This is a genomic window from Sorangium sp. So ce375 (genome assembly GCF_051473855.1).
Lineage (GTDB): Bacteria > Myxococcota_A > Polyangia > Polyangiales > Polyangiaceae > Sorangium.
The window spans coordinates 13,037,985-13,094,084 of sequence record NZ_CP150335.1 but is presented as its reverse complement, the minus strand read 5'-3'; the positions used below and the strand labels follow the sequence as shown (position 1 = coordinate 13,094,084).

The 56,100-nt window shown below is 71.9% G+C and carries 44 protein-coding genes (1 of these 44 cut by a window edge); 24 read left to right on the top strand and 20 right to left on the bottom strand.

What is annotated here, in order from left to right:
- The first annotated feature begins 877 nt into the window (after nt 1–877).
- The 9 genes from WME90_RS48725 to WME90_RS48685 all read left to right on the top strand — a co-directional run bounded on the left by WME90_RS48725 (nt 878) and on the right by WME90_RS48685 (nt 10,066).
- Entirely contained in the window at nt 878–1,873 is a 996-nt protein-coding gene (locus WME90_RS48725) for a hypothetical protein (RefSeq protein WP_437278970.1), read from the top strand.
- A 115-nt stretch (nt 1,874–1,988) separates the two neighbouring features.
- On the top strand, nt 1,989–2,585 hold the full coding sequence (miaE, locus tag WME90_RS48720; RefSeq protein WP_437278969.1) for a tRNA isopentenyl-2-thiomethyl-A-37 hydroxylase MiaE: 597 nt from the start codon (nt 1,989–1,991) through the stop codon (nt 2,583–2,585).
- 5 nt (nt 2,586–2,590) lie between these two features.
- Nucleotides 2,591–4,048, top strand: a complete 1,458-nt coding sequence (locus tag WME90_RS48715; RefSeq protein ID WP_437278968.1) for a hypothetical protein — start codon at nt 2,591–2,593, stop codon at nt 4,046–4,048.
- 201 nt (nt 4,049–4,249) lie between these two features.
- On the top strand, nt 4,250–4,732 hold the full coding sequence (locus WME90_RS48710; RefSeq protein ID WP_272097039.1) for an ATP synthase F0 subunit B: 483 nt from the start codon (nt 4,250–4,252) through the stop codon (nt 4,730–4,732).
- Nucleotides 4,729–5,721: a F0F1 ATP synthase subunit B family protein gene (locus WME90_RS48705; RefSeq protein WP_437278967.1), complete on the top strand. Its 993-nt coding sequence runs from the start codon at nt 4,729–4,731 to the stop codon at nt 5,719–5,721. The genes WME90_RS48710 and WME90_RS48705 overlap by 4 nt, the downstream gene beginning before the upstream one ends.
- Nucleotides 5,718–6,260, top strand: coding sequence for an ATP synthase F1 subunit delta (gene atpH / locus WME90_RS48700; protein WP_437278966.1), 543 nt, complete (start codon nt 5,718–5,720; stop codon nt 6,258–6,260). The genes WME90_RS48705 and atpH overlap by 4 nt, the downstream gene beginning before the upstream one ends.
- Before the next feature lie 116 nt (nt 6,261–6,376).
- Nucleotides 6,377–8,272 carry a F0F1 ATP synthase subunit alpha gene (gene atpA / locus WME90_RS48695; protein WP_437278965.1) on the top strand — a complete coding sequence of 632 codons (1,896 nt, stop codon included), beginning with the start codon at nt 6,377–6,379 and terminating at the stop codon, nt 8,270–8,272.
- Between the two features lie 6 nt (nt 8,273–8,278).
- Nucleotides 8,279–9,250, top strand: a complete 972-nt coding sequence (gene atpG / locus WME90_RS48690; RefSeq protein WP_437278964.1) for an ATP synthase F1 subunit gamma — start codon at nt 8,279–8,281, stop codon at nt 9,248–9,250.
- Nucleotides 9,251–9,460: 210 nt separating this feature from the next.
- Complete coding sequence (locus WME90_RS48685) at nt 9,461–10,066, top strand: L-threonylcarbamoyladenylate synthase (RefSeq protein WP_272097034.1); 606 nt, start codon at nt 9,461–9,463, stop codon at nt 10,064–10,066.
- A gap of 55 nt (nt 10,067–10,121) precedes the next feature.
- Here WME90_RS48685 and WME90_RS48680 read toward each other — a convergent pair whose 3' ends face one another.
- Together WME90_RS48680 and WME90_RS48675 are read right to left on the bottom strand one after the other, a co-directional pair.
- Complete coding sequence (locus tag WME90_RS48680; RefSeq protein ID WP_437278963.1) at nt 10,122–11,060, bottom strand: DNA-methyltransferase; 939 nt, start codon at nt 11,058–11,060, stop codon at nt 10,122–10,124.
- Nucleotides 11,057–11,965: a penicillin-insensitive murein endopeptidase gene (locus WME90_RS48675; protein ID WP_437278962.1), complete on the bottom strand. Its 909-nt coding sequence runs from the start codon at nt 11,963–11,965 to the stop codon at nt 11,057–11,059. The genes WME90_RS48680 and WME90_RS48675 overlap by 4 nt, the downstream gene beginning before the upstream one ends.
- 233 nt (nt 11,966–12,198) lie before the next feature.
- On the opposite strand from WME90_RS48675, the gene WME90_RS48670 reads away from it, so the two are divergent.
- The gene (locus tag WME90_RS48670) at nt 12,199–13,836 is read left to right on the top strand and encodes a hypothetical protein (RefSeq protein ID WP_437278961.1); all 1,638 of its coding nucleotides are present in this window, start codon (nt 12,199–12,201) and stop codon (nt 13,834–13,836) included.
- A gap of 226 nt (nt 13,837–14,062) precedes the next feature.
- On the opposite strand, the gene WME90_RS48665 is transcribed toward WME90_RS48670, so the two are convergent.
- Complete coding sequence (locus tag WME90_RS48665) at nt 14,063–15,391, bottom strand: hypothetical protein (protein WP_437278960.1); 1,329 nt, start codon at nt 15,389–15,391, stop codon at nt 14,063–14,065.
- Here WME90_RS48665 and WME90_RS48660 point away from each other — a divergent pair.
- From WME90_RS48660 to WME90_RS48635, 6 genes are all read left to right on the top strand, one after another.
- Complete coding sequence (locus WME90_RS48660; protein WP_437278959.1) at nt 15,318–20,675, top strand: cellulose synthase; 5,358 nt, start codon at nt 15,318–15,320, stop codon at nt 20,673–20,675. The genes WME90_RS48665 and WME90_RS48660 overlap by 74 nt on opposite strands.
- A 497-nt stretch (nt 20,676–21,172) precedes the next feature.
- Nucleotides 21,173–22,726 carry a protein kinase domain-containing protein gene (locus WME90_RS48655; RefSeq protein WP_437278958.1) on the top strand — a complete coding sequence of 518 codons (1,554 nt, stop codon included), beginning with the start codon at nt 21,173–21,175 and terminating at the stop codon, nt 22,724–22,726.
- Nucleotides 22,727–22,861: 135 nt separating this feature from the next.
- Nucleotides 22,862–25,264, top strand: coding sequence for a hypothetical protein (locus tag WME90_RS48650; protein WP_437278957.1), 2,403 nt, complete (start codon nt 22,862–22,864; stop codon nt 25,262–25,264).
- Nucleotides 25,265–25,336: 72 nt separating this feature from the next.
- Complete coding sequence (locus WME90_RS48645) at nt 25,337–26,440, top strand: serine/threonine-protein kinase (protein WP_437278956.1); 1,104 nt, start codon at nt 25,337–25,339, stop codon at nt 26,438–26,440.
- 28 nt (nt 26,441–26,468) lie between these two features.
- The gene (locus tag WME90_RS48640) at nt 26,469–27,080 is read left to right on the top strand and encodes a hypothetical protein (RefSeq protein WP_437278955.1); all 612 of its coding nucleotides are present in this window, start codon (nt 26,469–26,471) and stop codon (nt 27,078–27,080) included.
- Between the two features lie 8 nt (nt 27,081–27,088).
- Nucleotides 27,089–28,090 carry an MBL fold metallo-hydrolase gene (locus WME90_RS48635; protein ID WP_437278954.1) on the top strand — a complete coding sequence of 334 codons (1,002 nt, stop codon included), beginning with the start codon at nt 27,089–27,091 and terminating at the stop codon, nt 28,088–28,090.
- 45 nt (nt 28,091–28,135) lie between these two features.
- Here the strand turns inward: WME90_RS48635 and WME90_RS48630 are convergent, their stop codons facing one another.
- Together WME90_RS48630 and mobA are read right to left on the bottom strand one after the other, a co-directional pair.
- Nucleotides 28,136–29,125 (bottom strand): Uma2 family endonuclease, encoded by a 990-nt coding sequence (locus WME90_RS48630; protein ID WP_437278953.1) that lies wholly within the window; start codon nt 29,123–29,125, stop codon nt 28,136–28,138.
- Nucleotides 29,126–29,149: 24 nt separating this feature from the next.
- A complete protein-coding gene (mobA, locus tag WME90_RS48625; RefSeq protein WP_437283759.1) occupies nt 29,150–29,848 on the bottom strand; it encodes a molybdenum cofactor guanylyltransferase in 699 nt (232 codons plus the stop codon).
- A gap of 397 nt (nt 29,849–30,245) precedes the next feature.
- On the opposite strand from mobA, the gene WME90_RS48620 reads away from it, so the two are divergent.
- Nucleotides 30,246–31,226 (top strand): deoxyhypusine synthase family protein, encoded by a 981-nt coding sequence (locus WME90_RS48620; RefSeq protein ID WP_437278952.1) that lies wholly within the window; start codon nt 30,246–30,248, stop codon nt 31,224–31,226.
- 135 nt (nt 31,227–31,361) lie between these two features.
- Here WME90_RS48620 and WME90_RS48615 read toward each other — a convergent pair whose 3' ends face one another.
- On the bottom strand, nt 31,362–33,230 hold the full coding sequence (locus WME90_RS48615) for an FAD-binding oxidoreductase (RefSeq protein ID WP_437278951.1): 1,869 nt from the start codon (nt 33,228–33,230) through the stop codon (nt 31,362–31,364).
- A 232-nt stretch (nt 33,231–33,462) separates the two neighbouring features.
- Here WME90_RS48615 and WME90_RS48610 point away from each other — a divergent pair, with 232 nt between their 5' ends.
- The gene (locus tag WME90_RS48610) at nt 33,463–34,791 is read left to right on the top strand and encodes a CapA family protein (RefSeq protein WP_437278950.1); all 1,329 of its coding nucleotides are present in this window, start codon (nt 33,463–33,465) and stop codon (nt 34,789–34,791) included.
- A gap of 220 nt (nt 34,792–35,011) precedes the next feature.
- Here WME90_RS48610 and WME90_RS48605 read toward each other — a convergent pair whose 3' ends face one another.
- The gene (locus tag WME90_RS48605) at nt 35,012–36,142 is read right to left on the bottom strand and encodes a glycoside hydrolase family 11 protein (protein WP_437278949.1); all 1,131 of its coding nucleotides are present in this window, start codon (nt 36,140–36,142) and stop codon (nt 35,012–35,014) included.
- Between the two features lie 25 nt (nt 36,143–36,167).
- Here WME90_RS48605 and WME90_RS48600 point away from each other — a divergent pair, with 25 nt between their 5' ends.
- A complete protein-coding gene (locus WME90_RS48600; protein WP_437278948.1) occupies nt 36,168–36,431 on the top strand; it encodes a hypothetical protein in 264 nt (87 codons plus the stop codon).
- Between the two features lie 345 nt (nt 36,432–36,776).
- On the opposite strand, the gene WME90_RS48595 is transcribed toward WME90_RS48600, so the two are convergent.
- The 13 genes from WME90_RS48595 to WME90_RS48535 all read right to left on the bottom strand — a co-directional run bounded on the left by WME90_RS48595 (nt 36,777) and on the right by WME90_RS48535 (nt 52,558).
- Nucleotides 36,777–37,019, bottom strand: a complete 243-nt coding sequence (locus tag WME90_RS48595) for a hypothetical protein (RefSeq protein WP_437278947.1) — start codon at nt 37,017–37,019, stop codon at nt 36,777–36,779.
- A gap of 73 nt (nt 37,020–37,092) precedes the next feature.
- Complete coding sequence (locus tag WME90_RS48590; RefSeq protein WP_437278946.1) at nt 37,093–37,935, bottom strand: hypothetical protein; 843 nt, start codon at nt 37,933–37,935, stop codon at nt 37,093–37,095.
- A 60-nt stretch (nt 37,936–37,995) separates the two neighbouring features.
- Nucleotides 37,996–39,834: a vWA domain-containing protein gene (locus WME90_RS48585; RefSeq protein ID WP_437278945.1), complete on the bottom strand. Its 1,839-nt coding sequence runs from the start codon at nt 39,832–39,834 to the stop codon at nt 37,996–37,998.
- 292 nt (nt 39,835–40,126) lie between these two features.
- A complete protein-coding gene (gene gspC / locus WME90_RS48580; RefSeq protein WP_437278944.1) occupies nt 40,127–41,089 on the bottom strand; it encodes a type II secretion system protein GspC in 963 nt (320 codons plus the stop codon).
- 231 nt (nt 41,090–41,320) lie between these two features.
- Nucleotides 41,321–42,877 carry a BNR repeat-containing protein gene (locus WME90_RS48575; protein WP_437278943.1) on the bottom strand — a complete coding sequence of 519 codons (1,557 nt, stop codon included), beginning with the start codon at nt 42,875–42,877 and terminating at the stop codon, nt 41,321–41,323.
- Between the two features lie 154 nt (nt 42,878–43,031).
- Nucleotides 43,032–44,069 carry a sialate O-acetylesterase gene (locus WME90_RS48570; protein ID WP_437278942.1) on the bottom strand — a complete coding sequence of 346 codons (1,038 nt, stop codon included), beginning with the start codon at nt 44,067–44,069 and terminating at the stop codon, nt 43,032–43,034.
- 439 nt (nt 44,070–44,508) lie between these two features.
- Nucleotides 44,509–45,753, bottom strand: coding sequence for a molybdopterin molybdotransferase MoeA (locus WME90_RS48565; RefSeq protein ID WP_437278941.1), 1,245 nt, complete (start codon nt 45,751–45,753; stop codon nt 44,509–44,511).
- Nucleotides 45,754–45,793: 40 nt separating this feature from the next.
- Complete coding sequence (locus tag WME90_RS48560; RefSeq protein WP_437278940.1) at nt 45,794–46,378, bottom strand: Uma2 family endonuclease; 585 nt, start codon at nt 46,376–46,378, stop codon at nt 45,794–45,796.
- Nucleotides 46,379–46,455: 77 nt separating this feature from the next.
- Nucleotides 46,456–48,351, bottom strand: coding sequence for a DUF2330 domain-containing protein (locus WME90_RS48555; protein WP_437278939.1), 1,896 nt, complete (start codon nt 48,349–48,351; stop codon nt 46,456–46,458).
- 113 nt (nt 48,352–48,464) lie between these two features.
- The gene (locus WME90_RS48550; RefSeq protein ID WP_437278938.1) at nt 48,465–49,550 is read right to left on the bottom strand and encodes an ABC transporter ATP-binding protein; all 1,086 of its coding nucleotides are present in this window, start codon (nt 49,548–49,550) and stop codon (nt 48,465–48,467) included.
- Between the two features lie 109 nt (nt 49,551–49,659).
- Complete coding sequence (locus WME90_RS48545) at nt 49,660–50,538, bottom strand: ABC transporter permease (RefSeq protein WP_437278937.1); 879 nt, start codon at nt 50,536–50,538, stop codon at nt 49,660–49,662.
- 13 nt (nt 50,539–50,551) lie between these two features.
- Nucleotides 50,552–51,646, bottom strand: coding sequence for an extracellular solute-binding protein (locus WME90_RS48540; RefSeq protein ID WP_437278936.1), 1,095 nt, complete (start codon nt 51,644–51,646; stop codon nt 50,552–50,554).
- A 66-nt stretch (nt 51,647–51,712) separates the two neighbouring features.
- Nucleotides 51,713–52,558, bottom strand: coding sequence for an ABC transporter permease (locus WME90_RS48535; RefSeq protein WP_437278935.1), 846 nt, complete (start codon nt 52,556–52,558; stop codon nt 51,713–51,715).
- Nucleotides 52,559–52,929: 371 nt separating this feature from the next.
- On the opposite strand from WME90_RS48535, the gene WME90_RS48530 reads away from it, so the two are divergent.
- From WME90_RS48530 to WME90_RS48510, 5 genes are all read left to right on the top strand, one after another.
- Nucleotides 52,930–53,379, top strand: coding sequence for a DUF2203 domain-containing protein (locus WME90_RS48530; protein WP_437278934.1), 450 nt, complete (start codon nt 52,930–52,932; stop codon nt 53,377–53,379).
- Between the two features lie 10 nt (nt 53,380–53,389).
- A complete protein-coding gene (gene folE / locus WME90_RS48525) occupies nt 53,390–53,965 on the top strand; it encodes a GTP cyclohydrolase I (RefSeq protein WP_437278933.1) in 576 nt (191 codons plus the stop codon).
- Nucleotides 53,962–54,648, top strand: a complete 687-nt coding sequence (locus WME90_RS48520; protein WP_437278932.1) for an SDR family NAD(P)-dependent oxidoreductase — start codon at nt 53,962–53,964, stop codon at nt 54,646–54,648. Before folE ends, WME90_RS48520 begins: the two co-directional genes overlap by 4 nt.
- 143 nt (nt 54,649–54,791) lie before the next feature.
- Entirely contained in the window at nt 54,792–55,457 is a 666-nt protein-coding gene (locus tag WME90_RS48515; protein ID WP_437278931.1) for an LON peptidase substrate-binding domain-containing protein, read from the top strand.
- Between the two features lie 114 nt (nt 55,458–55,571).
- Nucleotides 55,572–56,100: the 5' portion of a hypothetical protein gene (locus tag WME90_RS48510; RefSeq protein ID WP_437278930.1), read on the top strand. The gene runs 470 nt beyond the window's last position; the window shows 529 of its 999 coding nt (coding positions 1–529); it begins with the start codon at nt 55,572–55,574; its stop codon lies beyond the right edge, outside the window.

Here is a 56,100-nt window from a genome sequence, read left to right as displayed (position 1 = left end):
CGCTGCTCTGAAGTCCGCTCCACGAAAATAGGTTTCGGGGGCGACCGAAACGACCGTCGCCCCCAACTTATCCACAGGTCTCACAGCGAGGACTCGCCTCTAACTTCTGGAGATCTCTATGTTATTCTGAATGTAATCGAAGGGCGTGTCGACTTTTCAACAGTCCGCCCACGGCCACTTCGTCCTCGGAAGCTCGTCCGCATGCCCCCGCGGCGTGCGGAGGGACAGTACAGCCCTCCTGTACCGGGCCCGGCTGAGGCCGAGCACGCCGTTCGAGGTGGGGGTACAGCCGTCGCGTCGAGGTCCATCGCATTGGAAGACAGATCGGCACAGCCGTCCCCCATACCGCCTCACAGAGCTCGGTAACCCGCAGCGCCTCTTTCAAGGCCACCCTTTTGGAGGACCCGGTGCGGCACGGAACCGCCCCGAGGACGAATCCGAGGTAGCACCGGGTGAGTCCGGGCGTCTATCCCCAACTGCGAAACATGGCTCAAGTATCCGATAATATTATTATAAATTCAGTCCCTGACGCACTGCGAAGCCTGCTTCGCGTCAGCCGAGCTCTGGCCTTCGGACACGAGGCGCCAAAACTCCCGACGCGGGGCGGTGATTTTTACGACGCGCTCACGATTGCAGAGCAAAACCCGCTCATCTCGCCGTCAAGAGGCTAAACATGGCGGGTTTTCCAGCTTTCTGAGGAAGACGGAGTTCGTCCAGCACAGAGCGACCTGGACCGAGCGGTTTTCAGGAGCCGAGAATTTGCCCCCGAGGTCCAGGTGTGCGGTATGGCGAGGCAATGCCGTCGGGGATCCGGTTGACAAGGGGGGCACTCCTGGCGCAGCGGTCAGAGCGGTCGTCGGGCCGGGCGGCGGCCGCCGTGCGGGCCGGGGCCTTCTCGGCGGCAGGCGCGCTCCTGCTGGCGGCGGCCGCGGGGCCGGCGGCGGCCGATGAGCTGCCGCCCCAGCTCGCTTACTCCTATGGAGAGAATGAGACGCCCCGCATCGCGGCCTTCGGGGGCGCGCTGCGCGCCCTCGGGAACGGGACGTCGGCCGTCTTCCTCAACCCGTCCGCCATGGTGGAGACCCGCGTCTATCACCTCCAGGGGATCTTCCAGGGGAGCCCGGAGGCCGGCCGGCACGCCTACGGCGGCGTCGTCGTCGACTCGGTCACCGGCAAGCTCGCCGGGGGGCTCTCCTTCGTCGGCGGCTTCGTCGACATGGACGGAGGCATCGCGCGCTCCTACCTCGACGCGCGGGCAGGCCTCGCCTACCCCGTCACCGAGCGCGTCTTCGTCGGGCTCGCCGGCCGCTACGCCAAGATCACCCAGGAGGGGACGCTGCGCGAGGGCGGCCTCGGCGACAGCTCCGTCTCGGGCGGGCTGCGCGCGTGGGAGAACGGAGCGGTCGTCGGCCGGCACTCCCTCGTCGACGGGTTCACGTTCGACGCCGCGCTCACCGTCAAGGCGACCGACAGCCTGCACATCGCGGTCGTCGGACAGAACCTCACCTACCCGGACAACGGGCTGCTCCCAACGACGGTCGGCGGCGGCGTCGGGTTCGGCACCGCCGACTTCTCGATCGAGGTCGACGGGCTCGCCGACTTCAACTCCTACCGCGACACAACCTTCCGCTTCATGGCCGGCGGCGAGTACCTCGTCGCCGATCACTTCCCGCTCCGCGCCGGCTACCGTTTCGACCAGGGCGCCGATCAGCACGCGCTGTCGCTCGGCCTCGCCTACGTGGGGACCCAGTTCGCCATCGAGGGCACCGTGCGGCGGGCGCTCGCCGGCGGAGGACCGACCACGTTCGTTGTCGGGCTCGCGTACCACCTGGAGTCGAGCGGTCTGACGCGCGCGTCGTCCGAGGGCTTCTAGCTCCGCCCGCCTCCAGACCGACACCTCGCCGCGGCGCGACGGTGCGTCGCCGCGTCCACCTCGGAGGCCGCCTCCCCCTTCTCGCCGCGCCGCGCCTGCTCTAGGTCGGCCCTGCGTGCTGTGCCTGACCCTCCCGACCGATCCACGCTGGGCTGACGTGGCGCTCGCCGACCTGCCGGCGCTCCTGACCGACCACGCCCACTGCGAGATGAAGGCGGCGTCGAACGCCCTCTCCCTCGCCGCGCGCTGGCCCTCGCTCCCGCGCCTCGCGCGGGCGCTCGTCGACCTCGCCGAGGAGGAGCTCCGGCACTTCCGCGCGCTGCTCGACGTGATCGAGCAGCGCGGCCTCGCGCTCGGCAAGCCGGAGACCGACGTCTACGCGAGCGAGCTGCGCAAGGCGGCCTCGAGCACCTGCGCGCGCAACGCGAAGGCCGCGCTCATCGATCGGCTGCTCGTCGGCGCGATCATCGAGGCCCGCTCCTGCGAGCGCTTCAGGCTGCTCGCCGACGGGCTCGCGGCGCGCGAGCACGAGCTCGCGCCGCTCTACGAGGAGCTCTTCGCGTCGGAGGCCCGGCACTACCGGACGCTCGTCGACCTCGCCGTCGAGGTCGCCGGCGACGAGCGAGCGACAAGGGACCGGCTCGCCGAGCTCGCGCGCGCCGAGGGCGAGATCGCCGGGCGGCTCGGGACGGCACCCGCGGTGCACGGGTAGGTGACATGGAGATCGATCTGATCCGCCTCGACCGCGACGTCGCCCGCGCGGAGCGCGCATGGCGCGCGGCGCTCGGCGACCTCGCCCGGCGCGGCCCGGCCCCGCCGGCAGCAGACCAGGATGGCCCGAGCGCCGCCGAGGCGAGGGCCCGGCTCGAGAACCCGCTCGACCCTCTCCGGCGTGTCAGCTCGCGGACGACCTACCTCGAGCTCACCGGCAAGACCCCGGGCCTCGGCGCGGAGCTCGGGCTCGCGAGCCCCACGTCGCCCGCCGCGCCAGACCCGACCGGCCTCGCGGCCCCCCTCGCCGACTGGGTCTACACGCTCACGCTGGAGCGCGTCGTCTGGGCCGACCGCGTCCGGCTGGCCGCGGCCTGGCACGCCGCGTCGCTCACGATCGATCTGCCTGAGACGGCGCAGCTGTCGCCCTACGAGGCTCGGCTCAGGCTGCTCGCCGACCCGACAAGCGCCGGACGGCAGCTCTTCGCCGAGGCGCTCGCCCGCGGATCCGGCGCGGTCGCCGACGCTGCCCGCATCCTCGTCGAGCGGAGGCACGAGGCGGCGCGGCGGCTCGCGGAGGAGGACCTCCGCGCGATCGAGATCCCCTGCGATCCTCCGGGCGGGGCGCTCGCTGCCGCGGAGGCGCTGCTGCGCCGGACCGAGCCGGTGATCGAGCTCGAGCCGACCTGGCACGCCGCGCTCGGGCGCGCCGTGGGCCGCGACGCCGCGTCGGGGTGGCCGGCGCGGCTCGGCCCACGGTGGATCGAGGAGCTGTTCCGCGCGACGAAGCTCACCGAAGGCCTCGCGATCGATCTCGGACCGCTGCCCCGGCCGCTCGGCGCGGCGTCGTTCGCGCGCGCGCTCGCCCGCTTCGGCGCGGCGCTCGCGCGCGCGTCTGCTCGAGCGCGCGGGCCGTTCGCGCTCTCCCACGCGCCGTTCGATCTCCGGCAGGCGCGCCGCGCCGCGCTCTTCGGCGGCCTCGTCGCCGATCCGGTCTTCTGCGCCCGCGCGCTCGGGCTCGGCCGTGGCCGCGCGCTCGATCAGGCGCGCGCCACCGCCCGCAGCCTCGTCCTCTCGCTGCGCCTCGACGCCGCGACCGTGTCGCTCGTGTTCGGCGCCGGCGTGGACGGAGGCGGACACGTGCTGCTGCGGGCCTCGCGCGACCGGAGCGACCGCTTCGAGGAGACCACCGCGCGCGCGCTCGGCGCGCCCATCCCGGGAGCGCTCGCCGGGGTCGTCCCGGCGCTCGATCCCGGCGCGGCGGTCCGGCTCGCCGGGGCGCTCCTTGCAGCGCGCGATCGGCGCAGCCTGATCGAGCGCTTCGACGAGGACTGGTTCCGCAACCCGCGCGCGGCCGAGTCCCTCCGCGACGAGGACGGAGCGACGCGCGCGCCGACGCGCGCCAGCGAGGGCGATCTCGAGGCGGGCCTCGAAGAGATGATGCGCTCGCTCGCAAGCCTGTAGCGCGCCCGTCACCCGTGAGCGACGCGCGGGTGCGTCGTGCGTCGTTAGAAGACGTGGTGTAGAGACGGGCTCGTCCGCTCTGCGAGAACCCTTCCAGCTTTGACTGACACGTGCTAGTGCCGGCTCGCGAAATCGCCCCCCGGGGGGCGTGGGGCAGCGAGCGGTTCGCGCTGCGCCGCCCTCGTCGCCGAACAAGCACCCGTGAACCCGAACGCAATGCACCCTCTCCTCGCGTCCGGCGCTAGCCCCATCGCCGTCGACTTCGATTTGACGTTCCTGGCGCAGGTCGTCCTGTTCTCGACGTTCGTCGTCGTGCTCAAGCCGCTCCTGTTCGATCCGCTGCTCCGCGTCTTTGAAGAGCGAGAGCGGCGCACCGACGGCGCCAAGCGGGAAGCGCGCGAGATGGACGAGCGCGCCGGCGAGCTGCTCACCCGCTACGAGGCCGAGATCGAGAAGGTCCGGCGCGAGGCGGGGATCGAGCGAGAGCGGCTCCGCGCCGAGACCGCGAAGATCGAGGCGCAGATCATGGCCGAGGCCCGCGCCGAGACGGCGCGCATCCTCGAGGACAGCAAGGCGAAGATCGCGGCCGAGGTCGCCCGCATGCGCGGCGAGCTCGCCGCCGCCCAGCCCGCGCTCGCGGCGGAGATCGCCGCCAGCATGCTCGGCCGCGAGGTGCGCCAGTGAAGAAGCCGCTCCGCCGCTCCTCGCTCGCGCTCGGCCTGGCCGCGGCGCTCGCCGCCGGCACGGCGCTGGCTCAGACGCAGCCGCCGGGCTCCGAGCCCGCGCTGCCCCCCGGGCACCCGCCCATCGCGCAGCCCGGGGCAGCGCAGCCGGGCTCGCCGCAGCCGATGCCGCGCTCGCGCGACATGCAGCCCGGCCGGCCGCTCGGTCCGGGCGGCCGCCAGCTCCCGCCGGGCCACGGGCTCCGGCCGCCGGGCATGCCCGGCCGCGCGCGCCCGACGCCGCCGGCGCCGGAGCCCGCGTCCCACGGGGAGGAGCACTGCCCCGGGCACGGCCCGACGGATCCGCCGCCGCACGTCAACTGGTGGCACGGCCTGATCGGCGTGAACAACGAGGCGGCCGAGAAGGGCGGCATCAACGCGCTCCTCTTCCGCTACAACAACGAGCAGAACCCCTGTGATCCGAAGAACGAGCCGCCGCCGTTCCTCGCGTCGGTCCTGAACTTCGGGCTCCTCGCGTTCATCGTCGTCCGCTTCGGGAGGAAGCCGATCGCCGAGGCGCTGAAGAAGCGCAAGCAGACGATCACGCAGGAGCTCGACAACGCGTCGCGCCTCAAGCAGGAGGCCGAAGAGCGGCTCGAGGAGTACGAGGACAAGCTCACGCGCCTCGAGGAGACGCTCGCGGAGCTCAAGGCCGAGCACGCGGCGCAGGCGGAGGTCGAGAAGGCCCACGTGCTCGCCGAGGCGGAGCAGCGGCGCGTCCGGATGCGGCGCGACGCCGAGTTCCGCGCCGAGCAGGAGCTCAAGGCGGCGCGCGCCATGCTCCTCCAGGAGGCGGTGCAGAACGCCGTCGCCGCGGCCGAGGAGCTGCTCCGGCAGCGCGTCGGTCAGCAGGACCTCGACCGAGTGAACGAAGAGTACCTGAAGGCCATCCCCGCGGCCGTCTCCGCCGGCGCGACCCGCGGAGCCCAGACCACTGGAGCAGCGACATGAGCTACGAGTCCGTCGCCCGACGCTACGGGCGCGCGATCTTCGAGATCGGCAAGGAGACCGGGACCCTCGCGGCCCTCGCCAGGGAGATCGGGGACGCCAGCGCGATGTACTCGGCGAGCGAGGAGCTCCGCCTCGTCCTCGACAACCCGCTCATCCCGGAGACCTCCCGCGAGGAGCTGCTCCGGGACATCGCCGGCCGCGCCGCCTTCTCGGAGGTGACGAAGAACACCCTCGTCCTGCTGGCGCGGCGCCGGCGGCTCGCGGCGCTGCCCGAGATCGCGCGGCAGGTCGCGCTGCTCGTCGATCAGGACCAGAACGTCGCCCGGGCCGTCGTGACGAGCGCGGGCCCGCTGAGCGACGGCTACCTCGATCGGCTCCGGGCCGAGCTCGAGAAGGCGACCGGCAGGAAGGTCTCGGTCACCCACAAGCAGGATCCCTCGCTCATCGCGGGCGTGGTCACCCAGATCGGCGATCAGGTGATCGACGGCAGCCTCCGGACCCGGCTGTCGAGCTTCCGTGACAACCTGCTCCGAACCTGAGGGGACGCGAGCGCGCACCCCTGTTTCATGATGGGTCGTGGCTCGGCGCTCGACGCCCCCTCGACCTTGACGACGTTGACTCCGCAGCCCAAGCGTCTCCCGACAGAGGACTCCGCATGCAGCTCCGCGCCGAAGAGATCTCCCAGATCATCAAGAAGCAAATCCAGAATATCGACAAGGCCGCTCAGGTCACCGAGACGGGCACCGTGCTCACGGTGGGCGACGGCATCGCCCGCGTGCACGGCCTGAGCCGCGCGATGGCCGGCGAGCTCGTCGAGTTCACCGGCTCGGAGGGCGGCAGCCTGATGGGGCTCGTGCTGAACCTCGAGCAGGACAACGTGGGCGCCGCCATCTTCGGCGACACGAGCACCATCAAGGAGGGCGACGCCGTCAAGCGGACCGGGCGCATCATGGAGGTGCCCGTCGGCGAGGCGACCCTCGGCCGCGTCGTCAACGCGCTCGGCATGCCGATCGACGGCAAGGGGCCGATCGACTCGAAGGAGCGCCGCCGCGTCGAGGTGAAGGCGCCGGGCATCATCCAGCGCCAGCCGGTCACCGAGCCGATGCAGACGGGCATCAAGGCGATCGACGCCATGATCCCGGTCGGCCGCGGCCAGCGCGAGCTCATCATCGGCGACCGGCAGGTGGGCAAGACCGCCGTCGCCGTCGACGCGATCCTCAACCAGAAGGGCAAGGGCGTCATCTGCGTCTACGTCGCGATCGGCCAGAAGCTGTCGACGGTGCGCCAGGTCGTCGACCGGCTCGATGCGCACGGCGCGCTGGAGTACACGATCATCGTCGCCGCGACGGCGAGCGAGACCGCGCCGCTCCAGTTCATCGCGCCGTACACCGGCGTGACCATCGGCGAGTACTTCCGCGACAGCGGGCGCCACGCGCTGTGCATCTACGACGATCTGTCGAAGCAGGCGGTCGCGTACCGCCAGCTCTCGCTCCTGCTCCGCCGCCCGCCGGGCCGCGAGGCGTACCCGGGCGACGTCTTCTACCTCCACTCCCGGCTCCTGGAGCGCGCGGCGAAGATGGCCGACATCTTCTACGTCGTGGCGAAGGGGACGAAGATCGAGGGCGGCGACGCTTCGTACCGCGGCGTCGACGGCAAGGCGCACGTCGGGGCGCACGGGATGCACTCGGCGAAGGACTCGCTCTGGAAGACGATCGACGGGGTGCTCTTCGAGAAGCTCGAGCAGGCGCGCAAGGACGAGAAGAAGGACGAGATCAAGAAGCTCGAGCAGCAGCTCTCGGACAAGGCGAAGGCGAGCGACTACGAGATCGTGCGCGATCCGAAGTCGGGCGGCTCGCTCACGGCGCTGCCGGTCATCGAGACGCAGGCCGGCGACGTGTCGGCGTACATCCCGACGAACGTCATCAGCATCACGGACGGGCAGATCTTCCTCGAGGCCGACCTCTTCTATTCCGGCGTCCGCCCGGCCATCAACGTCGGCATCTCGGTCAGCCGGGTCGGCGGCAACGCGCAGATCAAGGCGATGAAGTCGATCGCCGGCACGCTCCGCCTCGACCTCGCGCAGTACCGCGCCATGGCGGCGTTCTCCCAGTTCGCCTCGGACCTCGACGCGAAGACCCGCGCGCAGCTCGAGCGCGGCGCGCGCCTCACCGAGATCCTGAAGCAGGGCCAGTACGTGCCGCTGGCGGTCGAGAAGCAGATCCTCATCATCTACGCCGGTACGCAGGGCCTGCTCGACAGCCTGCCGGTCAGCTCGCTCGCGCGCTTCGAGGACGAGCTCTACAAGTTCATCGACGCGAAGCACCCCCAGATCTTCACGGACATCCGCGAGAAGAAGGCCCTCGACGACGACCTCAAGTCCCGGATGACGAAGGCGATCGACGCCTTCAAGAAGCGGTTCGCGGTGGAGACGGAGGGCGCGAAGGCCGCGAGCGCCGCGGCCGACGAGGACGGGGCGGGCGACGACGAGGAGGAGGCGCCGAAGGCGAAGTCGAAGAACGGCAAGAGCGCCTCGAAGGCAAAGGAAAAGTAGGCAGCCGTGCCCAGCCTCAAGTCCATTCGCAAGCGGATCTCCAGCGTCAAGTCGACGCAGAAGATCACCCGCGCCATGAAGATGGTCGCGGGCGCCAAGCTCAACAAGGCGCAGCTGCGCATCACCGAGCTGCGGCCCTACGCCGTGAAGGTGCAGGAGGTGCTCTCGGCGATCACGCGCGACGCGGCTCCCGCGGCCGAGGCGCTCGCGGCGGAGGGCATCGGGGCGGAGGGCGAGGCGGGCGCGCTCGCCGGGGGTGAGAAGGCGCTGCACCCGCTGCTCGTGGCCCGCCCGGAGCGGCGGGTGCTGCTCGTGGTGCTCACGAGCGACCGCGGGCTCTGCGGCGCCTTCAACACCAACATCAACAAGCGCGCCGAGCGCGAGTGGAAGAGCCGGGTCGAGGCCGGCCAGGACGTCCAGCTCGCGATCATCGGCCGCAAGGGTCGGGACTACTTCAACCGCCGCGGCGCGCCGATCCTCGAGTACCTGGCCGGGGTCTGGGAGAGCCTCAACCTCGAGACGGCCCAGACCGTCGGCGCGAAGCTCCTCGCCCCGTTCAACAAGGGCGAGGTCGACGCGATCTACCTCGTCTACAACGAGTTCAAGAGCGCCATCACGCAGACGGTCGTCGTCGAGCGGCTCCTGCCGCCCGCCGGCGGTCCTGCGCAGGACGAGGGGGGCGAGGGCGACAGCGACGCGCACCAGGCCGGGGCGACGTCGGAGTTCCTGTACGAGCCGCACAAGGGCGCGCTCCTGGAGCGGCTCGTCCCGATGTACGTGGACATCTCGATCCTGCGCGCGCTCTACGAGTCGATGGCGAGCGAGCTCGGCGCGAAGCTCACGGCGATGGACGCCGCGAACAAGAACGCCAAGGAGATGATCGACAGCCTGACGCTCGAGTACAACAAGGCGCGGCAGGCGGCGATCACCAAGGAGCTCATGGAGATCATCGGCGGCAGCGAGGCGCTCAAGGAGTAGCGAGCACCGCTGCGGCCGGGATCTCCGATCGCCGCCTCGGGCCGGTCGCCTAAGCGGCCGGTCCGCGCCTCGGGGCTTCGCCCCGCCTCTCCTTCGCCCGAAGCTTCAGCCCGAAGCGCCCACCCCGCCCCTCCTTATCCCGACGCTGGCTGCACATCCGAGCGACCAGCACTGGCGGAGCCCGCCGGGCTGCCCCATGGTTGCGGTCCCGTGCTCCAGCCCATCAACCCCGATCACCCGGAACCCCGCAAGATCGCGCGAGCGATCGACCTCATTCAGAAGGGGGAGGTCATCGGCTACCCGACCGATACCGTGTACGGGTTCGGGTGCGACCTGATGAACAAGGCCGCGATCGAGCGGGTGTATCAGATCAAGGGGATGCGCCAGAACAAGAACCTGGCGTTCATCTGCCCGGATCTGAGCGACATCGCGCGCTACGCGATCGTCGAGAACCAGGCGTACCGCATCCTGAAGCGCTTCCTGCCCGGGCCGTACACGTTCATCCTTCCAGCGACGCGCGAGGTGCCGAAGTACGTGCACCTCAAGCAGAAGACGGTCGGCATCCGCGTGCCGAACCACCCGGTCGCGCTCGCGCTGGTCCGAGCGCTCGGGCGGCCGCTCATCAGCACGACCGCGGCGCCTCCTGGGGAGGATCCGATCATCGATCCGGGGGAGATCGACGACCGGTTCCCGGGGCTCGCGCTCGTCCTCGACGCAGGGACCGGCGGGGCCGTGCCGACGACCGTGATCGATCTGAGCCAGGGCGATGTGCAGATCGTCCGGCAGGGCGCCGGGCCGACGGACGATCTCGTCTGAGCCGGGGGCGGGGGACGATCGCGGCATCCGAGCTGCTGAGCTCGCCAGGGTCGAGTCAGAGACGTTCCGGATCGCGGTCCGCGTCGGGAACGGACTCCTGCACCGCGTACGCGATCCCCTCGCGGTCGAGCCGCTCCCGCGCCGTCGCGAACGCGAGCGGGCTGCGGTCGCCGCCGACGAAGCGGCGGCCGAGGCGCGCGGCCGCGACGAGCGTGGTGCCGCTGCCGCACATGAGATCGGCGACGGTCGCGCCGGGCGCGGACGACGCGCGGACGATGCGCTCGAGCAGCCGCTCCGGCTTCTGCGTGGGGTAACCCGTGGCCTCGCGGCGCAGCGGGGTGTTGGCGACCATGCCGGGGATGTCGCTCCACACGCTCCCGAGCCGCCGGCCCTCGTCCGCGTAGTACCGGTACGCTTTGCCGCCGAGGACCCGCTCGCGGTACAGGCGGCCGTCCTCGTCGCGGTGCTTGAAGTGCATCGCGAGGCTGGTCTCGGCGTACGGCTCGCGGAGCATCGGATCCGCGGCGTTGTAGACCACCTGGCCGCGCTCGCTCGCGGCGCGCGCGTAGAGGAGGATCGTCTGGTGCGTGACGGAGAACCCGCGCGCCCCTCGTCCGCCGTTGCCCGGCGCCCAGATGATCTCGCCGAGGAAGGCGCCGCGGCCGAAGAGGCGATCGCACGCGACCTTCGCGTCGTGGACCGCGCGGTGATCGAGGTGCAGGTACAGCGTCGCGCCCTCGGTCATGCGATCGCGGACGGCCGCGAGGCGCGGCGCGAGCATCGCGACGAGCGCGTCGGCGCTCGCGCGATCGTCGTACGCGTCGGGCCCGCTCTCCGGCCTGCGCCGCCCGCGCGCCTGACCGCGCGCCGCCCGCGCGGTCATCGTCGTCCCGACGCCGAAGGGAGGGTCGAGGTAGACGAGATCGAACCGCACGTCGGCGGGGAGCGCCGCGCAGACGTCGGCCGCGTCGCCAAGCGCGAGGAGGTGGCTCACAGCGCGCTGTCGGGCGCCGCCACGCGGGGACCCGCGGCGGCGCTTCCGGGCAGGAGGTCGTCGAGCAACGCAGCGGCGAGGTCGCCGTCCGACGGCGCGACGAGCTGCGGCGCCGCCGGGAGCCACGGCCACTGCGGGCCGCCGCCGAGGCAGCCGGAGAGGAAGTCGTCCGGCGTGCACGCGACGCGGAGGTGGATGTGATCGGCGTGCGGCGTGCTGTCGCCCGGCTGGAGCAGCACGCTCTCGGCATACCAGATGAGCTCCGGATCCTCGCCGAGCGCGCGGGCGTACTCGATGAGCAGCGCCTCGAGCCAGCGGGCCACGAAGAGCCACTGGACGTGCGCGTCGGGCGAGCGGACGAGCGACTTCACGAGCAGCCACTCCCGCTCGACGTCGAGGCGGACGTACTGCGGCGCGCCGGGGCGCGACGGCGCGGGATCCGCGGTGCCGTCGCTGATGCGCGCGAGGCCGTCCGGCCCGAACGCGACGAAGCCCGGCGAGCGCACGGGGCGACCGTCCGGCGTCAGCGCGTAGAGCAAGAGGTCCGCGTCGCGCCCGGTGCGGTGGGATCGGTGCCCGCGCGTCGCGCCGCCGTAGCGCGCGGAGAGGTCGCCGACGAGGAGCGGCTCGCCCCCCGGCCGCGCCCGCGCCACGTCCGCCGCGGCGCGCTGGACGGCGGCGACCAGCCCCGCCGTCCCCCAGCGGGCGCCGTTGCTGCGGAGCAGCCGGTAGCCCGCGCCCTGCGCCGGGAGCTCGACCGCATCGGTGATGACGCCGTGGTGCGGGACGCCGATCGAGCCGCGGAGCGCAGGGGCGAGCGGCGTGGGCGAGGAGCCGACGCAGGCCGCGCAGCAGAGCGCGACGAGCCCGAGGAAGAAGGTGGCGAGGAGACGACGGCTCGGCATGACGAAGATCGGGCGCGCGCCCCGCCCGCCGCGGCGCTGGCCCGCGGCGACGGGCTGGCGTCGCTCCTGCCGCCGATAACCTCGCCAGCGCCGGAGGGAAAGTTCTCGCAAATACGGCAGAGCTCGCCGCGCCGGCGGACACCGTATGGACACGGCGGGAGCTGGGCGGGACCGGCGCACGCCGGCGCCACCCCCTGCCGTCTCGGAGCGATCAGCGCTAACACGCACCGCCCATGGAGCCCAACCACCGCGCCCCCAACGGAAACACGAGCGCGGAGCGACGAAAGGCCGCGGAGGATCGTCAACAGGCCGCGGAAGATCGCCGCCAGACGACCGGCGATCGACGAACGGCCGCGGAGGATCGGCGCCAGGGCGCGGAGGACGAGACCGAGGGCATCGCCTGGAAGGGGGCCCTCGCCGTCGCCCTCGTCGTCGGCGGCCTCGTTGTGTGGCGCGCCTGCTCCACAACGGAACGCGACGTGCACGACGCGCCCGCGCCGTCCAGCGCGAACCCCGCCGCGCCCGCGCCGAGCGATTCTCAGGATCCCGCCGCGGCGCCGCAGCCGCGGCCCCCGCGCTGCACGCCCGCGAGCCCGCCGCCGTTCGTCATCGGCGACGCGCCGCCGGCCCCGCGCGCGCCCGAGCAAGGCGCGGGGGGCGGCGAGGCGGAGAGCGCCGAGGATATCGCGCCGTTCGCCGTCGAGGTGGGCCGCGGGACGACGTTCTCCGGCGGGTTCGCCGTGGGCGCTCAGCGAGAAGCAGAGGGCGGGACCGTCGCGATGGTGGCCACGCTCTCGGCCGACGGCGCCCAGGGGAAGCTCGTCCGGCTGGCGCGCTCGCGGGGGGACATGGACCCTCCGGTCGTCACAGGCGCCGGCGGCGCGATCCTCGCGGCGATGCTCGAGCCGAACGCCGGCGGGCGCGCCATCAAGGTCGCCAGGATCGAAGGGGAGCACGTCACGTGGGGGGCCGAGCTCGCCGAGGGGCGGGACGAGTCGCTCGCGCTCGACATCGCCGCGTCCGGCGAGCGCGCGGTCATCGTCTGGGACGACGTGACCCGCGACGGCAAGCGTTCGCGGATCATGCTCGCCACCGCCGACGTGGGCACGCTGCGCTCGGTGACGTCGGCCCGCCCCGTCTCCCAGCCGAGCATCGACGCCGAGATGCCGCGCGTGCTCGGCCGGCCGGGCGGCTACTGGCTCTCGTACATCGCGCGCGCCGAGGAGCCGACGTCGAAGGCCGAGGCGAAGAAGGGCGACGACGACGAGGACACCGCCGCGGCAGGGGAGACGATCACCCACCAGTGGATCGAGGTGGTCCCGCTCGACGCGGCGGGCGCGCTCACCGCCGTGCCCCGCGCGGTCACCCCCAAGAACGGACACGTGCTCGCGTACGATCTGACGCTCGGCGACGACGACGGGCTCATCCTCGCGTTCCGGGACGACGACACCCCGAGCGGCTCGATCGGAGGGCGCATCAGCTCCGTGCTGGTGCGGCTCGGCGGCGCCAGCGAGCCGCGCGTGCTCGTCGGCGGCGATCGCGAGCAGGACGCCCCGCCCGAGGCCGCCCTCGGCCTGGGCGCCGGCGTACCGGCGCTCCTCCCCGGCGTTCGAGGCCCGGGCGGGCAGGACCCGGCGAAGACCGCGGGCGCCGCGGCGTGGCTCGCGATCGCGAACGCCTCCGGCCCGACGCAGCTCGCGGCGCTCACCGCGAGAGGCGAGCTCGAAGAGGGGCTGCACGCCGAGCCCGCCCTCGGGCGCGGCGAGCCGATCGCCGCCTCCGCGGAGGCGCTGCTCGTGGCGCACCCGGCCGGAAAAGCGATGAAGCTCGCCTTGCTGCGCTGCGCACCGACAGCACCGTTCAACAAGTAGGTCGCCCCTGTATCGGGGAGCGCGTACCGCCAGCGAGCAGGCACTTGGACTGTGGATTGAGAGCGCATGGATGTGTAGCATCCGGCGCGGTGGCCCACGGGGACGATCCGCAATACGAAGGCGCGTCGCGCCGGCCTGGTTTGCCGAGCTTGTCTGGATCGCCGGACGAAGCTGGCTGGGAAGCCAACGCCGACAACGCTCAAATGACGCGCGCGAGCGCGCAACCTCAGCCCGGCGCGAAGACGCTGCTCGTCGGCACGAGCACGTCGAGGCTCGCCGCGCCGTCGAGCGCGAGCGCGCCTCCGGACGGCGAACCGCTGCCGGCGACCGCGAGCGCGCCTCCGGACGGCGAGCCGCTGCCGTCGAGCGCGAGCGCGCCTCCGGACGGCGAACCGCTGCCGGCGACCGCGAGCGCGCCTCCGGACGGCGAGCCGCTGCCGGCGACCGCGAGCCCGCCTCCTAACGGCGAATCGCTGCCGGCGACCGCGAGCCCGCTGCCGCCGCCGACCCCGTTGCCGCCGCCGAACCCGTTGCCGCCGCCGAACGCGCCGCTGGCCTCGAGCCCGCCGCAGCCGTCGAGCGTGCCGCCGCCCTTGCCGAACAAGACGCCAGCCCCGAGCGTGCCGCCGCCCGTGCCGAGCAGGCCGCCGCCGCTGATCCGCCGCAAGGATGGCAGCGTCGCGACCGGCCCGATACCGCCGCCGCTGGCGCCGCCGTCGAGGCCCCCGCCGCCGATGCCGCCGGGCAGCGCGGCCAAGACGACATCGGCGCCCCCTGGCCCCAGCCCTGCGCGCGCTCCGGCGCGCGGCCCGGGCCAGCGCCCGCCGAGCCCGAACCGCGCCGCAACGCAGCCCGCTCCAGGCTCCGCCGCGAGCGCGGGGAAACCGGCGCCTAGCTCCCAGCCGGGCGTCGCCGCGCCGGCGTCACCTGCGATCGCCGCCTTCGACGCAACCACGACGCCGATGCCCATCTCGGTCGAGCCGACCGCGACGCCGCTGCCCATCTCGGTCGAGCCGACCGCGACGCCGCTGCCCATCTCGGTCGAGTCGATCGAGCCGGCGCCGATCTCGGTCGAGTCGATCGAGCCGGCGCCCGCGCAGAACGCCGCGCCGGCGCCCGTGCAGAGCGCCGCGCCCGCGCAGAACGCCGCGCCCGCGCAGAACGCCGCGCCCGCGCCCGCGCCGAGCGCCACGCGCACGCCGTTGCCGGGCGGCGCGTCCGCGCAGAGCGCCACGCGCACGCCGTTGCCGGGCGGCGCGTCCGCGCCGAGCGCCACGCGCACGCCGATGCCGGGCGGCGCGCCTGCACCGAGCGCCGCACGCGCGCCGGTGCCGGGCGGCGCGACCGCGCCGAGCGCCACACGCACGCCGATTCCGGGCGTCACGCCCGCGGCACCGGCGCCGAGCGCCGCGCATGCACCGACCGTCATACAGGCGCCGAACGCCGCGCACGCGCCGAACGTCGCGCACGCGCCGACCATCATGCAGGCGCCGAACGCCCCGCCCGCGCCGAGCGCCCCGCCCGTGCCGAGCGCGGCGCACGCGCCGAGCGTCACGCACCCGCCCACCTCGCCCGCCCAGCCGCCTCCGGCGCCCCGCTCGCAGCCGAACGCGCCGCCGAACGCACCCGAAGCGCCCGCGCAGATCCCGCAGGTCGCCGCGCCGGACCTCGCCACCGAGCTCCAGCAGCGCGCCGCGCGGCTCAAGGGCAGCGATCCGGTCGGCGCGGCGCGCGCCCTCGTCGAGCTCGGCATCCATGAAGAGCGGGTGCTCAAGGATCCCGCCGCCGCGCGGCGCTCCTACGAGCACGCGCGACAGCTGTCCCGCACGCTCGAGCCGGCGCTCTCTCGGGTCCATCGCGTGCTCGACGCGCGCACCGAGCTCACCGTCGCGCTCGAGGTCGTCGAGGACAAGCTCCGCGTCGCGGAGACCGACCCCCTCCGGGCCGATCTCCTCGCCGAGCGGGCGCGCCTGCTCCAGGCGCTCGGACGGACGCCCGAGAGCTGCGAGGCCTTCACCGAGGCGCTGCGGCTCGTCCCGCTCCACGCCGCGTCGCTGCGCGGGCTCGAGATCGCCCTCCGCCGCGAGAGCGCCCGCGGCGCCGAGCCGGCGGCCAAGGACCTCGCGACGCACCTCGACCGGCTGGCCACCGCCTACGCCCCGGGGCGCGGGCGGCCGGACGGCGACGGCCAGCTCACCGCCTGGATCCACGTAGAGCGCGCCGCCGTGCTCGATCGGAAGCTCCACAAACCCGAGCTCGCCCTCGCGTCCCTCGAGGGCGCGATCACCTTCGATCCAGGGCCGGGGCCCGTGCGGGAAGCGCTCCGCCGCCACCTCGTCCACCACGACGGCATCGTCGGCCTCGTCAGCGCGCTCTCCCTGGAGGCCGACCACGAGGGTGACGACGAGCGCGCGGCGCGCCTGCTCTACACGGCGGCGCGCCTGCTCATCGACAAGATCCGCTCCCCGGCGGACGCGGTCCCCCTCCTCCGGCGCGCGTCGACGCGGGCCCCGGCCGGCTCGCCGACCGCGCGGCGCGTGGTCAGCGAGCTGATCCGCCTGCTGGAGGCGAACGGCATGCTCGAGCTGGCCGCCAACGTGCGCCAGAAGGAGCTCGCCCTCCTCACCGACAAGGAGGCGATCATCCACGAGCACGTCCGCCTCGCGGAGCTCTACGACACCCTCGGTGACGCCGAGCAGGCCGCGCTCCACGCGACGCGCGCGCTCGAGCTCGATCCCGAGGACAGCTCGACGCGCGAGCGGCTCGACCGCGCCCTCCAGCGCCTCGGCCACCACGCGGAGCGCGTGGAGGTGTGGACCGCCGTGGCCAACGCGGATCGGCCCGCGCCCGTCCGCGTCGCCGCGCTCCTCCGCGCCGCGGACATCTCCGAGCGCCACCTGAAGCGGCGCGACGAGGCGCTCGCCATCCTGCGCGCCGCGTGGGCGATCGAGCCGGGCAACAGCTCGGTCTTCGACGCGCTCTCCGCCCTGCTCACGCCGGACGCGCTGGCCGTCGAGGAAGATCCGCGCGGCGTGCAGGCGCGGCTCGACCTCTACACGCAGGCCGCCAGCGCGACGGAGGACCCCACGCGCAAGATCGGGCTGCTCGAGAAGCTCGTCTCCATCTGGGAGGACGAGCTCGCCCAGCCCGCCCGCGCCGTGGAGGAGATCGAGAAGATCCTCGAGATCGACCCGGCGCGCCGCGCCGCGATCCTCGCGCTCCAGCGCAACGCCGCGCGCGCGGGCGACGCCCAGCGGCTCGCGCGCGCGCTCTGCGCCGAGGCCGAGCTCACGAGCAGCCCGCGCGAGCAGCGCAGGCTCCTCCTGCGCGCCGCCGACGTCACCGAGCTCAGGCTCGGCGATCGCGACCGGGCCTCGGCGCTCGTCGACCGCGCGCTCGCGATCGATCCGGCCGACCCGGACGCGCTGCGCGCGCGCGTCCGCCTCGACGAGCGCGCCGGCCGGTACGAGGAGGCGCGCCGCGCGCTGCTCAAGCTCATCCAGCGCGATCCCGCGGGAGACGCGGCGTTCAGCCTCTGGCTCGAGGTCGCGGGGCTCGACGAGCGGCGCCTCAAGCGGCCGCACAGCGCCGTGGAGTCGTACCGCGAAGCCGCGCGGAAGCGGCCCGCTCACCCGCTCCCCCGGATCGAGATCGCGCGGCTCCTCCGCGAGACCGGCAACTACGAGAAGCTCGTCGAGGTGCTGAGCTCGCTCGCCGACGAGGCGCAACGCCCCGACGATCACGCCCGGCTGCTCTTCCAGGCGGCCGAGGTGCAGGAGCTCGCCCTCGGCCGCGACCAGGACGCCCTCCGCCTCCTCGCGCGCGCCGACGCGGCGCTCGCCTCGGGCCCGCACGATCCGGCCATCCTCGACGCGATGGAGCGCATCTACGTCCGCGCCGGCGGCGCTGGCTTCGGCGTCGGCCTCGGCGCGCCCGTCGCGCACCGGCCCGCGACCGGCGCGCGCGCGTCGAGCCTGCCGGGGATGTCCCCGTCCATGATCGCGAGCGAGCTCGCGGGGCTGTACGCGCGCTGGCTCGAGCGCAAGCCGCCGGCGCTCGTCGATCACGCGCTCCGGATCTCCCTTGCGCTGGTCCTCGCGGAGAGCAGCCCGCGCCAGGCCGTCGAGATCCTGGAGGGGCTCGTCGGCGTCGTGCCGAACCACGTCCCCGCGCTCCGCATGCTGGAGCAGCTCTACCGGCTCCTCGAGGCGCCGACGTCGCTCGCGACAATCCTGCGCGCGGAGGCCGACGTGTTCACCTCCGCCACCGCGCGCGGCGGCGCCCTGTGGGAGATCGCCTCGCTCGAGGAGCAGCTCGGGCCGAGCGCCGCGCTCGAGGCGCTCGCGCGCATCGTGAAGGAGGCGCCGGACGACGCGGCCGCCCACCTCGCGATCCTCCGCATCGCCGCCAAGGCGAGCCCCTCCGATCCGATCGCGCCGCGGGCGCAGGCCCTCTTCACCAGCGCGATCCGCGACAGCCGGGAGCTGACGCCCGATCCCATCGCGCGCGCCCTCTACAGCGTCGAGGAGGCGCTCCTCGCGGAGGCGCAGGCCGACACGGACCCCGCCGCCGCCCGCGCCGCGCTCGCCGGCTTCCGCAGCGCCCTCGGGCTGTGGCCGGAGAGCCTCATCGCGGCGCGCGGCCTCGATCGGCTCGCGCAGCGCCTCGGCGACCGGGCGAGCGTGATCACCGCCCAGCTGGCGCTCGCCGACCTCGTCCTCGGAGCGCCCGCGCGCGCGATGCACCTCGTGCGCGCCGCGGAGCTCACCGCCGAGGACGCGTCGCCCGAGGGCCGCGCGCGCGCGCTCGAGCTGTACGAGGGCGCGCTCCGCGCGGATCCGAGCTGCGTCGCCGCGGCGCGCGCGCTCGCTCGAGAGCTCGCGGGCGATCCCCAGCGCCTCACCGATCGGCTCGGCGAGGCGCTCGGCAAGGCCGCGAGCCGCGAGGCGATCTCGCTGCTCGGCACGGAGATCGCCCGGTCGGTGCTGCAGCACCACGGTCGCCCCGGCGCGATCGACCCCGGCGTGGGCATCGCGGCCGTCCGGCGGGTCATCGAGACGCTCCCGAACGACGCGGCGGCGCTGCTCCTCCTCGCGCGGCTGCTCACCGCGCAGCGCGTCTGGCTCGAGGCCCGCGACGCGCTGAAGCGCGCCGTGGCCGCCGCGACGGACGCCGAGACAAAGATCGCGGCGCAGTTCCTGATCGCCGACCTGTACGAGGGGCCGCTCGCGAACCCGGCGCTCGCCCAGGACGCGCTCCAGGCGGTCCTGTCGCTCGACGCGCAGAACCGGCCCGCGCTCGAGCGGCTGCACAAGCTCGGCGTCACGCGCGGCGACCACGCCCTCGCGCTGCGCGCGCTCGGGCGCCTCGTCGAGCTGTCGCCCGACCCGGGCTCCCGCGTCGAGGCCGCCCTGCGGCTCGCGGACGCCTACCGTGACGCCGGCGACACGGCCGGCATGGTCCGCACGCTGTGCGACGCCATCGTGAGCGCGCCCAGCGGCGACGCGCGCGGTTGGGTGGCGCTCGCCCGCCTTTACCGCGTCGACACGAGCGAGGGAGCGGCGGCCTACGCCAAGGCGCTCGCGCAGCTCCTCGAGCACGCCGAGTCCCGCCGCATCCCGCCCGATCCGCGCTGGCTGACGACGCTCGGCCTGCTCGAGTCGACGCTGCTCGTGCGGCCTCGAGACGGGCTCGCGCGCCTCCAGCAGGCCGTCGCGCTCCCGGGCGCGCCGCCCGAGTCGCGCACCGCCCTCGGCCGCGGCCTCGAGGCCGCGGGGCGCAACGCGGAGGCGGTCCAGGTGCTGCGGGACGTCCTTACGTCCGATCCGGAGGTCTTCACGCGGCTCCCGGATCTCGGCCCCGCGCTCGCCGCGCTCGAGGCCGCGCTCGCCAAGGATGGGCGCGCGGAGGAGCGGGTCACCGTGGAGGAGGTCCGCGCCTGCCTCGGCGAGGTGGCGCCGGAGCGCATGGCCCGGCTCAGGGGCCGGCGCGTCCCGTCGGAGGCGCCGTACGCCGGCGCCTTCGCCGGGCCCGAGATGGGCCGGCTGCTCCTCCCGGAGGCCCGGATCCCCTGGATCGACGTGGCGCTCGCGATCGCGCCGATCGCCGCGAAGGCGATCCGCTTCGAGCTGAGCAACCTCGGCATCAGCTCGCGCGAGCGGATCGGCCCGCGCGACGGCCACCCGACGCGGCAGCTCGCCGAGCGGGTGGGCCGCGCGCTCGGCATCGAGGCGTTCGAGCTCTACCTCGTCCCCTCGTGGCAGGGGGCCGCCCGCATCTTCCCGGGCGATCCCCCTGCCCTCGTCGCGCCGACGTCGTTCACCGAGCTCCCGGAGCTCGAGCAGACGTTCGCGCTCGCCCGCCTGTTTGCCCGGATCGCGGTCGGCTTCACGTTCCTCGACGAGATCCCGCCCGAGGCGACCGACGGCCTGCTGCTGGCGTCGATCCGCACGATCGATCCCGGCTTCGGGTCGGGCGCCATCTCGCCCCCGCGCGAGCACGCCGCCCAGCAGATGCTCCCTGGCGTGCAGCGGGCGATCGGGCGCCGCCAGCGCAAGATGCTGGAGGAGATCGCGTCGACGGTGGCGGTGTCGTACGACGCGCGCGCCTTCGTCCTCGGCCTGCGCCGGAGCGAGCACCGCATCGGCTACCTGCTCTGCGGCGACGCGCTCGCCGCGATCGACTACCTCCGCCGGTACGATCGCGACATGGCCCGCTCGACCGAGGAGCCGCGCCTGCTCCTTCAGCACCCGGTGTCGAACGAGCTCCTGCGCTACGCGCTCTCGGCCGAGGCCTACACCGAGCGACGACGAGCCGGCTCCATCTGGCCCGCCGTCTGAGAGCGGCACGCGCCCGCTGCGGATACGGGCCCATCTCGACGTTTTCGGTGCTCGGCGTACAGGAGTACGCCTGCGCGCCGAAAACGCCGATCTGGGCCCGTCTCCTGTGCGGGCGCGCGCCGCTCGGCTGGGCGCGTTCCATGGCGGATGAGCTCGGTAGGGCTCGTTCCATGATGGATGAGCGGCGGGGACTCGGGTCGGCAAAGTATGTTTCATGACCGGCGAGGTTCGGTGTCGAGGAGATATCGGCGCTTCTGCGACGACAGGGACGTACAGAGATTCATGTGATGTGGCTCGCGGTGAGGGGGCGAACATCAATGTTGATTGGCCAACTGCGCTTTTGCGGCGACAGGGACGTACACATGATCACTGATGTCGCGTTGCTCACGGTCGGTGGTGCTGCGTCGAACACGTAATTGTCCGACCGGAGCGGTGTTGGGGCGCTTTAGGCACGCGGAGAATGTCAGGAGGACGGCGCGTGGTATCCTGATCTCTGCGTGACCAATCATCTGGTCCCGGGCGCCCTGGTGGCGAGTCGCTATCGGGTCGATCGCCTGCTGGCCGAGGGAGGCATGGGGGTCATCTGGGCCGCCACCCACCTCGCGAACGGCGAGCGTGTCGCGTTGAAGCTGCTGCGCCCCGGCGCGACGGACGACGAATCGACGCGGCGGCGCCTCCTCCGGGAAGCGCGCGCCGCCACGGCGGTCGATCACCCGAACGTGCCCTCCATCCACGATGTGCTCGAGCTCGACAACGGGACGCCGCTCCTCGTCATGGATCTGCTCGAGGGGGAGTCGCTCCGCGACAAGCTCCTGCGAGAGGCGCATATCCCACTCCCCGAGCTGTCGCGCATCCTGCTGCCGGTCATCTCGGCGGTCGGCACCGCCCACGCGCTGGGCATCGTCCATCGCGACCTCAAGCCCGACAACATCTTCCTGCTCACGTCCGACTCGGCCGCAGCGGGAGGCTCGTCCGGGTCAGCCCACCACGCCGCCTTGGAGCGCTCGAGCGGCACGCCGGCGCGCCGCTCCACGGGCTCCCCCGAATCCCCGGGGGACCCGCAGCACGACGCGGCGACGCGCGTCCGGGTGCTCGACTTCGGCATCGCCAAGCTCACCGCGGCCCGCGGCGAGACCAGCTGGTCCTGGGGACGCACCAGCACCGGCGAGATGCTCGGGACCCCGTACTACATGTCGCCCGAGCAGATCCTCGGCGAGCACGACGTGGATCACCGCGCCGACATCTGGTCGCTCGGCGTCATCCTCTACGAGTGCCTCACCTCGGTCCGGCCCACCGAGGCCGAGAACATGGGCAAGGTGATGAAGCGCATCCTGACCGGCGCCATCCAGCCGATCGGGCAGAGCGCGCCCGCGCTGCCCGCCGACGTCGCGGCCATGATCGATCGCATGCTCAGCCAGGACCGCGCGCAGCGCCCGGCCGATCTCCGCGAGGTCGGCGCGCTGCTCGAACGCTACGCGGCCGTCACGCTCCGCCCTTTCGGCCCCCCCGCGGCGCCCAGGGAGCCGGAGGGCAATGCGCTCGTGCCCAGCGCCGGCGCGAGAGACTCGCTCGCGCCCAGCGCCCGCGTCAGCGGCTCGCTCGCGCCCGACGCCCGCGTCAGCGACGCGTTCCCGGCCAGCGCCGCCGATCTGGACGCGGAGGCGTCGATCGCGACGCTGCGCGCGGGCAGCCTGCTGCCCGCGCCCCCCTCGAGCAACCGGCCGCGCACACGCAGCGCCGGAGCGGCCGCCCTGGAGGCGCCGCCCGACGCCGCGGCGCTCTTCTCGCCGGACATGGCCGGCGCCACCGCCCCGCGCGCCGAGGAGGGCGCGGTCGCCTCGTCGGCAGGGGCGCGCCGCGCGAAGCGCGCAGGGCTGAAGCTCGTCGCCGCCGGCGTGATCATCGCCGCTGGAGCAGGCTTCTCGATGCTCCGCTGCTCCGCCTCGTCAGCGTACGAGCCGCCCCGCACCCCGCTCGTCGCGCCAGCGACGCGCGCCCCTTCCAACGATGAGAGGTTCAAGTCAACTCCGGATCTGCCGGAGAGGCCTTGAGGGAGCTGCCTGAACGAGCCAGCGTCGAGCTCGCCATGATCCGGTTGTCATGCGATACGACGGTTCTGCCGGGTCGGATTCCTGTTGCGCCGGTATCTTCACCAGGGACACGCTCTCTCTCCTTAGGAGAGCGTCATGCCCAGCGATGTCATCGTCCGCGTCCGTTCCGCCCGAGGGTTCGTCGATCTGCCTGGCACGATGGACGCCGCCGGGCCCGCCGCGTCCTCCGCGTTCGAAGAGCGAAAGTCCACGCCCGGCATTCACCTGCTCGCGATCGCGGTGAGCGACAGCGATTATGCCATCTCGCTCTCGGCGCCGGTGCCCGGGGAGAGCCTCGCGGCGCTCCGGGAGCGCGAAGGCAGGGCGGTGCTCATCGTGTTTCCCGGCCGCTCGCCCGTGCGCCGGCGGCTGCGCGGCGTCGCCGTCTCCAACGTCGAGGTCGTACCGGAGCCCGGCGTGGCGTCGCAGGCGGCGCCGATCGACCTGACCGCAGGGCGCGAAGGCGCCGCGCCGCTCTGGCTCCTGCCCGCCGGGGTGTTCAGCGCGAGCCCGACCCTCGGCCCCGACGGGCCCGCCGCCCGAGACGCCCTCGTCACCGCGGCCCGGTGGATCTCGTCGCGAAGGACGAGCACCCTCACGCAGCTCTTCCCGCCGAGCGCGTTCCACCCGGAGGAGCCGGCGCGCAAGGAGCGGCTCTCGGCGCGCCGGGGCGCGGCGCTGCTCGATCAGGCGCGCGCGGCGCTCGAGATCGCGGCCGTGGGCGGCGAGGAGGCGAAGCGCGATCCGACGGGAGCGGCGACCCTCCGCTCGGCGGCGACGACCGTCCTCTCGCACCTCATCGCGACGTCGCTGGACGACCGGGGCTTCGCGCCGGTCGCGGAGCGCGCCGCCGAGGAGATCCTCGCGCTCATCGAGAAGGAGGCTGGCGACGAGACGGCCCGGCCGGCGCTGCGCGCGCACGCGATCCACCTGCTCCAGCTGCGCGCCCCGGGGCTCACGGCGGCCCAGCAGGAGCGCGCGCGGGGGCTCGTCCGCGGCTTGCTCCGCGAGGCGCCGCCCTACGACGAGCTCACGGGGCCGTGGAACCTCGCGATGTGCGGCGCCTCGGAGTTCCACGAGGGCGAGTGCCGCATCCTCGTGTCGACCCACGGCTTCAAGGAGATCGACCTCCCGCCCGAGGCGCCCCCGTCGCCGAGCGGCTGGAGCCGCTACCGCGCCTTCGAGGCCCCCTTCAAGACGCCCTCCGGCGAGCCGATCCGCGTCTTCGCCCGCACCGCCTCCCCGCGCGACGAGAACCTCGAGATGGGGATGACGTTCTTCATCGGGCTGCTCATCAGCCGGCACGCCCAGCTCGGCTCCTTCGATCTCCGCGCGGCCGCGGTAGAGGTGAAGCAGGAAGGGTACAAGCTGATGATGAACTCGCAGTGCGCGGGGCTCACCACGCGCTTTGCCATCTCCCAGATGTTCCCTGACGCGGACATCTACTCTTCGTGGGACTCGACGTATTTCAGGACCGGATCGGACGGCGTTGTCTCCTCCTCCGAGGGGGTCGACTGCTTCGTCGCTGCCCTGCGCGGGATGAGCGAGCGCGCGTCTCACGCCGAGCTCGACGCGCGCCTCCGGAAGGCCCAGTGGCACCACCCGCAGGCGCGGGTCCCCGGGTTCTCGCAGTTCGTCGGGCCCTCGCACCCGCTCGTCGTCGCCCGCTACTCCGACGTGAACCGGGACGGGCGCGCGGATTACTACGACGGCTTCCTCGACTTCCAGCTGAGGGAGATCGCCGAGGACATCGAGGCGTCGATGACGCCGCGCGACCCGGGGGCCAGCGCGTCGCAGATCAGCGGCGACGCCGCGGCGGGCCTCAACTGGGCGGCGGGCAGCCTCAATCGCGTCGCGCAGTACTCGGACATCTGGGCCGGGCTCGCGGGCCAGAGCGAGCTCTACTACGCCTTCCAGTCAGGGGGCTTCTTCAACCACCGCGAGCCGCCGGACGACGTGCCCACCGGCACGGCGCCCCGGCAAGATCTCGGGCGGCTCCCGGCCGTCACCCGCTTTCAGCAGAGCGAGGAGGCGCTCGGCGGCCTCTCGGTCGAGGTCATGTTCCACAGCCACCTGAGCCACGCGGCGAAGGAGCTGAAGCGCCTGCTCTGCGCGGCCGACGCCATGCGCCGCGCCTTCGATCTCGGCCACCTCTCGGGCGGGGAGGCGCTGTCCACGCCGAGGGGACAGCGCTGCGCCATGCTCCTCACGATGGCCGGTCTCCTGGAGTTCCCCGCGGATCAGAACTTCATCGACGGCCTCTGGTCGATGGCGCTCAAGGCGCTGCGGCTCCCGCAGATCTCCCGCAGCGCGGTGCGCGCCTGCATCACCGACGAGGACCACGAGGTGTCGAACTACTACGGATCGCGGCGCGGGCTGGGCCAGCTGCTCTCGACGCTCGAGAAGGCCGACCCCGTCGCCTTCGAGCAGCTCGGCACCGACGACCCGCTCGTCGGCAGGCTCGCCGAGCTCGACGCCGTAGCACGACCCCCCACGTGACCGCGCCGACCGGCGGGCATGTCGGGCCTTGCAAAGGGGGCCGCGGAGGGGCTATCCCGGGAATGGGACCTCATGCTGTGCCCTCGTTGCCATCGGCGGTACGCGGACGACCACCGCTTCTGCCCGCACGACGGAGAGAAGCTGGTCGCGAGCCACGACATCCGGCGGATCCGGTCCCAGCCCACCGAGCACGTGGGCACCATCGTCGCGGAGCGCTACCGGGTGCGAGGCCTGATCGGCAGCGGCGCCATGGCGCAGGTGTTCCTCGCCGAGGACACGAAGAGCGGCGCGCCCGTCGCGCTGAAGCTCCTGGAGGCGAGGTTTCGCCGCGAGCCCAAGGTGAAGGCGCGGTTCCTCCTGGAGGCCAAGGCCGCGGCCACGGTCGTCCACCCGAACATCGTCGAGGTCCTCGACATCGGGCTCCACGAAGGGTCGCCTTACCTCGTGCTCGAGTTCCTCTTCGGAGAGTCGCTGAGCTCGCTGCTCCTGCGCGAGAAGCGGCTGTCGCCGGAGGCCGGCGTCCCCATGCTGCTGCAGGCCGCGGCGGGCCTCGGCGCGGCGCACCGCGCGGGGATCGTCCACCGCGACGTGAAGCCCGCCAACGTGTTCCTCGTGGGGGAGAAGGGCGACGCCTGGGCGGCCAAGGTCGTCGATTTCGGGTTCGCGAAGCTGTACGAGCACTCGGGCCTCACGCAGGCCGGGGTGACCGTCGGCACCCTCGAGTACATGGCGCCGGAGCAGACCGTCAGCGACCCTCCCGACGGGCGCACGGACATCTACGGCTTCGGCATGCTCATGTACCGGATGTTCACCGGCCGGCTCCCCTTCAGCGTCGCGCGGAGCTCCTCCCCCGCCCTCGCGCCCGCCATGGACGAGGCCATGGTGCTGGCCAACCAGCTCGTCACGCCGCCCCCGCCGCCCAACCTGGGTGAGGGCCCGGTGTCGCGGGCGCTCGAGGCGGTGATCGCGAAGTGCCTGCGCAAGCGCCCGGAGAACCGGTACGCCTCGATGGAGGCGCTCTGCGAGGATCTCGGCCGGCTCGGGCGCCCTTCCACGCTGGCCGCACACGCGCCGATCGCCTCGCCCGACGTGTACGCCACGCAGACGCCCTATGGAGAGCACGCGGCGCGGTTCCTCTACAAGCAGCTCGGCAAGGTGTACGGCGCAGCGCCGTAGCCGCGGAATGCCCCGCGCGCGCTCCCTCGTGCGACGCCGCGCTCCTGCGCTGGCCGCTTGCGCCGCCGCGCTCGGCTGGCTGCTCTGGCCGCTCGCCGCGGGCGCGTCGCCCGACGAGCCGTGGCGACGGGAGACGGCCGCGAAGGCGGCCGCCGCCACGGAGCCCGACATCCGCCCCACGCTGTCCTGGCTCCTCGTCCAGCTCGTGCCGAGCCCGGAGCTGTGGATCGGACCGGGCGAGACGCGCTTCGGGTTCCGGTGGCAGGTGACGCCGCTGCTCTACTCGTTCGGGATCAACCGCAAGCTCTCGCCGTGGCGGGCCTTCATCGCGGAGCCGCTCACGCGACACGCCGGCTCGATCGAGCTCTTCGGCTCGCCCGCGTACATCGCCCATCCGGGCCCGTTCGCCGAGAGCTGGCTGATCCGGGGCGGCGTCCGCGCGTATTTCCCGCTCCTCGATGGAGGCGACTACCTGTCCTGCTCGCTGGGCGGCTCCGCGCTCTTTGCGCGAGAGCAGGTGGCGGCCTCGTACGAGGCGGGGATCTATACCCTGTTCGGCGCCCTCGGCGTTCAGGTGACGGCCACGCCGACGGCCGCCTTGCGATCGACAACGATCACGCTCAGCATCCGCTACTTCTGACGCCGCGCATGGACACGCGCCCCTCCTCGACGCCAGCTCGCCTGTCCTCCGCGGCGCTCCTCGCGCTCGCGGCCGTGTCGTGCAGCGTGCCCGCGCGCATCCTCGAGAGCAACGTGGCGCGGCTGTTCTCGAGCCCGCTGCCCGTGCCGGACAAGGTGCGCGCGCCGTACCGCCCCGAGGCGCGGCTCGCCGCCCTCTGGGTCGGGCACGCCACCGTGCTCGTTCAGATCGACGACCGATGGATCCTGACCGACCCCGTCTTCACGTCGACGGTGGGCCTCGTGGTGAAGCGGCTCGTCGAGCCGGGGCTCGCTCCGGAGGACCTGCCGCCCGTCGACGCCGTGCTGATCTCGCACATGCACCTCGACCACCTCTCGCTCGGCTCGCTGTCCATGATCGAGCCGAAGGTCCGCGCGCTGCTCGTGCCTCGAGGCGGGCTCGTCTACGTGCCCAATACCAGCTTCGCGTCGTTCGAGGTCCCGACCTGGACGACATGGCGGCAGGGCGATCTGAAGATCACGGCGGTCCCGGTGCAGCACTCCGGGTATCGCTACGGGCTGGACCGGGACTGGATGACGGAGAGCTTCACGGGGTATGTCGTCGAGTATCATGGGATCACGGTCTATTTCGGCGGCGATACCGCCTATGACCGCGATGACTTCGTGAGGACGCGCGCGCGATTCCCCGCGATCGATCTGGCCCTCTTGCCCATCGCGCCGGTGGGGCCGCGCGAGTTCATGGAGAGCAAGCACGTCGATCCGGCGGAGGCGGTGCAGGCCTTCCTCGATCTCGGGGCGCGGCGGATGATGGCGATCCATTTCGACACCTTCATCAACAGCACCGATACGTTCGGCGAGGCGCCCCGCGAGCTCCGGCGCGTCATGGCCGCGCGCGGGCTGGGGCCGGATCGGGTGTTCCTGCCCAGGCACGGAGAGCAGCGGGTCCTCGTCGCGAGGGGCGATCCCGGAGGCGCGGCGGCGAAGAGCGCGCCGGCGGCGCGCCGCGAATAACCGGGTCAGGAGAGCGCCAGAGTTGCCCGGAAGGGTGCTAGCGCTTCACGACCCGCGGCTCGCCTTCAGGCGCTCGATCTCGGCAAGCGCCTCGGCGAGGCGACGCTCGAGCGCCTCGCGCAGGCGCGTCTCCTCCTCGCGCAGGCGCGTCTCCTCCTCGCGCAGGCGCGTCTCCTCCTCGCGCAGGCGCGTCTCCTCCTCGCGCAGGCGCACTTCCTCCTCGCGCAGGCGCGCCTCCTCCTTGCGCTTGCGCACTTCCTCCTTGCGCTTGCGCGCCTCCTCCTCCGCGCGTTCCTCGGCCGATCGCGCGCGCACTTCCAGGCTGTCGAGCATGGCCTCGAGTGTGTTGATCATCTCGTCCGCCTCAAGCAGAGCGGAGCTGCCGTGGAAGAAGCGGAGGCGCTCCTGCTCAATGGCCAGGTCGAGCCCGAGCACCTGGGAGGCATACCGGCCGCCCTGCGGGACGATCGGCTCGTACCGGCGCGTCCCTGCGCCGGACCGCGCGCTCCCCAGGGGCAACCGGAAACCAGAGAGCTTGAGCCGGGGTCGGTCGAAGACGTAGTATTCGGGGATCCCCAAGCGCGCGTACCGCTCGACGTTGTCGGCCAGATCCTTGCGGCGGCGCCCGGAGACGAGGACCTCGAGCGCGAAGTCGAGCCCGCGGCCCTCAACGCCGACGACCCACTTCTCGCGCCTGTGCACAGGGACGTCGAGCACAGCCATCACGTCGGGCGCGAACATCCGCTCACCGGGGTAGTACACGGGGAGCTCGCAAGCGAGGTACGCGCGGCGTCCGATCCGGGCGAAGTAGCTGCCGAGCGCCGAGCGGGCGCCGATCTTCGCGCCGAAATGCTCATCGCCCTCCGGCGGCGATGCCTCGGACACGGGGAACTCGGAGGGGAGGCCCGCGACCACACGCGCGCGGCCGGTCGGGCTGAGCTGAGCCCAGATCTCCTCGGACGGCGCGCGGGGATCGTCCGGGTCGACGCGGTACAGGGCGGCGCGCTGGCGCATGACCGCAAGGATAGCCGGCATGACACCGCCGCTCCAGCCCGCGGTTCACGGGCGGACGGCGCCTCGCTGCCCGGCCTCCGCGGCGCCTTCCAGCTCGCGCAGCGCCGCCGCGTAGTCCTCGGGCGTGTTCAGGTTGCGCAGCGATCGCAGCGCCGGATCCGCGTCGCGGAGCCGCGGATCCGAGAGCAGGAGCTCCGGCTCCGCGACAAGGGTGCGCGCCCGCTCGAACAGGGTCGACAGCCGCAGCCTGCCCTCGGCGAGCAGGGCCGCCACCTCGCCGCGCACCGAGCAGGCGTACACCGCGGCGAGCGGGTGATGGTGCCCCTCGGCCCGCGGCACCGCGATGGCGTGGCCGCCCGCGTGCAGATCCGCGAGGCGCCGCACGAAGGCGGGGTGCAGGAAGGGCGCGTCGGTCGAGGAGGCGTAGGCCCGCTCGGCGAGCGGCGCGACCGCATCGAGCCCCGCCGCGATGCCCTGCAGCGGCCCGCGGCCCTCCACCGGATCGCGCACGAGCAGCACCCCCTCCGGCAACGGCGGCAGCTCCTGCCCCGGCGCCGCGACCACCACGATCGGCCAGGCCGCCTCGCTAAGGCGCCGCACCACCCGCTGGAGCAGCGCCTCGCCCCCGAACGGCAGCCACGCCTTGGGGCGCCCCATCCGGCGGCTCTGCCCACCGCACAGCACGACGCCCGCGAGCCCGGGCACGCGGCCCGCGCCGCCGCCGTCCTGCGCGGGCGCTGTCATGATTTGCACCGCGTCCTGCATACCATCCCCGCCCGGAACATGCGCTCTCGCCGAGCGCCGACCGCTGCAGCCGGCGCGCCGTCGCCATCCGTATCGGTCACGCCGCCGGCGCCCTCGCGCCACGACACGGACAATCCGTGTTACCTGGCGTGATCCGTGTGCTAAGGGGCACGTCGCCGGCGCAGGCCGGGGAGCGACGGATGACGAGCCGACTCATCGAAGCCGTGTGTGCCGCGAACGCGACCGCCGCGCTCGCCGGCCACCCTGGTGCGGGCCTGGCGGGGGTGCACGTCCTCCGTGGAGAGCCCAGGAGCCGTCTCCCCACCTGGGCTCGCGTGTTCGCCTCGGCGGACGAGAAGGTCGCGTCGATCCGTCCAAACCTACAGGAAGCGAGTCCATGAGTCAGAAGAAGGGCCCTGTCTCCGAGTTCATTCGACACCACTACCGGCACTTCAACGCCGCCGCGCTCGTCGACGCCGCGGCCGGGTACGAGCGTCACCTCGCGGACGGGGGCAAGATGCTGGTGTCGCTCGCCGGCGCGATGAGCACCGCCGAGCTGGGGGTCTCCCTCGCCGAGATGATCCGCCAGGGCAAGGTGGACATCATCTCGTGTACCGGCGCCAACCTCGAGGAGGACATCATGAACCTCGTGGCGCACAAGCACTACAAGCGGATCCCCAACTGGCGCGATCTCACGCCCGCGCAGGAGTGGGAGCTCCTCGAGGGCGGGCTCAACCGTGTCACGGACACCTGCATCCCCGAGGAGGAGGCATTCCGCAAGATCCAGCACCGAGTGGTCGAGCTCTGGAAGGACGCCGACGCCCGGGGCGAGCGCTTCTTCCCCCATGAGTTCATGTACAAGCTGCTCCAGAGCGGCGTGATGGCGGGCGATTACGAGATCGACCCCAAGGACTCCTGGATGGTCGCGGCCGCCGAGCGCAACCTCCCGATCGTGGTGCCCGGCTGGGAGGACTCGACGATGGGGAACATCTTTGCGAGTTATGTCGTGAAGGGAGAGCTCAAGGCGACGACGATGAAGAGCGGCATCGAGTACATGACGACGCTCGCCGCCTGGTATCGCGCCAACTCCGCCGGCAAGGGCGTCGGCTTCTTCCAGATCGGCGGCGGCATCGCGGGCGATTTCCCCATCTGCGTCGTGCCCATGATGTACCAGGACCTCGGCTGGAAGGACGTCCCCTTCTGGTCCTACTTCTGCCAGATCAGCGACTCGACGACGTCCTACGGGTCCTACAGCGGCGCGGTCCCCAACGAGAAGATCACGTGGGGGAAGCTCGGCATCGACACGCCGAAGCACATCATCGAGAGCGACGCCACGATCGTGGCGCCGCTCATCTTCGCCTACGTGCTGGGGCTCTAGAGCAGCGGTCACCCGCTTCGGATACGGGCCCATCTCGACGTTTTCGGTGCTCAGCGCACTGGAGTGCGCTTCCGCGCCGAAAACGCCGATCTGAGCCCGTCTCCTGTGCGGGTGACCGCCGCTCTAAAGCGACCTTCAGCGCGGCGTCGACAGCGTGACGTCGCCGAGCACGCCGTGGTTCGCCGCGCCGAACAGGTTGTCGGGATCGACGGCCTGCTTCACCTGCCGCATGAAGGCGCGCGCGCCGTCCGAGTAGATCTCCTTCACGAAATCCTGCCGGATCTTGCCGATCCCGTGGTGGTGGGACAGCGACCCTCCGGCGGCGAGGATCTCCTCTCGCGCGGCGTGCTCCATCTCGGAGTAATGGCGCACGGGGTCGTCGACGCCCTTGGCGTAGAAGCCGAGATAGAAATAGATGCAGACCCCCGTCGGGTAGACCTGGGTGATGCGCCCCGTGAAGAACGGCTTGCCAGGCAGGCGCCGCTGCTCGTGCTCGCGCAGGACGCGCTGGCGCACCCGCTCGTAGAGCTCGAGCGCGCGGCTCCAGGGGACGCTCGTCTCGAAGCTCTCCGCGATCGCCCAGTGCTCGAACGTGAGGTCGCGGATGTACGCGATGCCGAACGTCAGCTGATAGCCACGCTCCCCGTTCGCCGCCCCCGCCTTCATCCCGCCGTGCTGCGCGGCGATGCGGTAGAGCGTCTTCTCCTGGAAATCGACCTCCTCCTTCGTCCCCTCGAACACGATGGTGGCGACGGAGAGCTGGTGCGGATCGAAGCCCTTGATCCGGGTCACCACGAGCTTCTCCGCCTGGCTCTTCACCCGGGCGAGCACCCCGGACTTCTTCGGCTTGAGCGCCTGACCGAAATGGAACTGCGTGTTGTCCATGACGCGCACGCTCGCGGGCAGCGCGCCGGCGGCCTGCAGATCGTAGAGAAACGCGAGCCCGCGCCCGAGGTCGGGGAAGATGACGCTGCCGTAGCGCTGGACCTCGGGCAACGGGAACAGCTTGACGACCGCGCTGGTGACGATTCCATAGTTGCCCTCGCTGCCGAACATGCAGTTCTTCGGGTTCGCGCCGACGCTCTCGCGCGGGGCCACGTGCGGCCGCTCGACCACGCCCTGCGCGGTAACGACCTGCATGTCGAGGACGAGATCCTCGATGTTGCCATAACGGTTCTTCTTCATGCCGCTCGCGTTCGTCGCGATCCACCCCCCGAGCGTCGAGAACTCGAGGCTGTCGGGCTCGTGCCCCATGGTGAGCCCGTGCTTCTCGAGCTCCGCGACGATGTGCCGCCCGGTCGCGCCCGCCTCGATGCAAGCCATGCGGTTCACGGGATCGAGCCAGAGGATCTTGTTCATGCGCCGCATGTCGACCGCGATCACGGTCCGCTCCTCGTGGATCGACAGGCGCAAGGCGTCCGTGACATTGGTGCCGCCGCCGAACGGGACGAGGCACGCGCCGTGCTGCTTGGCGACCTCGGTGAGACGCACGACATCGTCGTGCGATGCGGGGAACACGACGAGATCGGGGACGCGCTCGAGGCGCTCGTAGCGGATCGCCCAGATCTCGGCGCCTGTGTGGCCGTGGCCGCGCCGGAGGCGCACGAGCGGATCCTGCGAGATCTGATCGTCCGCCAGGAAGCCGCGGAGCCCGGCGAGCAGCTCGCTCGCCACCCTGGCCTCGGGGACCTGGGGAGGGTAGTGCGGCTCGTTGCGGTTCTCGTAGGAGAGCGGCGCGGCGAGCGTGGCCGACATCCACGGGATCAGCGACGGCAGCTCGACGTTGCTGATGCTGTACCGCGAGCCGGTGAGCACGACGCTGCCGCTCGGCTTGACGACGAACCGGGTGTCGGCAAAGCCCCAGCCGTCCTTGCGCTCCTCGTCGCGCGCCTCGTCCGCGGCGCGCGCGGCGGGGCCCGGCACGATGCGCGTGCTCGCCGGCGTTGCGCCGCGCGAAGAGAGCAGCGTCGAGCCCGAGGGAGTCTCACGTCTTCGATTCACCATGGAGATAAGGCCTTCCAAGCAATCCGCGCGCGGGCGCGCGTCCAATCCGCGGTAGATCGCGCTGGAGCGGGCCTAGCGTTCATCGCGAGAGCGCTGCCGCCGATGGCCGCAGCGGCTCCTCTTCGCCTGCTCAACGCGCGGCGATGGTGGCACGAACGGCGGCGCGCGAGCCACCGGAACCTTGGGATCTGCCGCGTCCCCGTGGATAATGCGCGCCGAGACGCCCCTCGAGATGCGCCCTGCCCTTTTCTTCCTCGCGATGTGCGCGACGGCCGCGCAGCTCGGCTGCGAGCGGCCCGGCAACGTGGGCGCCGGGCTCGCTCCACCGCCCGCCGTCGCGCCGGCCGCGCTCCGCGACGCCGCCGTCGCGCCGGCCGCCGCCTCCGCGACACCGGCCGCCGCCCCCGCCGCGTCCGCCGCCCCCGCCGCGCCGGCCGCCGCCTCCGCCGCGCCTGCCGCGAGCCCCGCCGCGCAGGCAACCACCACCGCGCCGAGCACCACCTCCGCCGCGCCCGCCGATGCGATCACGCTCATCGCGGGCGGCGACGTCTGCCTCGGCAAGGCGCTCGGCCAGGAGCTGCTCCGCGATCCGGCGTACGATCCGTTCGCCTCCGTGGCGGCGCTGTTCGCGTCCGCCGACGTGCGCTTCGTCAACCTCGAGAACCAGCTCAGCGACCAGGGCGGAGAGACCCAGCACGCGCGCCAGCCGCTCGTGTTCACGGGCCCGCCGGCCGGCGCGGACGCGCTGGCGCGCGCCGGCATCAGCGTGGTGTCGCTCGCGAACAACCATATGTGGGACTACGGCAAGGGCGCGTTCCTCGAGACGCTCGGCCACCTGGAGCGCGCGGGCATCACCTACGTGGGCGCCGGCCGGACGCGGCTCGAGGCGTACGCGCCGGCCGTCATCGAGCGCCGCGGCTTCCGTGTGGCGGTGCTGGCCGTGACCGGCATCTGGAACCATGGCTCGCTGTGGCAGCACCCGGCGCGGGAGTTCGTCGCGGGCGCGGAGCGGGACGGGCTCGCCGCCGCGGTGCGCGCCGCGCGCAAGCAGCCCGGCGTGGACGCGGTCGTCGTGAGCTACCACGGCGGCACCGAGTACCTCGACACCCCGCTCCCCCAGGCGCGCGCGCTCGCCGGCGCCGCCATCGACGCGGGCGCCGACGCCTTCCTCGGCCATCACCCGCACGTGCTCCAGGGCATCGAGCTCCGCCTCGGCCGGCCCATCTTCTACAGCCTCGGCAACTTCATCATGAAGGTGAAGAAGACCGGCCCCGCGGCCGAGCTCGCGATGCTCGCGCGCCTGCGCTTGCGGCGGGGCGCGCCGCCCGTCGCCGAGATCTGCCCCGTGCGCAGCGACGGCCTCGGGACCGTCCCGCTCGCGGCCGACCCGCGGCGGGCCGAGACCGAGGCGGCGTTCGCCGAGCGGATGCGCCGCGTCTCGGCGTTCGTCAAGGGCGAGCCGGCGATCGGCCCCTTCGCCGCCGACGGCTGCGCGCCGCTCGAGCCCGCCGCGGAGGCGGCCCCCGCCTCGCCGCCGAGGGTCGCCGGCCCGATCCGCTGAGCGACGCGTCGCGGCCTTGCGGCGGGCACGCGCGCGAATCGCTCGGCACCGTCGATCGGCGCCGGCTGTCGGGCGGAGGCCGCCCGAAAGGGCGCCCGCGAAGCGGGTCGGAGCGAAGCGGAGAGCCTCGATGGCGTCGAGCACGGCGCCATCGAGGCATTCGACGGGCGTTCGCGCCGAAAACCCACGAAACGTTCAGGCGCGCCACATTTTCTTGGGATCAGGGCGTCGCGTTCCAGACGCGACCAGCTGCAGTTCCATTGCTACCGGGGTTGAACACCTCGACGGCCAGGACCTGATAGGTGGGATCGTCGCTCGCATCCAGGTTGTTCATGTTCGGGACAATCCAGCCGTTGTCGGCCCATGCCTTCACGTGATCGGCGAAGATGATCTTGTGGTCCTGTCCGAGGGCCTGCGGCTGAGCAGGCTTGCTCCAGTATTGGTAGAAGGTGGAGCGACCATTGATAGAGGGCTGCTGCTGCCGCGTCGAGCGGTAAGTGGAATACTGAACCCCATCGCTCGTGAAGGTCTTGCCAGCGGTGGCACCCTGGCTGGGATCATAACTCCATCGCTGCAGGATGTAATACTCCACCAGGTGTGCCGCGTTCGACGTGGGCATGGTCTTGTCGTACCCCCAGCCGTACAAAGCGATATAGCTCGCGCCGCTGTCGCTATTGAGACGGTAGCCGATCACCCTTTTCTCATCTCCGTAATGCCACCCTGGACCACCGACATAGTTATAGCCGCCGCCCTGCCAGGTCACGCTGAATTCGCCATTCGGGTCCACGGTCATAGATGTCGAGCCGCCATCTTTCCAGTGGGTGAAGAAAAAATCACCGACGTGACCCGTCGCGTGATTCGAATTGATCACGGTCTTCTCAGTGTATCTCTGAGTGTAGGCTGAGTACTTGGAGAAATCGGGGAGGGGGTCGGGCGTGACCGTCGTATCCAACTCTCCATCATTGGAGAAAATGGCAAATCCTGCGATCGTCGGATTCTCCACCCCCTCAATCAGCTCGATCGTGACGCTGCCGTCATTCACCGCGATATCCGCGAAGGTCTCCGTGTAGCCCACGTCATGACCCACCTCGGCATAAACATCCAAATCACTGACAACGGTGTTGCCTTCGATTGCAACGCTGAACTTGCGCGAACCAGCGGTGGTTTTATCAATCTCCGCAAAATGCAACTTCACGGTGTAGCGACCATTGGCGGTAACCGGGACTTCATACTTGAATGAACCATACCGCTCTGTTTGATAAAGCTGCCCACCAACGACAGAGTCTTGCGTGCTGTTGGTCGTACCACCGCTGGCGTATTTGTCCGCCTGGTACTCCACGCCATCAACCATCGAGCTCGAGTTGCTACCGGAGTCAATGGCGACCACCAATGCGAGATCGCCACCAGACGAGCTGGAGCTGCTCGAAGACGAGCTGGAGCTGCTCGACGATGAGCTGCTCGAAGACGAGCTGGAGCTGCTCGACGATGAGCTGCTCGAAGACGAGCTGGAGCTGGAGCTGGAGGATGAAGAGCTGCTAGAAGACGATGAGCTGCTCGAGGTCCCTGTGGGGTTGGTATCATCGCCACAGCCCGCCAGCGCGACTGACGCGAACGCCAGGATGGACCAACGAGAAGACTGATTCTGCTTTGAATTTTTCATAGGTGTTTCCAATGTTTCCCGAAGATGCACACGAAGCGACTCGCCTGTCAGGGACTCTCTGTCGCGCATCGAGACCAGGGGAGACAACGATATTCGAAGTTGGTCACACAGGATCACGTAGTGCCATTCGCAGAGTCCGAAACCTTGCCCGGACACCCATGCTCTCCCTGGAAGATCATGTGGTCCTTCGACTAGATTTATACGCCATGGAGCGACCGCGGCACAACGCCATTCTGCGCGGTTTCATTGCTCGTGTTTCTCACCCAACGTTGGCACAGAGGGGGCGGAAAATGCCAACAGGATTGAGACGGTCCGGACGAGAATCCTATGAGTGGATCGCGCAGAGAGGCGCGTTCCGGCTCCAGCCAACGGTCATGCGACTCAACAGGTCGAGGACGACGTGCAGGCAGTAGAAGACCCCAGGCAGCGGCCCGCGCAGCTTGGTGATGCCCCACGTCCAGATCGGGTTGGGGGCCGTGGCGGTGAGCGCCGGCTTGGCGTGCTTCATCGGCGCACGCCGGGCGCGCCGCTCGCCGCGCTCGCCGGAGGCGGCGAGCAGCCGGACCATCGCGCGGATGGAGGCGAGATGGACGCCGCGCGGCAGCAGCGTCGCGCAGACCTCCGGCGGGGGCTGGTCGACCTCAGGCCCGCCCGCGCCGCGCGCCGTCCACCTCGTCGACCGCCTCGAGCGCGCTCTCGATCTCGCGGACGAGCTCGTCCGCCGCCTGCTGCTCCCTGTCGGCGCGCGCCTCCAGGGCCGACGCGTCGAGGCGCAGCTCCACCCGCCGCAGCACCTCCGCGACCCGCTTGCCCTCCGTCGAGGCGGCGTCCACACGCCGCCGCTTCAGCGCGCCCAGCGCGGCCTCCACGGCCGGCACGAGCGGCGCGGCCACGACCGGGTCGGCGGCCCTCAGCTTGGCCCGGGTGCGCTTCGCGAGATCGAGCAGGCGGCCGAACGGCGATCGGGCGCGCCGGCGCTGCACGACCCACCCGAGCGACGCGAGCACGGAGACGCCGAGCAGCACGGCCGCGCCCTGCACGTAAGGAACGGCCGCGGGCGCGACAGGCGGGAGCACGGTGTCCGGCACCTCGACGGTGATGCCCCCGTTCAGGCAGCTGCCCAGCTCCTGCGCCGTCTGGAGCCGCGTGCGCGCGAGCGGCAGGAGCCGGAGCGGGAGGCACGGGGCCTCGACGCCCGCGAGCGCGCACGCGGGCGCCGGATCGCCGGTCGCGATGGCGTGGACCTCGTGGGTCGCGGGGGCGCGGCTCGTCACGTGAAAGCCGCCCTGCTCGAAGTCGACGAGCCCGCCGCTGTCGACCGACGCGCCGCCGGGCGCGCCAGCGGGCCAGGTCGTCGTCGCCGCGTCGATGACCGAGGCGTCGGTCGAGCAGACCAGCTTGCCGCGGAGGACGATCTCGCCGCCCGGCGCGACGTCGACGTGCTGCGCCGCCACATCGCGCCGGAGTGTGAATGTCTGGGTCATGTCCGCTCCTCGGATCGGACGGTGGATCGCCGCCTCGCCATCGTGCCCCGAGCCCCGCCCTCAGTGAAGGTGCGTCCGCGACGCCGTCTCGAGCAGCATCGCCAGCACGAGCGGGTCGCCCAGGCCGCCCGTGGTCCCCGTGTGGCCGCGGAGGCGCGCGAGGCGGGCCGCGTCCTTCAGGAAGAGCGGCTCCCCCAGCGCCTCGGCCGCGGCGTTCAGGATCCCCTCCCGCTCGGAGAGCAGCGCGGCGGCGCGGGCGCGATCACCGAGCGCGATCTGGCGGGCGGCCTCGGCCAGCGTCTCGCCGGCAGCGAAGCCCTGGATCGTGCGGGCGACCGACGGATCGACGCTCGCCGCGCTGTCCGCGTCGCCGGTCGCGTACACGACGCGGAGCGGCGCCTCGTCCACGACGTTCTTCTTGGCGACGCGGTCCTTGTACTTGAGCTCGATCGCCGCGATGGCCCGCGCGTCCGCGCCCGGCGGCAAGCCGAGCTTGAAGAGCAGCGCGTGGCTGTCGTCGCGCGAGAACGCCGGGATGAAGAACCGCATCCCGCCCTCGGCGTCGTCCTGCCGGTCCCGCTCGATGCCGTCGCGCCGCGCCGACTGCGCGTCCGCCGCGACCTCGATCGCCCTCACGCGCGCCGCCTCCACATCGTTCAACCGGCGCGAGCCGTAGACCTGGAGCAGCTTCACGTCCGGCTTCAGGCGCACCCGCAGCTCGACCGCGGTCGCGACCGGATCGAGCCGCCTGTCGAGCTCCGTCGCGAGGGCCGGGGCGATCTGATCCGGATCGCGCAGGTAGTAGTACCCGCCGGCCCCGTCGCTCGCGATGGCGCTCATCAGCGCGCCGTCATAGTCGGCGCCGAGCCCGAACGTGCTCGTCTGGACGCCGCCCTGGAAGGCGTCGAGCGCGAGCCGCGAGAGCCGCTCCGAGCTCGTGATCCCGGAGTTCGCGCGCCCGTCGGAGAGCAGCAGCACGACCTTCACCGCGCCTTCCGGGATGCCCGGCCGGGCGGCCTGCCCGTAGCCGAGCGCGAGGCCCTGGCCGATGTTGGTGCCGCCGCCCTCCCGGATGCCGTCGATCGTGGCCTTGATCTCCGCCCGCCGCGGCCCGACAGGCCCATCGCCGATCGCGACCTCGGCGCCGCTCGAGAAGGTGACCAGGGAGAAGTCGTCGTTCGCGTCGAGCTTGTCGACGAGCGCCCGCGCGGCGTCGCGTGCCCGCGCCATGGGCTCGCCCTGCATGGATCCGCTCACGTCGAGCACGAGGTGCACCGACAGGTGGGGCCGCGCCGCGGGCGCCTGCGCCGTCGAGCGGAGCGCGACGCGCACGTGCACCGGGCCGCCGCCGGGCGGGACCCGCGTGCGCTCGAGGTCCGTGCGCAGGGCGAGCGCCGCGCCCTTCGGGACGTCGATCGACGGCGCGTAGCGGGCGCCGATGTCGCTGACGAGCTCACGCCCGTCGGGCGGGACGATGCCGCGGGCGACCGCCGACTCGAACGCCGCGAGGTGGCCTCCGCCGGGGCGGTACGTGGTGGCGAAGCGGCCGTTCGGGTCGAGGGCCGCGGCCTCGGGCGCCGCGGTGCGGGCCGCGCCCTCGCCCGGCGCTGCGGTGGCCTGCGGGGCGGGGGCCACCAGATCGCCGGCGCCCTTCCCGCCCGCCATGTCGAGACTGGGGGCGGACTTACGCGCCGCCTGGGGCTCGGCGGCCGACGCCACGGCCTCGCGCTTCGCCTCGGCCGGGCTCCCCTCCGTCATCGGCGCCGGGGACGCCCCCGCGGGCGCCGACGCCTCCGAGGCTCTCTGGGAATTGCACGCGGTCCCCGCCCCCGAGAGCCCCAGCGCGAGCGCGCCGCCGACGAGCGCTCGCCTCACCCACACGATTCCGAGTTCGTTCATGGCCTTTCCCCTCCCGCGGACAGCGCGGGTGCCCGGTCTGACGAGCGAGCGCCGCGTCTGTTCTGTCGCTCCGCTCCGGAGCGATGCGGGCGCCGCCGAGGCGCTCCGGAGAGACACCGGCGATCGAACATCGTTCGGCAGAGGTCGTCCAGACCCATCCGGATCGGCAGCCGACGGCCGCCGCGCCGACAGCGGACGCCATGGTCCAGGGAGGGTGCGGCAGGACCTTAGGCGGACGCCCCGCGCCGCTCCAGCGCGACGCGCCGTTGCCGGCCGGGGCCAGCGCCTTGTTTCAGCGGATGTTGACCCTGAGCCTCAACGGGCGGCCGTCGCGCTCGACGACGACGGAAAGGCTCTTGTCGGAGCGCATGCGCGAGTAGGCCAGCATGGCCTTCTGTGGGTCGGTCAGGTCGATGCTGTTGACCGACCGCACGAGATCGCCGCTCTGCAGCCCGAACGACTCGAGCACCGAGCCCGGCTTGATCGTCATCTTCAGCCCGACCACCTGGTTGTCCCGCATCTCCGGTATTGCCGCCGAGGTCTGCGTCACGATCTCGGGCTGCGCGAAGATCTTCTCGGCGGCCGAGCGATCGATGTCGATCTCGGTGTCGCTCACGCGCTGCATGCGCGAGGCGATCTCGGGCGGAACATCGCTCCTGCCGCCCGTGCGGTAGGTCGCGCGGGGCGGAGCCGGCGCGGCCGCCTGCGGCTCGGGCTCCTTCTTGCCGCCCTCTCCGCCCTTCTTGCCGAGCTGCATCTGGCAGCGCGTGCCCCCCGAGGTCATCCACACCCGATCCCAGGCGATGCCCTCGACCTTCCTGCCGCCGATCTCTCCGCCTCGGCGCCCGAGCGCCGTACGTCCGCCTTCGCTCTCGAAGGCGGCGAACGACCATTCAGGGTCCTCGGACACGGCGATCAGCACGACGCGGCCCGTATCGCACGGTGGAGCGAGGTAGGGGTCGAGATGCGCGAGGTCTGCCGAGCCGGCGGGCGCGGCGTCTGGCGGGGGCACGAGCGGCCCTGTCGTCGAGTCGAACGGGTTGCGCTCCAGGATCGGCGCCGCGGTCGGCGCGGGATCCTCGGAGAGCGGCGCCTCGACACGCTCGGTCACGAGGGGGGCGGAAGCGACGCCGTCTCCCGCGATCTGGTAGGCGATGAGATGAGAGACCCCGGAGGCCTGAAAATACGCGGAGACCGCGACCATTCCTCCGAGGATGAGTGCGAATCCGCGCTTGACGAACGCATCCGGGTTCATGGGTAACGCTCCTCCTGGCGGGAGCGCACCGGGCCTCGCTGCGCGAGTGTCCCTGGCCGCCGCGGCGTTCGCGGCAGTGCACGCCCTCGCCACCGGCAAGACCGCGCGTCAGGGCGAGCACCGAGCGTGCCTGAGCCGGAGCGATCGCGAGGCGCGTCCCCATGTGACAGGGGTCGCCGCTCTGATTGGACTGCTCAGCTCAGGTCGCGGCTCGTCCGATACGGACGCGGCTCAGCGGAGCGTGTACTCCAGGCCCCAGATGTCCACGGAGCCCCGCGCCGGGTAGTACACGGTGAGCTCGTCCGAGGTCTCGAGCCGGGCGGCGTCGATCAGGGGATCGGAGAAGAACCGGCCCGAGTCGGCGGCGTCGAGCAGCGTCCAGGTCGCGTAACCGTCGCTCGGGGAGGCGCCGGCGATACGGAGATCGGGGAGGATCGCATAGACGTTCTCGGTGGAGGAGACCGCGAGCTTGCCCCGGAAGTTCTGGATTACCCGCAGGCCGATGCCGTGGCGCGCCCACGTCCCGTCGGTGTCGCGGAGGTAATGGAAGAACTCGCTGCGCGACCGGGCGTTCGTGAAGTTCGAATTGTCGGCCTCGGCGTCGGGAAGGTGCGAGAGCAGCACATGGACGCGGCCGCTCGCGTCGACCGTCATGTGCTCCTGGTTGATGAGCCCTCGGTTCTGACCGATGGGCCACACGGAGAGGCCCGTCGTGCTCCGTGTCACGAAGGAGGCGCCGGTCGTCGCGACCGTGGCGCCCATGTTGTTCTTCCAGGTGCGCCCGTGATCGTCGCTGTAGACGTACAGGAGATCGTGGTTTGTCGTCGCGTCGGGCGTGTCCCGCCAGCACCACGCCGCGTGCAGGCGCGAGCCGCCGCGCGTGTACGAGAGGCCGTGCAGGTAGGCGTTCATGCTGGCGTCGGTGCCCTCGATGTACTCGCCGAGCGCGGTCCAGGCGTGCGTCGCGGTGTCGTATTCCCACAGGTGCTCGTCGCCGCTGCCGCTCTCGCCGATCCGGGCGCTCAGGAGGAGCCTGTCCCCGCCGGGCTCGGTGACGAACCGCGGATAGGTCACGAGGGACACGCGCGTCGCTCCGACCAGCGCGCTCGAGACGGCGCCGAAGCTCGATGCGGCCCAGGTCGCGCCTTCCGGGTCGGTCAGCAGACCGGTGACCGAGCGGCGGTAGTGCAGGTCGCTGCCGTGGTGATCGAACGCGAGGTGCAGCGTGCCGTCGCCGGGCGCGATCCCGAGGGAGATCGTGTTGTGGGCGTCGTCGGCGCTCAGCTTGTAATCCTTGAAATCGAACTTCTCCCAGGCGCCGGCCGCTCCGCCGGGGCTCGTCGGCAGCCGCCGTCGCGCGAGGACGACGTTGCGGTTCGTGTTCCAGAAGGCGGTGTACTGGAAAACGCCGAACGACACGATCGCGTCCTGCTGGAACGACTCGCCGTTCAGGTAGCCGCCGTAGGACACCACGGTGAGCCCCGACTCCGCGAGCTTTCCCTCGGAGAGCTTGACGATCCCCGGCGCGACGGGCTCAGCCCCGCCGCCGCCGGCCGTCGTCACGCCGGTGGTCGCCGCGACGCTGCTCGCCGCGCCGCCGCCCGCGCCGGTGGCCTCGGAGGTCGTCGCGCCCGAGCTGCCGCCGCCGGGGCCCGCGCCGCCTGCGGAGGCGCCCCCGCCTGAGCCTGAGGCGGTCGACGCCTCGGGAGTCGAGGGGCGCTCGCCGTCGCTGCAGCTCGTCAGCCACGCGAGAGCGATCATGAGGAAGAAAGGGAGGCGGAGGGTCATGCGTTTGCCCGAGGATACGGCCGCTCTGCTTCGGCACGGTAGACGGAAGGGCCCGGGACCGCTCGAGCCCCCGCCTCGAAAGCGAGAAAGGCCGCTCGAACCCAGGGGATTCGAGCGGCCTCGGTTGCGCGGACGCTCGCCGAGCGCCGCTTCGTCACCACCCCAGAGCTTCGATCATCTTCTCACCATAACGCGTGCCCATGAGGACGACGCCCGCATGATCGAAGTGGTACTGATCCATGACCTTGGTCCCCTCCTGACTGACCCAGTATCCCTCGGGCAGCATGTCGGCCGCCTGGTGCACGAGGTTGTTGTGCCCGCTGCAACATCCGCCCGCAGGCAGCTCCCCGAGGATGAAGGGAACGTCGTAGTCGACACCCCAGGCTGCCTTCACCTCGTTATAGAGCTGAACGACCTTGCCGGGCCATGAGCTCTGGCCGTTGTCGGTCTCACCCTGGTGGAAGATGATGCCCGCGAAGCGCGCATTCTCGGCCGTCTTCGCCTTGGCGATCTTGTTCAAGATCGTCTGGTGATGTGAGCCACCTGAGATGAACGTGTTGATCGACTCACCGCTCTCAGCAGTACCGATCAACCCGATCGTGTCCCCCTCACGCAACTTTCCGAGCAGGGTCTTGCCGAACCATATGCCTGGGTCGACCGACGTCGACAGGTTGATTCGCGATTCACCAGGGCAATCGCTGAGCGGCGGATTGGCCAAGTTCCACTGTCCGGCCGGCTGGTTGCATCCGCCGAGGACCTTGAGCCGCTGGTCGGAGTTCTGGTCACTGGCCTGTTTGGGTGCGACGCCGGCCATGTTCGACTGGCCCATGAGCATGAAGATGTGGAACGTCGGACCCGAGCTCGGCGCGCCGCCGGTGCCTGCCCCGCCGCCGCCCGTTCCGGTCGCGCCCGTCGCGTCGCCTCCGGCTCCCGCGCTCGTGCTACCCGTCGAGTCGCCTCCGGTTCCCGCGTTCGTGCTGCTCGTCGAGGCGCCTCCGGTTCCCGCGTTCGTGCTGCCCGTGCTGCCCGTCGAGGCGCCTCCGGTCCCGGGACCGGCCCCTCCGGTGTTATCGACCTCACCGGTCGCGCCAGGCGAAGAGGACTCGCCACAACCCGACGCAGCGAGCAGGGCGAGAAATGGGAGGAGTAGGAATGTGGCAGTGCCTCGGAGTGTGCGGTTCATCTGGGTCATGGTCATTACCTCGTCGCGCCCGGTCGCGATCAGAACAGAAGAGCGGAATTGGGGAGCCGGTAGTGCGGTGCCGACAGGACGAACCTCGCCCGCAAAGAGCTCAGCGCCGAGGCCTAACTTATCGCATCTTGGGTGCCTGGCATCCAGGATTCGGCCCAGGATGGCGCGCAGAGAAGACCGCTGCCGATGGATTCTTTCACCGTTGGCGGCGTTCGTTCTCCACTGCCCCTCAAGCGCGGACCGGCCCTCTCGAAACGAAGCGGTTTCATGGTCCCGGACCTCGGAAATTTGAAACGGACGCGCCGCGCGGGCAACGCAGGTGACGCATCACGAGGCAACCGCGTTGATGTCCACCGGACCAGGCTCAGCGTCTTGTTGAAGCACTCCAACGTGACTTGTACACGGTTCCGCCCGGCGGCAGCCCCCGCTGATCCTCGCCTCACGCGTCGTAGAGCAGCACCTCGACCTCGGCGCCCGCGCCGATCGCCGCGTCCTCGGCCTGCACGATGACCACGCCGTCCGCGCGCGTCGTCGACGACAGGATGGACGCGCCGCTCGTCGCGATCGGAAACACCCGATCTCCCTCGACACGCACCCTCACGTAATCGACGCGCCCGGGCTGGGAGACGATCTCGATCGCCACCACGCACCGCCGCCGCCGGTGCGGCCACGCGCGGGACAGGCCGCCGAGGGCGCGGATCGACGGGCCGGCGAAGAACTCGTAGGCGCAGAGGCACGACACCGGGTTGCCCGGCAGCAGGAACACCGCCCGCCCTCCGGCCAGGAAGCCGAACCCGGCCGGCTTCGCAGGGCGCATCGCGACGCCGTGGACGACCACCTCGCCCAGCTCCGCAAGGACGAGCGGCGCATGGTCCTCCGATCCGACCGACGATCCGCCGGAGATCAGCACCACGTCCCCGCCCGCCGCCTCGAGGGCGCTGCGCACCGCCTCGCGCCGATCGGGGACGTACGCGACCGAGATGTCCTCCGCGCCGTCGCGGCGGGCGAGCGCCGAGAGCACCAGGCTGTTCGTGTCGACGATGCACGCCCCGCTCGGCACGCTCCCCGGCGGCAGGAGCTCGTCGCCCGTGATCAGGATGCGCACCGAAGGCCTCCGCACAACGCGCACCTCGGCGACCCCGGTCGAGGCGAGCACGCCGACGTCCTGCGGGCGCAGCCGGCGCCCCGCGGGCACGACCTCCGCGCCCTCCAGCACGTCCTCGCCGATCGCAGCGACGTGCTTGCCGGACGGCACGGGCTCGCGCGCCCGCACGACCGCCGCCCCGTCGCGGCCCGCGGCCTCCTCCGCGCGCTCCGCCATCAGCACCGCGTCCGCCCCCTCCGGCACCGGCGCGCCGGTCGTGATCCGCACGGCCTCGCCCCGGCGGATCACGCCAGCGTGCGGGCGCCCGGGGAACGACGCGCCCACGAGCGCGAGCTCCACCGGCGCGAGAGGGGCCGCGCCGGCGGTCGCCGCGCCGAGCAGCGCATAGCCGTCCATCGCCGCGCGGACGAAGTGCGGCACGTTGACCCGCGCGCGCACGGGCTCCGCCGCCACCCGCCCGGCCGCCTCGCCGATCGGGACCAGCTCGTCACCGAGCCGCAGGATCCGTCGCTCCAGGACCTCGAGCGCACGATCGACCGCCGTGTGCTCGCGAAAACCACGCATCCGGACGTCGCGCATCAGCTCTCCGTGGAACGACTCTCCGTGGAACGACGGCCGCTCAGACCGCCGCGGAGGCGTCGAGCGCGCCGCGGTACACCTCGTCGACATCGAGCACGCCGTCGATCGAGGCGAGCCGCGCGCGCTCGCCGGGCCCGGCCTCGTAGAGCGTCCACGAGCCGTCCTCGTTGCGCCGGAAGACCTCGATCCTCCGGTGCGCCTGGGAGACCAGGACGTATTCCTTCAGCGAGGGGATTCGGCGGTAGTGCGCGAATTTCTCTCCTCGATCGTACGCCTCCGAGGAGTCCGACAGCACCTCGACCAGCACCATCGGGTTGACCACCGCGTCCTTGTCCTCGGGATCGCGCGCGATGTGGCCGCAGACGACGCTCACGTCGGGGTAGGTGGCGAGGCCGGTCGCGTGTACGCGCACGCGGAGATCGGACGAGAACACCTCGCAGGGGCGCCGGCCGAGCTGCGCGCCGAGCGCCACGGTCACCCGCGCCGCGAGCCGCGCGTGCTCCGGCGTGCCGCCGGCCATGTCGAAGATCTCACCGCCGAGGAACTCGTGCTTGGTCGGGCTCGCCCGCTCCTGCTCGAGGTACTCGGCATAGGTGAAGGAGAGCCTGCGGGCGGGCGCGTTCACGTCATGACCTCGCCCGGGAGTATGCCACGGGAACCGCCCCTCCGGTGCGGCCCCCTCCCGGAACGACGCCGCGCGGCCTACCGCCCGCCGCGCCTCCGCGGCCGGCTCGCGCGCCGGAGGGGCGCGATCATCGCGAACATCCCGAGCGCCATCACCGACAGCTTCGGCCCCCGCTTCTTCCGGGCGCTCGACTGCCGCTCTCCCGCGATCGAGCAGTCCTCCGAGTCGGCCTCGGCGGAGTCGTCGGTGTCCCCGCTGCAGCCGTCGTCCTCCGCGTAGTACTCGTCCTCGGACTCGCTCGTGTCGCCGCTGCAGCCGTCGTCCTCCGCGTAGTACTCGTCCTCGGACTCGCTCGTGTCGCCGCTGCAGCCGTCGTCCTCCGCGTAGTACTCATCCTCCTCGGGCGCCGGCTCGCTCGTATCGCCGCTGCAGCCGTCGTCCTCCGCGTAGTACTCGTCGTCGTCGACGTCCTCGCCCTGCGGATCGACCTCATCCACGACCACCGTATCGGCGGTGCCGGAGCAGCCGCAGCCCACGTCGGTCTCCGGCTCGTCGTAGTGGTCGTCGTCGTCCCGATCCCCGGCGCCCGACGAGCCGCCGGTCACGCTCGATCCGCTGCTGCTCGGCCCGCCGCCCAGGCCATCGGGCCCGCCCACGCCCGACGAGCCGCCGGGATCGCCGCCCGCGCCGCCCTCGCCGGAGCACTCGTCCACGCGGACGCTCCCGGCCCTCACGATCGGCGAGACGGCGGGCCCCTGCCCGAAGACCAGCGGCCAGTCCGCGCCGGGCTGCCCGGCCGCGAGCCGGAGCGAGACGCGGGTGAGCCACACGGACGACGGCGAGAGCCCCGAGAGCCCGACCGCGAGATCGTCGGCGGCCGGGCCGCAGCGCAGGAGCTCGGGATCGGTCTCGTCCCTCCGGGGCGACTCCTCGCACGCCGGCGCGCCGTCGACCACGCCGTGCGCGGCGCGCGGGCAGCTCGCGGCGACCTTGAGGGTCGACTCCAGCGCGGCCGCGGCCACCGCGGCGCATGTCCCCGGCGCATCGCCGATGTCGCCGTATGCGCTCGCGCGCGCAAAATAGGCCTCGATCACGCTGTCCACGCTGTCGCTGCCGAGGGAGACGCGGCGGCTCAGCGCCTCGTGGCCCGCGCCCTCGACGAGCGCCCCGTGGGGCCCCGCCTGGCCGAGGGCCTCGGCGCGGAGCTCCGCGTAATCGCTGCGCTGCGCGCTCGCGTCCCAGCGGAGCGAGGCCGGCGGGAGCGTGACCGGCGCCGCGCCCGAGAGCGCGCCCCGGCCGTCGCCGAGGAGCCACGCCGTCACCTGCACGTCGCCCGCGCCCGCCCCGGCCAGCGACAGCGGCAAGAGCGGCTCGCCGCCGCCCATGGCGATGCGCAGCGTCCTCGTGACCGCCGCGCCACCGGGAGCGTCGAAGCGGGCCGCCGCGAACCGCATCCCCTGCAGGCCACCGAGCTGCGCGGCCGTCTCGGAAGAGAGCGCGAGCCCGGCCGACGCCGCCCACCGCGCGACCGCGTCGGCGTCCTCGAGCACCGTCACCTCGACCGGCTCGAGCGTCGCGTCGTGCGCGAGCCGTCCGACCGTCTCGAAGGGGCCCGGCGCGCCCGCTTCACCGGGGCAGTACGGGTCGACGCCCTGCGGCGGGAGCACGCGGGGCGCCGTCGCCGCCTCGAGCGCCTCGAACCACGCGTCCGAGCTCGTGTCGAGCGCGGCGAGCGGCGGCACCGGCACGACGAGGGCCACGGGCCCGCGCGCGCCCTGGAAACGCAGGCTCGTCCAGAGCGTCGTGCGCTCCGGTCCGGCCGCGACCGCGACGCGTTGTTCGACCGACGCCTGTCCGGCGCCGGGCAGCCACGCCCCCGCGGCGAGGGCGTCGCCGGAGAGCGAGAGGAGGACCGAAGGAAGAGCAAGCGCAAGCGACCGTCGGGGCATGCGAGGCCGATTGGCAAGCAGCATGCCCTCCATCGTACGCCTTGTCCGAGGCCGACTTCCATGCGGCCGCGTCCGGCTGAGAACGGCGGTTCACGACGCCCCGGTGCCACACCGGCGCGACGACCGACCCGCGGGGATCACCCCTCGTGGACGATCACGATGTCGTCGGGGTGGAGGTGGCAGAACACCCTGTCTCCGGCGTGCAGCGCCGCCTGGCCGGAGCTCTCGTTCGCCACCACCGCCGTCAGCACGAGGCCGGCCTCGGTCCGGAGGCGCAGCTGGTCGGTGGCGCCCTTGAACAGCTCGTCCTCGACGCTGGCCTCGAAGCGGTTCTCCGGCGCGCCCTGCGGCTCCCTGCGGAGCGCGATCTTCTCCGGTCGGATGGAGACAAGGGTGCTCCCTGCCCCGTCCGCCAGGTGCTCGGCGTTGACGAGGAGCTCGAGCCCCCCGTCGAGCCGGACCCGCGCGCGATCGCCGCTCCGCGAGAGGACGGTCGCGCGGAGGATGTTGGCCTGGCCGATGAAGTTCGCGACGAACGTCGTCTTGGGGCGGTGGTAGATCTGCGATGCGTCGCCGAGCTGCTCGATCCGGCCCTTGTTGATCACGGCGATGCGGTCGCTCATGGTGAGCGCCTCTTCCTGGTCGTGGGTCACGAACACGAAGGTGATCCCGAGCTGCTTTTGCAGCGCCTTGAGCTCCACCTGCATGGCGTGCCGGAGCTTCGCGTCCAGCGCGGAGAGGGGCTCGTCGAGCAGCAGGACCTTCGGGCGGCAGACGATGGCCCGCGCGAGCGCGACCCGCTGCCGCTGCCCGCCGGACAGCTGCGCCGGCTTGCGCTGCTCCATGCCCCCGAGCGACACCATCGCGACCGCGGCCTGGACCCGCTCGGCGATCTCCGCCCGGGGCACCTTCTTCATCCGCAGCCCGAAGCCGATGTTCTCCTTCACGGTCATGTGAGGGAACAGGGCGTAGCTCTGGAACACCTGGTTCACGTCGCGGCGGTAGGGCGGCTCGTCCGTGACGTCCTTCCCCTCCAACAAGACAGCGCCGCTCGTCGGCGTCTCGAAGCCCGAGATCATCCGGAGCAGCGTCGTCTTGCCGCACCCCGAGGGGCCGAGGAGGGTGATGAACTCGCCCGCCCTGATCTGGAGGTCGACCTCGCTCACGGCGTGGAAGCCGCCGAATCGCTTGGAGACCGCGCGGAGCTCGACCATCACATCCATCGATTCACCTTGGAGGGCCGGTAACGAGAGGAACGGGCGGGGGAAGCGCAGCGAGGCGCCGGGGAGCAGCGCAGAGGAGCGGCGCGGCGCCCCGCGGCACAGCGCCGCATCAGGCCTCCGGCTCCTTGCGCAGGCCGAGCAGGAAGAACAGCGAGAACAGGAGCAGGAGCGCCATGCCGAGCGCCGCGCCGAAAGGCCAGTCGCGCGCCTGGCCGAACTGGTTCTGGATGACGTTGCCGATCATGGGCACGCGCGAGCCCCCCATGAGATCGGTGATCGCGAACATCCCGAGCGCCGGGATGAACACGAGCAGGACGCCCGCGAGGATGCCCGGCCGGGTGAGCGGGACGATGACGTGCGAGAACGCGGACACGGGCCCCGCGCCGAGATCGAACGCGGCCTCGATCAGGGCGTTATCGAGCTTCTCGACGCTCCCGTAAATGGGCAGGATCATGAACGGCAAGTACGAGTAAACGAGGCCGATGACCACCGCCGTCGGCGTGTACATGATGTCGAGCGGCGCCGAGATGATGTGCAGGTAGAGGAGCAGCCCGTTGAGGAGCCCCTCCGATTTGAGGATGGACATCCAGGCATACGTCCTGATGAGGAAGCTCGTCCAGAACGGCACCATCACCAGCATGAGCAGCCTGTTCCGGACGCCCTCGCGGGCGCGCCCGATGAAGTACGCCACCGGATATCCCGCGATGAGGCAGATCACCGTGGTGATGGCGGCGTACTTGATCGAGCTCACAAGGATCTTGAGGTAGGTCGGATCGAAGACGCGCGCGTAGCTCGACAGCGAGAACTCGAAGACCACCTGCCCGAGCTCGTCCCGCTCGCAGAAGCTGTAGACGAGCATGATCGCGGTGGGCGCCACGACGAAGGCGAAGAGCCAGAGCAAGAGCGGGGCGAGCAGCAGCCAGCCGAAGGCGCCCGGCCTCCGCTGGGCGCCCTGGAACTCGACGATCTGCCCGGTGGCCGTGTTCATGACGCTCCGCCGCTCACTCCGACGCCTTGAGGTCGGTCACCAGCTTGTCCACGTCCGCGGCCGCCTTGCCGATGTCGTGGAAGGTCTCCATCCCCGCGATGGGCGGGTAGCTCGCCGGGTTCGCGAGCTGCTCCGGCGTGAGCAGCTTGCGCGCCTCCGCGTTCGGGTTCGTGTAGGGGAACTTGTCCGAGATGAGCTTGCTGACCTCCGGGCGGAGGATGTAGTTGATGAACATCTCCGCGCCGATCTTGTTCTGGGCGCTGTCGGGGATCGCCAGGCTGTCGATCGCCTTGTGCGTCCCCTCGAGCGGCAGGACGAACTGGAACTTGCTCTTGTCCTCCTGGTAGAGCAGGGCCGCCTCCCCGCTCCAGATCACGCCGACGTCGACGTCGCCGTTGAGCAGCGCCGTCTTCGGGCTGTCGGAGTCGAACACCTTCACGAGCTTGATCCACTCCGCCAGGGTCGGCTTGACCTTCGCGAGGTTCTCGGGCGTGACGTCGTTGGGGTTCATCCCCATCGTCACCATGACCCAGGAGACGAGCTCGCGGTTGTCGTTCAGGGCCACGATGCGCCCCTTGTACTTCGGCTGGAACACGTCCTTGAAGCCCTTCACGGGCTCCTTCACCTTCTGGGTGTTGACGACGATGCCCACGACCGTGCCCATCCACGGGACCGAGTACTTGAGCTCCGGGTCGTGCGGCTGGTTCCTGAACGCGGGCGCGATGTTCTTCAGGTTCGGGACGCGCGCATGGTCGAGCGGCTGCAGCTTCTTCTGCTTGATGAGCGCCTCGACCGCGTACTCCGAGGGCTGGATGAGGTCGTACCGGGTGCTCCCCGCGAGGAGCTTCGACAGCATCTCCTCGTTCGAGGCGTAGGTCTCGTAATTGACCTTGATCCCCGTCTCCTTGGTGAAGCCGTCCAGGACCTCCTGCGGGACGTACTCGGACCACCCGAAGAGGTTGAGCTCGCCGCCGGCCTTCGGCTCGGGCGCCGGGGCGCTCCCCGAGGCGGCCGCCTGCTGCGGCGCCGGGCTCTCCTTCTTCCCGCAGCCGAGGAGGCAGAGGAGGGGGACGAACATCAGTATCAAGAGCGCTGAGATGCGTTTCATTGGCCTTTTCCTTGTCTCGCCTGCGCCGGCGCAGGCGGCCGCGTTCGCGCCGCGCGCCGCTCCCCTTCAGCCCTCGTCGGGGAGCCGCTTCGCGGTGCCCTTCAGCGACTCGGCGATCACGACCAGCATCGCGGTCGCCACGATGAACACCGTCGAGATCGTGTTCAGCATCGGGTTCAGACCGACCTTCGCCATGCCGAACACCTTGATCGGCAACGTCTCGGACTTGGGCCCGCGCGTGAAGTAGGTGACGATGAGCTCGTCCATCGACAGCGTGAACGACATCAGCGCACCGGAGATGATCGCGGGCAGAAGGTAAGGCACCAAGATCAGGAAGAACGCCTTGAGCGGCGTCGCCCCGAGGTCCAGGGCGGCCTCCTCGAGCGACGGGTCGAGCCCCGCGAGCCGCGCCTGGACGGCGATCAGCACGAACGGGAAACAGAAGGTGACGTGCGAGATGATGACCGTCGTGAACCCGAGATCGAGCTCCACCGTCTTGAAGAAGATGAGCAGGCTGATCCCCATGATGATCTCCGGGATGATCATGGGAATGAAGATCAGCGTCGTGATCGACCGGAGCGCGGGGAACCTGTACCTGTAGAGCAGGAAGGCGCCCGCCGTGCCGAGGGCCACCGAGAACGCCGTCGTGATCGCGGCGATGATCACGCTGTTGCTCAGCGACTCGATGAGCGGCGACCGGCGCTCGTCGCCGAGGTGGGCGACGAGCTCGCCGAAGAGCTGCCGATACCATTTGAAGGTGAACCCCTCCCACACCACGCTCATCCGCGAGTCGTTGAACGAGTAGGCGACGAGGAGCAGGATCGGCAGATACAGGTAGAGGAGGACGAGCCCGCTCCAGCCGCCAAGGAGCCAATTCGATAGCTTGATGCCCGACATCGTCCGGAGTCGCATGCGGCGGCCTCACAATCCGACAGGATCGCCGCGCGAGCTTATCGCTTGCAGAACGCCGCTTGCAACACATTGCCGAGTCGAGAGGACGGGCGCGACGCAGGTGATCGCGGCCACGCTGGCTGTCGTTCGCGAGCACGCGCCCACGTCACCCGCACGGATCGCACGCCCGCATGGCTCGCGCGCCCGCATGGCCCGCACGCCCGCATTGGCCGCGCGCCCGCGTCGACCCGGCCCTCGCTGCCCGCGCCACCGGCGGTACGGCGGCACGCCCGCGCGGCGGTTCCTTCCGGAGAAGCCCTTGACACCGCACTCTCCTCCGCTTACCGGCCCTGCATGACCGGGTCGTCGCGCCGCCCTTCAGGTGAGGTTCCGTGAGCACTTCCCGCATCTGGACGATCGAAGAAGCGAACGCGCTCGTCCCGACGCTCTCGTCGATGATCAGCCGGCAGCTCGCCCTGGCGAGCGATATCGAGCGCTGCTGGCAGGAGCTCGTGCAGGCCGTGCCGAAGCCGGCGGCGACGCCCGATCAGCTCATCGAGATGGCGCGCAACGGCAGCGAGCAGGCGCGGGCCCGCGAGCGCGAGCTCTCGGAGAAGATCGCCGCGTACGAGTCCGGGTGGCAGGAGGTCGAGGAGCTCGGGGTCGTCGTGAAGGACCAGCGGATCGGCCTCTGCGACTTCTACGGGCGCCTCGACGGCGCCCTCGTCTGGCTCTGCTGGCGCTACGGCGAGCCGGCCGTGGAGCACTATCACGGGCTCGAGGCCGGCTACGCCGGGCGCAGGCCGATCACCGCCGAGAGGCGCCGGCAGCTGCTCAACTGACGAGGTCCCCGTGATCGATCGGAAGAGAGCGGCGCGGGCGATCGAGGAGTTCCTCCGCGCCCTGGGGCGCGACGTCGAGGGGGACCTCGCGGGCACGGGCGAGCGGGTCGCCGACGCGTGGGCCGACGACCTGATCGAAGGCGAGGCCATCGACGCGGCCGCGGTGCTCCGCGAGGGCGCGATGGAGACAGGCCCCTTCGAGCGCGGCCTCGTCGTCGCGCGCGACCTCGCCGTGACCACGATGTGCCCGCACCACCTGCTGCCGGGGCACGGCACCGGGCTCGTCGCGTACCTGCCGGGCGCGCGGGTCGCCGGCATCGGCACGCTCGCGCACGTCCTCGACGCGCTCGCTCGGCGGCTGACCTTGCAGGAGCGCATCGGCGGGCAGCTCGTCGAGCTCCTTGTCCACGAGCTCGGCGCGCGCGGCGCGCTGTGCAAGCTCGCGCTGACCCACACGTGCCTCATCGCCCGCGGCGAGCGCAAGGCGGGCGCCCTCATCGAGACCGTCGCCGTCGCCGGCGTGTTCGCCGAGCCGGGCCCCGAGCGCGATCTCGCCCTGGCCGCGCTCTCCGGGGGGAGGGCGTGACCGACGTCGCGGTCGTCACCGGGCCGAGCCGCGGGATCGGCCGGGCGACGGCGCTCGCGCTCGCGCGCCGCGGCTTCTCCGTCGCGCTGCTCGGCCGCCCGAGCCCGCGTCTCGACGAGGTCACCGACGAGGTCCGCCGGCTCGACGTCGCCGCGCTGGCGGTCCCGTGCGACGTCGCCTCCGACGAGCAGGTGGCGCGCGCCTCCGCCGAGGTGGTGGCGTGGCTCGGCGCGCCCCGCGTCGTCGTCAACAACGCCGGCATCGTGCGCCGCGGCGCGAAGGTCCATGAGACCGCGCCCGCCGCCTGGGACGAGGTGATGGCCGTCAACCTCCGCGGCCCCTACCTCATCTCGCGCGCGTTCCTCCCGGCCATGCTGGCGCAGAGGCGCGGCCGCCTCGTGCACGTCGGCAGCATCTCCTCGACCATCGCGTCCCCCGGCAACGCGTCGTACGCCGCGTCCAAGTGGGGCCTCGTCGGCTTCTCGAAGAGCCTGGCCGAGGAGCTGCGCGGGACGGGGCTCCAGTCCATCGCCGTGCTCCCCGGCTCGGTCGACACCGACATGCTCGTCGGGAGCGGGTTCCCCCCGCAGATGAGCGCCGACGACGTGGCGCAGCTCATCGTGTACGCCGCGCTCGACGCCCCCGACGCCGTCACCGGCTCGGCCATCGAGATGTTCGGCTGATCGAGCGGCTCGGCCGAGGGCTCGCCGCCCTCGCCTCTGTCGACCTTGGCAGAGCGCAGGCCGGTGACGACGGACTGTCGAGCCCGATGTGCATGTACGTGGCGCCGCCACACCCGACCCCCTCGCGTGCTACCCTGCGGCCCGTGGATACGACGCCTCCGCGCCCGGGCGACCTCAGTGCGGCATTGCCCGAGCTCCCGCTGTTCCCGCTGCCGCAGACGGTGCTCTTCCCCGGCGCCCTGCTGCCGCTCCACATCTTCGAGCCGCGCTACCGGGCGCTCGTGCGCGACGCCCTCGAGACGCACCGCATCCTCTCCGTCGTGCTCATCACGGACAGCCGCGCCATCGACGCGCACGGCCACCCCGCCATCGCCGAGGTGGCCGGCGCCGGCGAGATCATCGATCACGCCGAGCTGCCGGGGGGCCGCTACAACATCGTGCTGCGGGGCCGCGCCCGCGTCCGACTGGCGGAGCGCCCCTTCGTGCCGCCCTACCGCACGGCCGCGGCGGCGGTCCTCGACGACGAGCCCGGGGAGGTGTCGGCCCAGGATCACGCCGCGCTCATCTCCACCGCGGCCTCGTTCGCGGCGCTCGTCCGGGATCGGGACGGCAACTTCGAGTTTCGGCTGCCGCGCGACGCGGCCACGTCGGTCATCGCGGATCTCTGCGCCCACCACCTCATCCTCGACGCGCGCGAGCGGCAGACGGTGCTGGAGACCCTCGATGTCGGCGCGCGGGTGCGCCGCGTGACCGAGGCGCTCGCGCTCCAGCAGCTCGCGCTCGCCTCGTCGGCGCGCGACGTCAACTGAGATCGGAAGGGCCGGCCTGCCCGCATCGTCCCGTGCGCCGCACCTGAACACGAGTCCAGAAGCGGCGCCGGAGCGGGGTGCGGTCGCCCCAAGATCGGGTAGGCTGCGCCGCCTATGGCGACCTCTCGTTCAACGGAACCTTCTGCCCCGATCATCGTCAAGCACCCGGGGTGTCCCCAGTGGGGACTCGGATACCTCGTCGAGGAGCGCGACGAAAAGCGCTTCTACGATTTCGAGGACGGCCACAATCACTCCATCGCCAAGGCTTTCTGGTCGAAGCTCGAGCCGGTGCAGCTCGGCGATGACGAGGCGAGCGCGCTCGAGGCAAGGATCCGCGGGCTCCGTGACCGGCCGTCGGCCGCCGCCAAGAAGCAGCGCGCCCGCGTGGTCGCGCCGCCGCTCACGAACTTCGACGAGCAGGTCGCGAGCTTCGAGTCGCAGTTCGAGGGTGGGTTCGGGGGTCCGCAGTTCATCGCCGAGGAGCGCGGCGCCGTTGGGGGCGAGGGGGCCGACGGCCCGGCGAGCGTCGCGAAGAAGAAGAGCAAGGCCTTCAAGCAGGGCGCCATCGAGACCGCGCGCGCGCTGCTCGCCAAGGGCGAGCTCGAGGCGCTGCTCGCGGCCGGCAACGTGACCGATTTCATGG

Excerpts from the sequence above, each read along its gene's own strand:
- WME90_RS48615 (WP_437278951.1), bottom strand. The coding sequence starts at position 33,230 with ATGGTGAATCGAAGACGTGAGACTCCCTCGGGCTCGACGCTGCTCTCT.
- WME90_RS48595 (WP_437278947.1), bottom strand. The coding sequence starts at position 37,019 with ATGGTCCGGCTGCTCGCCGCCTCCGGCGAGCGCGGCGAGCGGCGCGCC.
- WME90_RS48585 (WP_437278945.1), bottom strand. The coding sequence starts at position 39,834 with ATGAACGAACTCGGAATCGTGTGGGTGAGGCGAGCGCTCGTCGGCGGC.
- WME90_RS48605 (WP_437278949.1), bottom strand. The coding sequence starts at position 36,142 with ATGGTTGATGGCGTGGAGTACCAGGCGGACAAATACGCCAGCGGTGGT.
- WME90_RS48545 (WP_437278937.1), bottom strand. The coding sequence starts at position 50,538 with ATGAACACGGCCACCGGGCAGATCGTCGAGTTCCAGGGCGCCCAGCGG.
- WME90_RS48635 (WP_437278954.1), top strand. The coding sequence starts at position 27,089 with ATGGACACGCGCCCCTCCTCGACGCCAGCTCGCCTGTCCTCCGCGGCG.
- WME90_RS48550 (WP_437278938.1), bottom strand. The coding sequence starts at position 49,550 with ATGGATGTGATGGTCGAGCTCCGCGCGGTCTCCAAGCGATTCGGCGGC.
- atpA (WP_437278965.1), top strand. The coding sequence starts at position 6,377 with ATGCAGCTCCGCGCCGAAGAGATCTCCCAGATCATCAAGAAGCAAATC.
- WME90_RS48575 (WP_437278943.1), bottom strand. The coding sequence starts at position 42,877 with ATGACCCTCCGCCTCCCTTTCTTCCTCATGATCGCTCTCGCGTGGCTG.
- WME90_RS48555 (WP_437278939.1), bottom strand. The coding sequence starts at position 48,351 with ATGCTGCTTGCCAATCGGCCTCGCATGCCCCGACGGTCGCTTGCGCTT.
- WME90_RS48715 (WP_437278968.1), top strand. The coding sequence starts at position 2,591 with ATGGAGATCGATCTGATCCGCCTCGACCGCGACGTCGCCCGCGCGGAG.
- WME90_RS48535 (WP_437278935.1), bottom strand. The coding sequence starts at position 52,558 with ATGCGACTCCGGACGATGTCGGGCATCAAGCTATCGAATTGGCTCCTT.
- WME90_RS48650 (WP_437278957.1), top strand. The coding sequence starts at position 22,862 with ATGCCCAGCGATGTCATCGTCCGCGTCCGTTCCGCCCGAGGGTTCGTC.
- WME90_RS48600 (WP_437278948.1), top strand. The coding sequence starts at position 36,168 with ATGGCGACCACCAATGCGAGATCGCCACCAGACGAGCTGGAGCTGCTC.
- gspC (WP_437278944.1), bottom strand. The coding sequence starts at position 41,089 with ATGAACCCGGATGCGTTCGTCAAGCGCGGATTCGCACTCATCCTCGGA.
- WME90_RS48540 (WP_437278936.1), bottom strand. The coding sequence starts at position 51,646 with ATGAAACGCATCTCAGCGCTCTTGATACTGATGTTCGTCCCCCTCCTC.
- WME90_RS48590 (WP_437278946.1), bottom strand. The coding sequence starts at position 37,935 with ATGACCCAGACATTCACACTCCGGCGCGATGTGGCGGCGCAGCACGTC.
- WME90_RS48570 (WP_437278942.1), bottom strand. The coding sequence starts at position 44,069 with ATGACCCAGATGAACCGCACACTCCGAGGCACTGCCACATTCCTACTC.
- WME90_RS48620 (WP_437278952.1), top strand. The coding sequence starts at position 30,246 with ATGAGTCAGAAGAAGGGCCCTGTCTCCGAGTTCATTCGACACCACTAC.
- WME90_RS48630 (WP_437278953.1), bottom strand. The coding sequence starts at position 29,125 with ATGCCGGCTATCCTTGCGGTCATGCGCCAGCGCGCCGCCCTGTACCGC.
- atpH (WP_437278966.1), top strand. The coding sequence starts at position 5,718 with ATGAGCTACGAGTCCGTCGCCCGACGCTACGGGCGCGCGATCTTCGAG.
- mobA (WP_437283759.1), bottom strand. The coding sequence starts at position 29,848 with ATGACAGCGCCCGCGCAGGACGGCGGCGGCGCGGGCCGCGTGCCCGGG.
- WME90_RS48660 (WP_437278959.1), top strand. The coding sequence starts at position 15,318 with ATGCAGGCGCCGAACGCCCCGCCCGCGCCGAGCGCCCCGCCCGTGCCG.
- WME90_RS48675 (WP_437278962.1), bottom strand. The coding sequence starts at position 11,965 with ATGCCGAGCCGTCGTCTCCTCGCCACCTTCTTCCTCGGGCTCGTCGCG.
- WME90_RS48610 (WP_437278950.1), top strand. The coding sequence starts at position 33,463 with ATGCGCCCTGCCCTTTTCTTCCTCGCGATGTGCGCGACGGCCGCGCAG.
- WME90_RS48645 (WP_437278956.1), top strand. The coding sequence starts at position 25,337 with ATGCTGTGCCCTCGTTGCCATCGGCGGTACGCGGACGACCACCGCTTC.
- WME90_RS48565 (WP_437278941.1), bottom strand. The coding sequence starts at position 45,753 with ATGCGCGACGTCCGGATGCGTGGTTTTCGCGAGCACACGGCGGTCGAT.
- WME90_RS48670 (WP_437278961.1), top strand. The coding sequence starts at position 12,199 with ATGGAGCCCAACCACCGCGCCCCCAACGGAAACACGAGCGCGGAGCGA.